This is a genomic window from Aquisphaera insulae (assembly GCF_011064615.1).
GTDB classification, from domain to species: Bacteria; Planctomycetota; Planctomycetia; order Isosphaerales; family Isosphaeraceae; genus Aquisphaera; species Aquisphaera insulae.
The window spans coordinates 57,672-109,115 of the sequence record NZ_JAALJH010000022.1 but is presented as its reverse complement, the minus strand read 5'-3'; the positions used below and the strand labels follow the sequence as shown (position 1 = coordinate 109,115).

General features: G+C 68.5%; 46 protein-coding genes (1 of these 46 cut by a window edge). 28 read left to right on the top strand and 18 right to left on the bottom strand.

What is annotated here, in order from left to right:
- Positions 1-203 precede the first annotated feature (203 nt).
- Complete coding sequence (locus tag G6O54_RS14515; RefSeq protein ID WP_165226355.1) at positions 204-1,601, bottom strand: hypothetical protein; 1,398 nt, start codon at positions 1,599-1,601, stop codon at positions 204-206.
- Between the two features lie 449 nt (positions 1,602-2,050).
- Here G6O54_RS14515 and G6O54_RS14510 point away from each other — a divergent pair, with 449 nt between their 5' ends.
- The 7 genes from G6O54_RS14510 (at position 2,051) to G6O54_RS14480 (ending at position 9,930) form a co-directional block, all read left to right on the top strand.
- Positions 2,051-2,296, top strand: a complete 246-nt coding sequence (locus G6O54_RS14510; RefSeq protein WP_165226354.1) for a ribbon-helix-helix domain-containing protein — start codon at positions 2,051-2,053, stop codon at positions 2,294-2,296.
- Positions 2,289-2,711, top strand: a complete 423-nt coding sequence (locus G6O54_RS14505; RefSeq protein WP_256368984.1) for a type II toxin-antitoxin system VapC family toxin — start codon at positions 2,289-2,291, stop codon at positions 2,709-2,711. The genes G6O54_RS14510 and G6O54_RS14505 overlap by 8 nt, the downstream gene beginning before the upstream one ends.
- 1,326 nt (positions 2,712-4,037) lie before the next feature.
- Positions 4,038-4,442, top strand: coding sequence for a hypothetical protein (locus G6O54_RS37345; RefSeq protein ID WP_205678791.1), 405 nt, complete (start codon positions 4,038-4,040; stop codon positions 4,440-4,442).
- Between the two features lie 160 nt (positions 4,443-4,602).
- On the top strand, positions 4,603-6,300 hold the full coding sequence (locus G6O54_RS14495; RefSeq protein WP_250846895.1) for a M28 family metallopeptidase: 1,698 nt from the start codon (positions 4,603-4,605) through the stop codon (positions 6,298-6,300).
- Complete coding sequence (locus G6O54_RS14490) at positions 6,297-7,292, top strand: glycosyltransferase (protein WP_165226352.1); 996 nt, start codon at positions 6,297-6,299, stop codon at positions 7,290-7,292. Before G6O54_RS14495 ends, G6O54_RS14490 begins: the two co-directional genes overlap by 4 nt.
- Entirely contained in the window at positions 7,285-7,995 is a 711-nt protein-coding gene (locus G6O54_RS14485) for a class I SAM-dependent methyltransferase (protein WP_165226351.1), read from the top strand. Before G6O54_RS14490 ends, G6O54_RS14485 begins: the two co-directional genes overlap by 8 nt.
- A gap of 54 nt (positions 7,996-8,049) precedes the next feature.
- Positions 8,050-9,930: a pyrroloquinoline quinone-dependent dehydrogenase gene (locus tag G6O54_RS14480; RefSeq protein WP_250846894.1), complete on the top strand. Its 1,881-nt coding sequence runs from the start codon at positions 8,050-8,052 to the stop codon at positions 9,928-9,930.
- Positions 9,931-9,941: 11 nt separating this feature from the next.
- On the opposite strand, the gene G6O54_RS14475 is transcribed toward G6O54_RS14480, so the two are convergent.
- Positions 9,942-11,267 carry a hypothetical protein gene (locus G6O54_RS14475; RefSeq protein WP_165226350.1) on the bottom strand — a complete coding sequence of 442 codons (1,326 nt, stop codon included), beginning with the start codon at positions 11,265-11,267 and terminating at the stop codon, positions 9,942-9,944.
- 77 nt (positions 11,268-11,344) lie between these two features.
- Here G6O54_RS14475 and G6O54_RS14470 point away from each other — a divergent pair, with 77 nt between their 5' ends.
- Complete coding sequence (locus tag G6O54_RS14470; protein WP_165226349.1) at positions 11,345-13,096, top strand: ArnT family glycosyltransferase; 1,752 nt, start codon at positions 11,345-11,347, stop codon at positions 13,094-13,096.
- Between the two features lie 66 nt (positions 13,097-13,162).
- On the opposite strand, the gene G6O54_RS14465 is transcribed toward G6O54_RS14470, so the two are convergent.
- Complete coding sequence (locus G6O54_RS14465) at positions 13,163-14,350, bottom strand: glycosyltransferase family 4 protein (protein ID WP_165226348.1); 1,188 nt, start codon at positions 14,348-14,350, stop codon at positions 13,163-13,165.
- A 301-nt stretch (positions 14,351-14,651) separates the two neighbouring features.
- On the opposite strand from G6O54_RS14465, the gene G6O54_RS14460 reads away from it, so the two are divergent.
- Together G6O54_RS14460 and G6O54_RS14455 are read left to right on the top strand one after the other, a co-directional pair.
- Entirely contained in the window at positions 14,652-16,022 is a 1,371-nt protein-coding gene (locus G6O54_RS14460) for a Gfo/Idh/MocA family protein (protein ID WP_165226347.1), read from the top strand.
- A gap of 31 nt (positions 16,023-16,053) precedes the next feature.
- Positions 16,054-16,851: an HpcH/HpaI aldolase family protein gene (locus G6O54_RS14455; protein WP_165226346.1), complete on the top strand. Its 798-nt coding sequence runs from the start codon at positions 16,054-16,056 to the stop codon at positions 16,849-16,851.
- A 16-nt stretch (positions 16,852-16,867) separates the two neighbouring features.
- Here G6O54_RS14455 and G6O54_RS14450 read toward each other — a convergent pair whose 3' ends face one another.
- Entirely contained in the window at positions 16,868-17,680 is an 813-nt protein-coding gene (locus G6O54_RS14450; RefSeq protein ID WP_250846893.1) for an SDR family NAD(P)-dependent oxidoreductase, read from the bottom strand.
- Positions 17,681-17,879: 199 nt separating this feature from the next.
- Between G6O54_RS14450 and G6O54_RS14445 the strand changes: the two genes are divergently transcribed.
- The 6 genes from G6O54_RS14445 to mgtE all read left to right on the top strand — a co-directional run bounded on the left by G6O54_RS14445 (position 17,880) and on the right by mgtE (position 25,608).
- Complete coding sequence (locus G6O54_RS14445; RefSeq protein ID WP_165226344.1) at positions 17,880-18,923, top strand: ThuA domain-containing protein; 1,044 nt, start codon at positions 17,880-17,882, stop codon at positions 18,921-18,923.
- Positions 18,924-19,019: 96 nt separating this feature from the next.
- Entirely contained in the window at positions 19,020-20,393 is a 1,374-nt protein-coding gene (locus tag G6O54_RS14440; RefSeq protein ID WP_165226343.1) for a cytochrome P450, read from the top strand.
- Between the two features lie 66 nt (positions 20,394-20,459).
- Positions 20,460-21,041 (top strand): GNAT family N-acetyltransferase, encoded by a 582-nt coding sequence (locus tag G6O54_RS14435; RefSeq protein ID WP_165226342.1) that lies wholly within the window; start codon positions 20,460-20,462, stop codon positions 21,039-21,041.
- A 135-nt stretch (positions 21,042-21,176) separates the two neighbouring features.
- The gene (locus G6O54_RS14430; RefSeq protein WP_165226341.1) at positions 21,177-22,556 is read left to right on the top strand and encodes a dipeptidase; all 1,380 of its coding nucleotides are present in this window, start codon (positions 21,177-21,179) and stop codon (positions 22,554-22,556) included.
- Positions 22,557-22,775: 219 nt separating this feature from the next.
- Positions 22,776-24,062, top strand: coding sequence for a serine--tRNA ligase (gene serS, locus G6O54_RS14425; protein WP_165226340.1), 1,287 nt, complete (start codon positions 22,776-22,778; stop codon positions 24,060-24,062).
- A 157-nt stretch (positions 24,063-24,219) separates the two neighbouring features.
- The gene (gene mgtE, locus G6O54_RS14420; RefSeq protein WP_165226339.1) at positions 24,220-25,608 is read left to right on the top strand and encodes a magnesium transporter; all 1,389 of its coding nucleotides are present in this window, start codon (positions 24,220-24,222) and stop codon (positions 25,606-25,608) included.
- Positions 25,609-25,635: 27 nt separating this feature from the next.
- Here the strand turns inward: mgtE and G6O54_RS14415 are convergent, their stop codons facing one another.
- Positions 25,636-26,565, bottom strand: coding sequence for a hypothetical protein (locus tag G6O54_RS14415; protein ID WP_165226338.1), 930 nt, complete (start codon positions 26,563-26,565; stop codon positions 25,636-25,638).
- 309 nt (positions 26,566-26,874) lie between these two features.
- On the opposite strand from G6O54_RS14415, the gene G6O54_RS14410 reads away from it, so the two are divergent.
- The gene (locus tag G6O54_RS14410) at positions 26,875-28,533 is read left to right on the top strand and encodes a carbohydrate binding domain-containing protein (RefSeq protein WP_165226337.1); all 1,659 of its coding nucleotides are present in this window, start codon (positions 26,875-26,877) and stop codon (positions 28,531-28,533) included.
- A 411-nt stretch (positions 28,534-28,944) separates the two neighbouring features.
- Here G6O54_RS14410 and G6O54_RS14405 read toward each other — a convergent pair whose 3' ends face one another.
- The 4 genes from G6O54_RS14405 to G6O54_RS14390 all read right to left on the bottom strand — a co-directional run bounded on the left by G6O54_RS14405 (position 28,945) and on the right by G6O54_RS14390 (position 33,750).
- Entirely contained in the window at positions 28,945-31,287 is a 2,343-nt protein-coding gene (locus G6O54_RS14405; protein ID WP_165226336.1) for a M56 family metallopeptidase, read from the bottom strand.
- Complete coding sequence (locus tag G6O54_RS14400) at positions 31,284-31,673, bottom strand: BlaI/MecI/CopY family transcriptional regulator (protein WP_165226335.1); 390 nt, start codon at positions 31,671-31,673, stop codon at positions 31,284-31,286. Before G6O54_RS14400 ends, G6O54_RS14405 begins: the two co-directional genes overlap by 4 nt.
- Positions 31,674-31,769: 96 nt before the next feature.
- Entirely contained in the window at positions 31,770-32,252 is a 483-nt protein-coding gene (locus G6O54_RS14395) for a hypothetical protein (RefSeq protein WP_205678788.1), read from the bottom strand.
- A gap of 82 nt (positions 32,253-32,334) precedes the next feature.
- Positions 32,335-33,750, bottom strand: a complete 1,416-nt coding sequence (locus tag G6O54_RS14390) for a cytochrome B6 (RefSeq protein WP_165226363.1) — start codon at positions 33,748-33,750, stop codon at positions 32,335-32,337.
- A gap of 154 nt (positions 33,751-33,904) precedes the next feature.
- Here G6O54_RS14390 and G6O54_RS14385 point away from each other — a divergent pair, with 154 nt between their 5' ends.
- Positions 33,905-34,753 (top strand): aldo/keto reductase family protein, encoded by an 849-nt coding sequence (locus G6O54_RS14385; protein ID WP_165226334.1) that lies wholly within the window; start codon positions 33,905-33,907, stop codon positions 34,751-34,753.
- A gap of 33 nt (positions 34,754-34,786) precedes the next feature.
- Here the strand turns inward: G6O54_RS14385 and G6O54_RS14380 are convergent, their stop codons facing one another.
- The 5 genes from G6O54_RS14380 to G6O54_RS14360 form a co-directional block, all read right to left on the bottom strand.
- Entirely contained in the window at positions 34,787-35,368 is a 582-nt protein-coding gene (locus G6O54_RS14380; protein ID WP_165226333.1) for a hypothetical protein, read from the bottom strand.
- Positions 35,369-35,392: 24 nt separating this feature from the next.
- On the bottom strand, positions 35,393-35,857 hold the full coding sequence (locus tag G6O54_RS14375; RefSeq protein ID WP_165226332.1) for a YciI family protein: 465 nt from the start codon (positions 35,855-35,857) through the stop codon (positions 35,393-35,395).
- Positions 35,858-35,915: 58 nt separating this feature from the next.
- On the bottom strand, positions 35,916-36,581 hold the full coding sequence (locus tag G6O54_RS14370; RefSeq protein WP_165226331.1) for an SdpI family protein: 666 nt from the start codon (positions 36,579-36,581) through the stop codon (positions 35,916-35,918).
- Positions 36,578-36,877 (bottom strand): autorepressor SdpR family transcription factor, encoded by a 300-nt coding sequence (locus tag G6O54_RS14365; protein WP_250846891.1) that lies wholly within the window; start codon positions 36,875-36,877, stop codon positions 36,578-36,580. The genes G6O54_RS14370 and G6O54_RS14365 overlap by 4 nt, the downstream gene beginning before the upstream one ends.
- A gap of 88 nt (positions 36,878-36,965) precedes the next feature.
- Positions 36,966-37,559, bottom strand: coding sequence for an LOG family protein (locus tag G6O54_RS14360; protein WP_165226330.1), 594 nt, complete (start codon positions 37,557-37,559; stop codon positions 36,966-36,968).
- Positions 37,560-37,684: 125 nt separating this feature from the next.
- Here G6O54_RS14360 and G6O54_RS14355 point away from each other — a divergent pair, with 125 nt between their 5' ends.
- On the top strand, positions 37,685-38,680 hold the full coding sequence (locus G6O54_RS14355) for an NADPH:quinone reductase (protein WP_165226329.1): 996 nt from the start codon (positions 37,685-37,687) through the stop codon (positions 38,678-38,680).
- A 33-nt stretch (positions 38,681-38,713) separates the two neighbouring features.
- A complete protein-coding gene (locus G6O54_RS14350) occupies positions 38,714-39,664 on the top strand; it encodes a 6-phosphogluconolactonase (RefSeq protein WP_165226328.1) in 951 nt (316 codons plus the stop codon).
- A 35-nt stretch (positions 39,665-39,699) separates the two neighbouring features.
- Here the strand turns inward: G6O54_RS14350 and arfB are convergent, their stop codons facing one another.
- On the bottom strand, positions 39,700-40,125 hold the full coding sequence (arfB, locus tag G6O54_RS14345; RefSeq protein ID WP_165226327.1) for an alternative ribosome rescue aminoacyl-tRNA hydrolase ArfB: 426 nt from the start codon (positions 40,123-40,125) through the stop codon (positions 39,700-39,702).
- A 306-nt stretch (positions 40,126-40,431) separates the two neighbouring features.
- Here arfB and G6O54_RS14340 point away from each other — a divergent pair, with 306 nt between their 5' ends.
- From G6O54_RS14340 to pstB, 4 genes are all read left to right on the top strand, one after another.
- Positions 40,432-41,472 (top strand): PstS family phosphate ABC transporter substrate-binding protein, encoded by a 1,041-nt coding sequence (locus tag G6O54_RS14340; protein WP_250846890.1) that lies wholly within the window; start codon positions 40,432-40,434, stop codon positions 41,470-41,472.
- Between the two features lie 96 nt (positions 41,473-41,568).
- On the top strand, positions 41,569-42,543 hold the full coding sequence (gene pstC / locus G6O54_RS14335) for a phosphate ABC transporter permease subunit PstC (protein WP_165226326.1): 975 nt from the start codon (positions 41,569-41,571) through the stop codon (positions 42,541-42,543).
- Entirely contained in the window at positions 42,540-43,487 is a 948-nt protein-coding gene (gene pstA / locus G6O54_RS14330; protein ID WP_165226325.1) for a phosphate ABC transporter permease PstA, read from the top strand. Before pstC ends, pstA begins: the two co-directional genes overlap by 4 nt.
- Positions 43,488-43,523: 36 nt before the next feature.
- Positions 43,524-44,396, top strand: a complete 873-nt coding sequence (gene pstB / locus G6O54_RS14325; RefSeq protein ID WP_165226324.1) for a phosphate ABC transporter ATP-binding protein PstB — start codon at positions 43,524-43,526, stop codon at positions 44,394-44,396.
- On the opposite strand, the gene G6O54_RS14320 is transcribed toward pstB, so the two are convergent.
- Positions 44,377-47,202: a tetratricopeptide repeat protein gene (locus tag G6O54_RS14320; RefSeq protein WP_250846889.1), complete on the bottom strand. Its 2,826-nt coding sequence runs from the start codon at positions 47,200-47,202 to the stop codon at positions 44,377-44,379. The genes pstB and G6O54_RS14320 overlap by 20 nt on opposite strands.
- 203 nt (positions 47,203-47,405) lie before the next feature.
- Here G6O54_RS14320 and G6O54_RS14315 point away from each other — a divergent pair, with 203 nt between their 5' ends.
- Complete coding sequence (locus G6O54_RS14315) at positions 47,406-47,951, top strand: peroxiredoxin family protein (protein WP_165226323.1); 546 nt, start codon at positions 47,406-47,408, stop codon at positions 47,949-47,951.
- A gap of 29 nt (positions 47,952-47,980) precedes the next feature.
- Here G6O54_RS14315 and G6O54_RS14310 read toward each other — a convergent pair whose 3' ends face one another.
- A complete protein-coding gene (locus G6O54_RS14310) occupies positions 47,981-48,508 on the bottom strand; it encodes a hypothetical protein (RefSeq protein ID WP_250846888.1) in 528 nt (175 codons plus the stop codon).
- A 187-nt stretch (positions 48,509-48,695) separates the two neighbouring features.
- On the opposite strand from G6O54_RS14310, the gene surE reads away from it, so the two are divergent.
- The 3 genes from surE (at position 48,696) to G6O54_RS14295 (ending at position 51,153) form a co-directional block, all read left to right on the top strand.
- Positions 48,696-49,391, top strand: coding sequence for a 5'/3'-nucleotidase SurE (gene surE, locus G6O54_RS14305; protein WP_250846887.1), 696 nt, complete (start codon positions 48,696-48,698; stop codon positions 49,389-49,391).
- A gap of 228 nt (positions 49,392-49,619) precedes the next feature.
- Positions 49,620-50,222, top strand: a complete 603-nt coding sequence (locus G6O54_RS14300; protein WP_165226321.1) for an FKBP-type peptidyl-prolyl cis-trans isomerase — start codon at positions 49,620-49,622, stop codon at positions 50,220-50,222.
- Positions 50,223-50,295: 73 nt separating this feature from the next.
- A complete protein-coding gene (locus tag G6O54_RS14295; protein ID WP_165226320.1) occupies positions 50,296-51,153 on the top strand; it encodes a serine/threonine protein kinase in 858 nt (285 codons plus the stop codon).
- Positions 51,154-51,253: 100 nt separating this feature from the next.
- Here the strand turns inward: G6O54_RS14295 and G6O54_RS14290 are convergent, their stop codons facing one another.
- Positions 51,254-51,444: the 3' portion of a beta strand repeat-containing protein gene (locus G6O54_RS14290; RefSeq protein ID WP_165226319.1), read on the bottom strand. It continues 4,072 nt past the right edge of the window; only the last 191 of its 4,263 coding nucleotides appear in the window; its start codon lies off the right edge, out of view — the gene reads right to left on this strand; its stop codon occupies positions 51,254-51,256.

Sequence of the window (51,444 nt, the reverse complement as noted above, 5' to 3'; positions counted from 1 at the left end):
ACCGCAAAGTTTATCCAATCGTCATAAAAGTGCGCGCTGGCCCTGGGGGTTTGTCTATCCTCGTCCACCCCGGAGGATGCAGAGAATTCCCGTGCCATTCGTTCCTGATACTTTCCGCTGGTTGACACCCTCCCGCTGGTCACCTTTTCGCGGGCTCCCTCATCGCCGAAGGGGCGGATTCATGGCTAGCGACCAGGCGTCGGTCAGCGCCTCACTGAAATCCGATACTCGCGCTCGGAGCCCTTGAAACCGGGGCGGGGCGAAACGGCCTTCAGGATCACGATCCCGCCCTCGAGGCGGTATTCGAACGGCTTCCCCAGCACCGGGTCGGGCGGCGCGGGCGTGTCGGGGGCGAGCTCTTCCAGCGAAGCCGGGAACCTGCCTTCATGGGCTGCCGCATGGGCCCGCAGCGCCTCGACGCACTGCAGAAGGGCCGACTCGCGCTCGCGAATGGCGAACATCAGGAGTTGCGAGGTGACGCGCGGGACGAGCGTGAGCAGGGGGTTGTCGGTCTTGGTGTCGTGGAATCGTGCGACGCTCTTGCCCAGCCCCTCGGATGCCTGCCAGTACGGCATCCCGGCCCACTTGTACATCTCGTCCACTTCGCGGCGGTACTCGGCGACCATGTGGCAGAGCACCGCCGCGGCCTCGGGCATCGCCCCCGCCCGGCTCGCATCGCCGGTGCTTTGCGCCAGCCATTCCCTCGCCCGCGGGAGCATCCGCTGCACGTAGTCGGCCGCGGCCTTCCGGGCGGCGGGGGCATCGGATTGGCCGCCGATCAGACGCCACATGTCCTCCATCAACTGCTCCGCCCGTTGCGCCGTCAACTGCTCCGGGCGGCGGAGGTCCGGGAAGGTGAAGTAGACCGAGGCCTCTTCGATCTCCAACGCCTGGCGTGGGTCATGGAACGGGCGCGGCAAATTGGCCAGGGCCCAGTACAGGTTGGGCGAGCCGGGGGCCTCGGCCCACTCCCGCAGGACGTCGAAGAGCACCTTCTCAATGCCGTCGCTGTCCGACGATGCCATCGCGTACAGGAACGGTGTCCCCGTGTTGTAGGCCCTGGCCAGCGCGAATCCCGCCTGGAGGGACCGCAACGCGTCGTCATGGCGTCCGTCGCGGATCTCCAGGCGGATCCGCAGTGCCAGCAGGCGGCCCAGCAACCGTCCGTTCCGTACGTGGCGCAGGCTCAGCCGCAGCCCCTCCTCGCGGATCGCGTCGTCCCATTGGCAGAACGATCGGTGGCCCGCGACGTCGAGCAGACGCAGGGCGTCGGCGAACCGCGCCACGTACGACGCCGCACCGGTCTTCGGCAGATCGTCGAGCGGCGTCGCCAGGAATCCCTCGACGGTGTCGAAATCGACCTCGGCCCCGGCGGGGAATGCCGCGAGGTAGACCGTGGCGGCGTTCCCCGGGCCCTGCTCCGCCACCGGCGGCAGCAGGCGATGCTTGAGCGCCGGCACCGGCAGCCGCGCCGGAGCGATACTCAATCGTGCCTCGCGCGGCGTCTCGAGCGGCCTCTTCTGGGCATCGGCGTTGTCTGCAGGGCCCGCGAGACTGACGAGCAGTGCCGCGGTGCACGCGAGGATATGACGCGCCATCATGCGACTCTCCCGGTCTTGTCTGTCGCCGCCCAGGGCGAATCGCCCCCGAGACTGGCGGTGCGACGAAGCCGCGCGATTCTACGACAACTGTCATAGAATTCAAGAGGGTGGCAGCTTGGGTCGTTGGGCCGTGCCGAATCGGGCAGGGAAGCCCGGCGGGTCCAGGCCGATTGATTTCGGATGGCCAACCCATCGTCGGATGGCCTCCGCTCCTGAGACTTGCGGTGATGAGGTCCACTGCAACCCTGAAGCGTCGTGCCAAATAGATCGCAATTGACCGCGCCATTTACCGGCGAGCGAAACAATCGGCACTTGACCTCTATTCAGCTACGTCATCCGATAATGTGCGATATCGGATACGCAACCATCACGCACACTATCAAGTGCGTTGCGTTCGTCGGACATTGGAGCTATATTGTCTGACAGTAAGCTGGCAAGGAGCCCTTCTCATGGACCGCATCACCTTTCGGGTCGACCCTGCCCTCAAGGAACAGCTCGAAGCGCAGGCCAGAGCCGAAGGCATTCGCCCCTCCGACCTCGTCCGGGACGCCCTGCGCGAGCACTTGAAGCGGCGCAAGCCACCCGAATCCGCCTACGACCTGGCCGAGCGCCTCGGCGTCATCGGATCGGCCAAGGGGCTGCCTCCCGACCTCAGCACCAATCCCGCCCATATGGAAGGCTTCGGGCGTGACTGATTGCGTTCTGCTCGATACCGGCCCCATGGTCGCCATCTTCTCAAAAGACGATGCCTACCACGAACGGTGCGTCTCCGCCCTGGCTTCCCTACCCGCGCCGCTGCCGACATGCTGGCCGGTCGTCGTCGAAGCCGCATGGCTGCTGCGCACGCGGCCTGCAAGCTTGCACCAGATGATCGACGGCTTCAAGAAGGGATTGTTTGCCCTGCTGTCACTCGACGCCGACGATCTGGTCGCCGTCGCCGAAATCATGCGCCGCTACCAAGATGCAGGCTTGCAGCTAGCCGATGCCGCCCTGGTCCACCTCGCCGAGCGAGAGGGCGTCCGCACCGTCTTCACCACCGACCGCCGCGATTTCTCGATCGTCCGCCTCAAACATAAGCGAAGGCTGACGCTTATCCCGGACAACCAATGACCGAATCAGCACGCGAAGCGGTTACACGCCTTTCGCGTCCCGCGGCGTTACCTTTCACGTTCTGGCCCGATCGGGTGGCCAGGATCGTGCACCTGACGCGCCCCGCCTCCACGTCCATACCATCCGTCGCGTGACTCTCGCTCAGATCCGCCGCGAACCGAGGCGCCGGCAGTCCCTGCGTGCCGAGGGCCTGGTCCAGGGACGTCCCCTCCTCGTCATCGAGCACCCCGGCCATGAACACCCGGCGTTCGGACCCGCGGCTGGAGGGCAACTCCAGCAGCTCCCGCGTGGCGATCGCCGCGCCGCTAGACGGGTCGAGGTGGCCATGCATCGAGGAGAAGAGAGGTCGCATGGGGGAGGAGCCCGTCCGGGTGTACCGACTACCACCGCGCGATTGTAGGGGCACGGCCGCCGATTTTCTCCATTTTGGTGAAACTCGGGTCGGGTTCGCCGGGACTGTATTGAGTAGGGAGGGATTCCTGCGCGCAGGGCGAGAGGGAACCCTTCGGATGATCTTTGCCAATTCGGTGGCAGTCGAAGAAGGACCGGTGCCGGCCCGCGCGGAGGACGCGGGCCGGCGAGAAGGGAGCCAAAATCGGATGGCAAAGCCAAAACAGGATCACCACAAGGAACCTTCCGCCAACTTGTTACGAACACATCGGCGATCACTAACGCGACAAACGAACCCATTTTGCCGGGGGTAAGGTCGCCGCGATTCCGAAGCCGGAAACTCGTGGACTCCTGAAATCCGTCACGGGAAGTCGTGTCGCAGACTGTCCCGAAAGCGTCGGCTGATGGTGTTCCATCGCCCGGGAATGGGCGACAGGCACCTCGAAGAATCGGAGCCAGTGCCCATGCCCTTTGGTCCCGCGGCTTTGTGCGATCATCTCCTGGATGATCGCACGCGGGCAGATCCGACGGGAACTCCGGCTGGCCCTCTGGTCCGATCCAGGGCCGTTGGAGCGACCTTGCCTGGCCATGGATCTCGGCGCAAGTCCGAGAGCTATCCACCCCGCGGATTCGACGTAATCGACCATAAGCAAAAGACTAACGACTCGCATCAAGAATCGACCGAGTGACGATCGAACCCAAAGTCCGGGGCATTCTTTCCAGGGCCGAACGGAGGGGGGCGTGGGTCGAGAGATCAGGCAACTGGAGTGGCTCGCTTGCTAGGTCTTGGGGGCTTCGAGTAGACTCTTCAGATCGTCTCGGGCCTCCCTTCCGCTGCATACATGCAGTTTGACGGGATTGGCCCGTGCTTTGCGCGCCTCTTCCCGCAGCAACGCGGCCCCATTTTACGCACCGCCAAGGTCAGGATTCGTTTCGATGTCCAGCAAAGACGCCGACAAGGGCAAAGACAAGCCGAAGGATAAGGACAAGGCCAAGGCCGGCGGCGGCGCGCCCAAGGGCGACGCCAAGAAGGCCGACGCCAAGCCCAAGGAGAAGGACAAGGAGAAGAAGGCCAAGGACGGGGCCGAGGCCGCCGAGGCCAAGGTCGAGAAGGCCCCGGAGGCTCCGCGGCCCCCGGCCGATCCCCGCATGAAGTACATCAAGAAGTTCCACGGCAAGTTCCTCCCCCGCGGCCCGCTCCGGGATCGCCACAAGGACCTGATGACGAAGTGGAACTCCGGCGAGGACCATGGCGGCGTCACGGTCGACGAGCTGAAGTCGCTCTACACCGACTGGCGCGCCTCCCGCGAGAAGCCCTCCAAGAAGAAGGCCGCCGTCTGATCGACGACCTCGATTCGGTCACGGTCGACCCGGCCCCGAACGCGCGGGCCGGGTCGGGCGATCGTGACCACCGCTCGCCCGCCATCCCCTCGCGGACCGGTCCGGCCCGATTTATCATGGTTCGCCGTTCCGAGGTGAGATCGTTCCCCGGAGGAAGACCATGCCCGATCGTCGCCGCTCGTTCGCCCCGCTGATCGCCGTGCCCATGCTCTTCCTGGGGGGGGCGGTTCGCGAGGACACGCCGATCCACACCGCGGCCGATTCGATCCGGCCGGAGCGGATCCTGGAGCACATCAAGGTCCTCAGCGACGACGCGTTCGAGGGCCGCGGGCCGGGCACTCCGGGCGAAGAGAAGACGGTCGAGTATCTCACCGGCCAGCTTCGGGCGATGGGGCTGAAACCCGGGAACCCGGACGGCAGCTTCCTCCAGAACGTGCCGCTGATCGGCTTCCAGGCGACCAGGGTCTCCGGGTCGTTCCGGATCGGCGACACGTCGATCGCGCTCGAGTTCCCGAGGAACCTGGTGGCCGTCCCCGGCAAGCCGGGCGAGCAGCCGAGGCTCGACGGCTCGGACGTGGTCTTCGTCGGCTACGGCGTCGAGGCGCCCGAGTACGGCTGGGACGACTTCAAGGGCCTGGACGCGAAGGGCAAGACGCTGATCATGCTGGTCGGCGACCCGCCGATCCCGGACCCGAAGGACCCGGCCCAGCTCGACCCGGCGATGTTCAAGGGCCGGGCGATGACATACTACGGGCGCTGGACCTACAAGTATGAGATCGCCGCCGCCAAGGGTGCCGCCGCCGTCCTGCTGGTGCACGAGACGGGGCCGGCCGGATATCCCTTCTCGGTCGTCCAGGGGAGCTGGAGTCGCGAGAATTTCGACATCGTCGACCCGAAGGCCGGCCAGACGCCAAAGGTCGACGTGAAGGGGTGGATCGACCTCGCGACGGCCCAGGCCCTCTGCAAGGCGACCGGCAAGGACTACGCGGACCTGAAGGCGAAGGCCCTCTCCCGCGACTTTCGTCCGGTCGAGCTCGGCGCCAAGGCGAACATTGCCATCGAGGCCCGTTCCCGACTCGTCCAGTCGCACAACGTCATCGCCCGCCTGGAGGGGTCCGACCCGGCGCTCAAGGATGAGTACGTCATCTTCACGGCCCACTGGGACCACCTGGGCCGCGACCCCGAGCTGAAGGGGGACCAGATCTACAACGGTGCGGCCGATAACGCGTCGGGCTCGGCCGCCGTCCTCGAGCTCGCCCGGGCGGCGACGAAGCTGACCCCGGCACCGAAGCGGTCGCTCCTCTTCCTCTTCGTGACCGCGGAGGAGAAGGGCCTGCTCGGCTCCAAGTACTACGCGACGAATCCGCTCTACCCGCTCACGAAGACCCTCGCCGACATCAACCTCGACGTGATCAATCTCTGGGGCAAGACGAGCGACCTGATCAGCATCGGCATGGGCCAGTCCACGCTCGACGACCTCCTGGTCGACGTCGCCAGGGAGCACGGCCGGACCGTTGGACCCGACGCGGAGCCGGAGAAGGGCTACTACTACCGCTCCGACCACTTCGAGTTCGCCAAGCAAGGGGTCCCGGCGCTCGATCCCAAGGCCGGCAAGACGTTCCCCGGCAAGCCGGACGACTACGGCAAGAAGAAGGCGGACGAGTACACCGAGAAGGACTATCACAAGGTCAGCGACGAAATCAAACCCGACTGGAACCTCGCCGGCGCGGCCGAGGACCTGGGGGTCGTCCTCGAGATCGGCTACCGGGTGGCCCAGGGGGACGTCTTCCCCGAATGGAAGCCGGGCAGCGAGTTCCGCGCCCGCCGCGAGGCGATGCTCCGGCCGGCCCCGAAATGAGCGCGGCGTCCGGGGGGGGCGACGTCGTCGTGCTGATCCCGATCTACAACGACTGGGCCTCGTTCCGCATCCTCATCGAGCGTCTGGACTCCGCCCTGAGAGCCCGCCCGGCGGGCGGCGATTCCTGCCGCGTGGTCGCCGTCGACGACGGCTCGACCGAGCCCCCGCCGATGACGCTCGACGTCCCGCGGCTGGAACGGATCGCCCGGGTGGACGTCCTCCGACTCCGGCTCAACCTCGGGCATCAACGTGCGATCGCGGTCGGGCTCTGCCACGTCCAGGCGTGCTGTCCGTGCCGGACGGTCGTCCTCATGGACGGCGACGGCGAGGACTCGCCGGACGACGTCTCCCGGCTCCTGGATCGCTGCGAGGGCGGCGGCGGCCGGAAGATCGTCTTCGCCGAGCGGGTGAAGCGATCGGAGAGCGCGACGTTTCGGGTCGGTTACTTCGCCTATCGGCTCCTCCACCGGGTGCTGACGGGGATCCCCGTCCGGGTCGGGAATTTCAGCGTGATCCCGGCGACGGTCCTGGACCGGCTGGTCGTCTCATCGGACCTCTGGAATCACTACGCGGCCTCGGTCGTGAAGGCCCGGCTCCCGCATGACATGCTGCCGACGCCGAGGGCCCGCCGGCTGGCCGGCCAGTCGCGGATGGACGTGGTCGCACTGGTGACCCACGGGCTGAGCGCTATGTCGGTCTTCGGAGATCGGATCGGGGTCAGGCTGCTGATCGCCGTCAGCGTGCTGACCGGGCTTGCGCTCGCCGCGCTCGGGGCCACGGTGGCGATCCGGCTGACGACCTCGCTGGCGATCCCCGGCTGGGCGACCACGGCCGCGGGCCTGCTGGTCGTCCTGCTCGCCCAGCTCTTCCTGCTGATGATGGTCTTCGTCTTCGTCGCCCTCGGGGGCCGCGAGGGGTCGAGCGTCATCCCGGCGCGTGACCACGTCCATTACGTCGCGGGGATCGATCGGATCGATCCGCATCATGAGTGATCAGGTCTATCCGGGCAAGGAGCTCGAGCTGTTCGCGGCGGCGGTCCGCTGGAAGGACTACTGCCGGGAGCGCCTGGGCCGATACATCAAGGGCGATGTCCTCGAGGTCGGCGCGGGGATCGGCGGCACGACGGCCGTCTATTGCGACGGGTCGCAGGCGAGCTGGACGTGCCTGGAGCCCGACCCGAAGCTGGCCCTGGAGCTCGCCACCAGGGCCGCCGCCGGGGGCTTCGCCATCCGCCCCGAGGTGATCGCGGGGACCCTCGAGGACCTGCCCGCCGGGCGAGCTTTCGACGCGATCCTCTACATCGACGTCCTGGAGCACATCGAGGACGACCGCGACGAGCTGGTCCGGGCCGCGGGCCATCTCCGCGCGGGAGGGCACCTGATCGTCCTCTGCCCCGCGCATAACTTCCTCTATTCTCCGTTCGATCGCGCGATCGGCCATCACCGCCGGTACAATCGGCGGATGTTCCGCGCGATCGCGCCGACCGGCCTGGACTCGGACTCGATGACGTACATGGACTCGGCCGGCATGCTCCTGTCCCTCGGCAATCGAATCCTGCTGAGGAGCGGCATGCCGACCGCGTCGCAGATCCGGCTCTGGGACCGCGCGTTCGTTCCCGTTTCCAGGTGGCTCGATCCGTTGCTGGGACGAAGGCTGGGGAAGTCGGTCGTGGCCGTCTGGACCCGCCGGTCGTGAGGCGTTCGATTCCGTTCCGTTCCCGCGATGTCGCAGGTCCAGGGGGCTCACTCGATGCGTGCCGCTCGGTTCCTCTCGCTGTGTCTCCTCGTAATGGCCGGCCGCGCGGCGGCCCAGACCGCCCGGAACGTGGACTGGCCCCGGGTCGGCAATGATCCGGGTAGCATGCGGTACTCGACGCTCGACGGGATCAACCGCGAGAACGTCGCTCGACTGAAGCCCGCCTGGACGTATCACACCGGAGAGCTCCAGGGACGCACGGGCAAGACGATCGAATGCACCCCGATCGTCGTCGACGGGGTGATGTACCTGACCACGGGCTATCTCCGGGTCGTGGCGCTCGACGCCGCGACCGGCAAGGAGCTCTGGCAGTTCGACCCGCTCAAGGATCATCCGAGCGGCCGCACCCCGGCGTCCGGGGGCGTGAATCGCGGCTGTGCGTACTGGTCCGACGGCAAGCCGGACGGCGAGCGGCGGATCATCCACGGCGCCGGGGACGGCCGGATTTACTCCCTCAATGCAAGGGACGGCAAACTCGATCCCAGGTTCGGCGATGGGGGCATCCGCGACCTTCACAAGGAGCTCGATCCGAAGTATGCCGCGATGAACTACGGGCCGACCTCCGCCCCGGCCCTGTGGAAGGACACGATCATCGTCGGCGTGTCCAACGACGAGGGCCCGGGCCTGGCGGCCCCGGGGGACATCCGCGCCTTCGACGTCCGGACCGGCGCCCAGCTCTGGGCCTTCCGCACGGTGCCGCGTCCGGGCGAGTTCGGCGCCGAGACCTGGGCGGCGGACTCCTGGAAGGACCGCGGCGGGGCGAATGCCTGGGGCGGCCTGAGCGTGGACGTCGATCGCGGAATGGTCTTCGCCGGGACCGGCTCCGCGGCGTTCGACTTCTACGGCGGCGACCGCCACGGCGACAACCTCTTCGCCAACTGCACGCTGGCCATCGATGCCCGCACAGGCCGGCGACTCTGGCACTTCCAGACCCTCCGGCATGACCTCTGGGACCACGACCTGCCGACCTATCCCAACCTGGTCACGGTCAGGCACGGTGGCAAGGCGCTTGATGCCGTCGCCCAGGTGACGAAGACGGGCTTCGTCTTCCTCTTCGACCGGGACACCGGCAAGCCCCTGTTCGAGGTGAAGGACGTGCCGGTGCCCGCCTCCGACGTCCCCGGCGAGAAGGCCGCGGCGACGCAGCCGATCCCGGTGAAGCCGCCGCCGTTCTCGGTCCAGTCGTTCGATGAATCGAACGTCACCGACATCGGCCCGGCGAACCGCTCGTTCGTGCTCGAGCGACTGAAGACCTACCGCCACGGCACCGCGTTCGAGCCGCCGAGCGCGCGGGGCAGCGTGGTGATTCCCGGCTTCCACGGCGGCGCCAACTGGTCCGGGGCCTCGTTCGATCCGACGACCGGCCGGCTCTACGTCAACTCGAACAACGTCCCGAACGTCCTCACCCTGAGCGATTCGAAGCCGGACGAGCGGGCGAAGATCGGCCCGTACCGGCACAAGGGCTACCTTCAGTTCCTCGACCAGGAAGGCTATCCCGCGATCAAGCCCCCCTGGGGCGTCCTCTCGGCGATCGACCTCAATGCGGGCGAGATCGCCTGGCAGGTCCCTCTCGGCGAGTACGCCGAGCTCAAGGCCCGGGGCATCGCGCAGACCGGGACGGAGACCTTCGGCGGGACGATCGTCACCGCGGGGGGCCTGGTGTTCATCGCCGGGACCAAGGACGAGAAGATCCACGCCTTCGACAAGGCGAGCGGGAAACTCCTCTGGGAGCACCCGCTCCCCGCCGGAGGCTACGCCACGCCGTGCACGTATCAGGTCGACGGCCGCCAGTACCTCGTCATCGCCGCCGGCGGCGCCGGCAAGCTCCGCACCCGCGCGGGCGATGCGTTCGTGGCGTTCCGCCTGCCGGATTGAGGGATCGGAAGTTACCTCGCGTAGCTGCTCCAGGGATAGGCCGTCAGCTTCTTGACGAACCGCAGGCCGGAGTCGTCCCGCCGCTCGATCCGCGACCACGGGTCCTTCATGCCCGCGATCGCGTAGACCGCCCCCACGGCGATCAGCCCGGCCATGACGGAACAGGCCACCTTCCGTTTCCATCGTCCGATCAGGATGACGGCGAACGCGAAGGTGGCCGGGGAGATCGCCAGCAGGTGTCGGGTCCCGTACGAGAGGCCGGCGAAGTCCGTCCGGCGGACGCCCCAGGTGTAGTAGCCGACGAGGACCAGGATCGAGGTCAGGACGATGATCGCCAGCGGGCGGAGCGCATCGCCCCGACGGGCGGCGATCCAGGCGGCCCCCATCGCTCCCAGGATCAGGGCGGGCGTCACGGTCAGCCAGCCCTGGGGGCCGAAGAGGAACTCGAGGCCGAACCGCCAACGCGGGCCGCGTTCCACCCAACGGCCCGGCCCCGTGGTCCAGTAAGAGCCCTCGTAGTCGAAAAGCCGGGGGTTCATCTCCACCGGGAGCGGCGAGCCCGCGATCCGATACTGGAGCCATGCCGCGGCGAGCAGCGGCCCCACGCAACCGGCAAGATAGGCGACCGGAATCCCGCGGCGACGGACCGCCAGCCAGACCGTCAGCGCCGCCGTGAAGAACCCGCCGGCCGGAAGGTCGATGGTCGCCGCCAGGCCGGTCAGGAGGCCGGTCGCGAAGTGCCCCCACCCGGAACGGCCCACTCCGTTCCCGGTCGCCACGATCGCCAGGGCGAGCGTCAGCAACCCCGCGGCGACGCTGTGGTTGTTGAACGTCACCCCGTAGACGAGGAGGAGCGAGCTGTATCCGAAGCCCAGCGTGAGGAGATCCGCAACGATGGGGTTGATCGGCGCGAGGGCGATCAGTCGCCGCAGCCCGACGAGCGCGAGCCCGGAGCAGAGGCCGACGATTCCCCACACCAACGCGGCGTTCACGGCCTGGAAGTCCCCGGGCCGGCTCATCTTCCAGCCCATGCCCCAGTGGAGCGGAGCGTACAGGCCCGCCGCGATCGCCGAGAGCATGGGCGGCTTGTCCGAATAGATGTGGGGGCCGATGCGGACCTGATCGGGCGAACCGCTGATCGCCAGGAGCGGAGACCGCTCGATGGCGAGCGTCCCGCGCTCCACCAGGGACTCGATCGTCATGTACCGCGACCAGACGTTCCCGCTGTGCCTCGGCGGGGACGTCAACGGCAGGAGCGTGATCCAGTAGAGCAGCCCGATCAGCCAGGAGCGCCTCGCGAGGCCCCTGGTCGCATTCGTCGCGATCGATTCGTCCACGGACTCGGCCCTCAACCCTCCAGCGTGTCGCGTATCGTGGCCACCATGATAAGCTATCAGCCGGGAAGAAGTCCGGGATGCGAGTCGAGTTCGAGGGCCGATCCTTGAAGCGCTGGCCGATCGTGGTGCTGCTGGCGATCCTCGCCCTCGATGTCTGGTATCGGGCACACACCTTCGCCCCGCTCTTGCCGTCGGCACGGATGCTCTGGCCGACGGCGACGGGGCCCTCCGAGCCGCTCGATTGCGACGAGACGGCCTATGCCTACATGGGGCATCGAATGGCCCTGGGCGACGTCCTCTATCGCGACCTCGCCGAGCACAAGCCCCCGCTCGGCTACTGGATCTACGAGCTGGCCGTCGTCCTGGGCGGATACCACGAGCTGTCCATCCGGCTCATGGCCATCCCGTTCGTGCTGGGCACGATCGCAGTCCTGTGGTGGCTGGGCCTGCGCCTGTCCGGCCCGGCCTGCGGCTGCCTCGCCGCCGCGATCTTCGCGATCGTCGGCACCGATCCGTACCTCTACGGCAACGGATCGAACATGGAACATTTCATGAACTTCTTCTCGGTCGCGGCGCTCGCCCTGTTCCTGCTGGGCTGGTCGAGCGGTCGGCGCGGGCCGATCCTGGCGGCCGGGGCCTGCGTGGGGGCCTCGGCGCTGGTGAAGCAGGTGGCGATCGTCCCGGCCGTTGTCTTCGGCGGGTTCTGCCTCCTGAAGCCGAGCGGAGAGTCCGCGCCGGGGCGATCGTATGCGTCGCGGCTCCTCGACGGACTGGCCTTCGCCGCGGGCGTCGCCGCGCCGATCCTCCTCTCGGCCGGTGTGCTCTGGGCCCAGGGCGCCGGCTCGTCGGCGATCGACGAGATCTTCCGCTATGGCCCGGCGCTCGCGACCGACACCCTCCCGGAGCCGAATGCCCCGCCGGCCCTGGTCCGCTGGCTGACGGGGAACGCCGCGCCGGACGGCAAGCTCCCCTGGCCGTTCGGCAGTACGAACTACCTGGTCTGGTGGGGGACCGGCTCGTGGCCGATCTGGCTCGCGACCGCCTGCCTCATCGCCTATCTGCTCCCGGGCCGCCGCGTGGCGCCTCCCCTGCGGCTCGTCGCCGCCTGGACGGTCGCCTCGGCCTTGCAGGTGATCCTGCCGGGACTCTACTGGCAGCACTATTACCTGCTGGTCACCCCGGGAATCGCCCTGACAACGGCCATCGGGATCACGGGCGCGGCCCGTCCGCTCGCGCGAAGATGGAGTCACGAGCCCGGCACGCCGCGACCGGGGGGCGGCCTGGTCGCCGCCTCGCTGATCGCGTCGATCTGCCTCGCCGCGGCGGTCCTCGCCGTCGCCTGGATGCAGGTCCGATGCTACTTGCTGGTTCCGCCCCAGGAGCTGACCGTCCGCTACAAAGGGGGCGGCCAGTGGGTGACGCTCCGGCACTGGGGGAAGGAGCTGGATCGGCGCCGAACGGTCTGGCCCGATCCGAGGCTATACGTCTGGGGGTATCAGGCGCCACTCCATTTCTACGGCAAGCTCGACGGCGTGACCCGGTACTTCTTCGTCGACAACCTCCTCCGCGACCAGGCGGAGCGGGACCATCCCCTGATCCGACCCCGGATCGAGGAAATCATGACCAGCCTCCGCGCCCACCAGCCGGGCCTGATCTTCGTCGGCTATCCCCCCTTCCCCGCACTCCGAGCGTTCCTCCGCGAGTACTATCGCCCCTCGTCGCTGGTCCCGGGGATGAACGGGATGGGCCTGTGGGTCGACCGCGAGCATCGAGACGCGTTCGAGTCCGCGGGCTCCCTGTCCGCCCGGAAGGGTGCCGCTCCGGAATGAGACGCCGCGTCGGCTGGAACGAATTCGGCCATTCGGTCATCTTGACGAGAGATTCAGTGTGGAGGCTTACCGGGCCGCCGCCATGGCGAGCCTGCCCGCCGAGGTTCCGACGAGGGCCTCGTACCGGTCCCGAAGCCCTCCCATGATCGCGCCCCAGGACTGGCTGAGGGCGAACGCCCGGGCCGCCTGTGCCATGTCGGCCCGCCGCTCGGGGTCGCGGACCAGGGACAGGACGGCGTCGGCGAATTGTGCGGGCGTCTCGGCGGGATCGACGAGGAGCCCGGTCTCGCCGTCGCGGATCGTGTCGCCCACGCCCCCGGCACGAAGGGCCACGACGGGCATGCCGCTGGCCATGGCTTCGAGGACGACGTTGCCGAACGTCTCGGTGAGGCTGGTGAACGCGAAGAGGTCCCCCGCCGCGTAATGGTCCGCCAGGTCCTCGCCGGTCCGATAGCCGGCGAACCGCGCGATCGAGCCCAGTCGCCGCTCGAGCTCGACCCGTGCCGGTCCGTCGCCGACGAGCAGGATCTTTAAGCTGGGGACGCGGCTGGCGATCAGCTCCAGGGCATCGGCCAGGTAATCGACGTTCTTCTCGGCCGCAATTCGGCTCACGTAGCTGAGGACGAGATCATCGGGCGCGAAGCCGAGTGCGGAGCGGACGGCATCTCGGCCCGGCCGGTCGGGACGGAAGAGCGTGCCGTCAACGCCTCGGGGCCAGAGGACCAGCCGCTCGAAGCCACGCGATTCCAGCTCGGATATCGTCGTCCGAGACGGCACGTAGGTCTCGCTCGTGGCGTTGTGGAACCAGCGAAGGTATCGCCAGACGATGCCCTTCGACCATCCGACTCGATAGTGACGGCTGTACTGATCGAAGTTGGTGTGGAAGCTCGAGACGACCGGCAAGCCCCGGCGCCGGGCGTGCCGAAGGGCCGTGAGTCCCAGCGTCGCCTCGGTGGCGACGTGGAGGAGATCCGGGCGAAATCCATCGATCGCCCGGCAGAGCCCGCCGAACGGGGGCAGGGGCAGATACAGCTCGCGGTAGAACGGCAGGCGAATCGATCGGACGCGATGGACCTCCAGAGAACCGGGGTCGCCTCCAATCTCCGCCGCGGATATCTCCTCACGGCCGTAGTCCGGGCGCACGAGCTGGACCTGGTCACCGCATTCCACCAGATAACGCACCAGCTCGCCGAGCGTCCGGGAGACGCCGTTGACCTGGGGGAAGTAGGTCTCGGTGACCAGGGTGACACGCATGGACGAGGCTCGATGCTCGCGGGAATCTCTCCGCCCGGTCGGGTCCGCGAGCCGACCGGCCGTTCTCGTCCATCGATTCTGCGATCCGGGCCCGGCGGACGCCAGCCGAGTGCCGATCGAGCGGGGAGCGAGCATGTCGATTCCACCCTCATCCTGTTGCGATCGGATGAAGCCGCCGTGAATGTCGGGGAAGACTTCGTGAGGGGACACCTCCGTTGGGAAGCGTCCGCCGGTGTGATAGGATCGCCCGGCAGCCATCGAACTTCCGCCGGTCGGATATTATCGAGGGGAAAGGGCTCCGATGAGAGCGATCAGTGCGAACGCCCAGAGGGGCAGCCGCCGCGACTTCCTCCGACTCGCCGCGGTCGCCGGCTTCCCCGCGATCGTGCCCGCCTCCGCCCTGGGTCGAGGCGGCCGCGTCGCGCCGAGCAACCGGGTCACGGTGGGCGTGATCGGGACCGGCAACCAAGGGATGAACGACATCCAGTCGTTCCTCAAGGACGATCGCGTCCAGATCGTCGCCGTCTGCGACGTGAACCGAGAGAGCCCGGGCTACTGGGACGGCAAGGTCGGCGGGCGGGAGCCGGCGAAGCGGCTCGTCGAGAAGCACTATGCCGCGAACAGGCCCTCCGGTGACTATCGCGGCTGCGACGCGTACGTGGACTTCCGCGAGGTGCTGGGCCGGAAGGACATCGACGCGGTCGAGATCGCCACGCCCGACCACTGGCACGCCATCCCCGTCCTGGAGGCGTGCCTGGCCCGCAAGGACATCTACTGCCAGAAGCCCCTCGCGCTCACGATCGCCGAGGGACGGGCCATGAGCTACGCCGTCAACAAGCATCGCGTCGTCTTCCAGACCGGCAGCCAGCAGCGCTCGGACCCGCATTTCCGCCAGGCCTGCGAGCTCGTCCGGAACGGCCGGATCGGCGACCTCAAGGTCGTTCGCGTGGGGCTGCCGGGCGGACGGCCGGATTTCGGCAAGACCGGCGATCGCAAGCAGGTCGAGCCGGTCCCGGCCGGCTTCGAGTACGATCGCTGGCTCGGCCCCGCGCCACAGGCCCCCTACGCCCCGGCACGCTGCCACGTCAATTTCCGGTGGATCTACGACTATTCCGGCGGCCAGGTCACGGACTGGGGCGGCCATCACCCCGACTGCGCCCAGTGGGGCATGGGGACCGAGCTGACCGGCCCGATCGAGATCCGCAACGCCCACGCCGAGTTCGCCGCCGACCCCCTCTGGAACACCGCGACCGAGTTCTCGTTCGAGGCCGTCTACGAGAACGGCGTCCGGATGATCGTCTCCAATCGCAACACCATGGGCGTGACCTTCGAGGGGACGAAGGGGAAGGTCTACGCGAATCGCGGCAAGCACACGGCGGAGCCGGAGTCGATCCTCGCCTCGAAGATCGGCCCGGACGAGATCCACCTCTACCGGAGCGACGACCACTTCCGCAATTTCATCGACTGCGTGATCTCGCGCGGGCCGACCGCCGCGCCCGTCGAGGTGGCGCATCGGTCGATCACGATCTGCCACCTCGGCAACATCGCGATGCGGCTGGGTCGCAAGAGCCTGAAGTGGGACCCGCGGACCGAGCAGATCATCGGCGATGACGAGGCCTCGCGGATGCTCAGCCGGCCCTATCGCGAGGGCTGGACGCTGCCCACCGTTTGATCCCCAACGGGATCCCCCCCATGGAGCCATCATGAAGACCAACCCCGTCATTCGGGCGCTCAAGGCCGGCAAGCCGCAGATCGGCACCTGGCTCTCCCTCGGAAACGTCGGCGCGGCGCGGTTCATGGCAAGGACCGGATTCCCGTGGCTCACGGTGGACCTCGAGCACTCGCCGACCGACATCCAGACCGCGGCCACGATGTTCGGCGCGATCGCCGACGCCGGCTGCGTCCCGCTGGCGAGGATCCCGGCCGGTAAGCACGAATGGATCAAGATGGTCCTCGACAGCGGAGCCATGGGCATCGTCGCCCCCATGGTCATGGACGCCGACGAGGCCCGCGCGATCGTCGCCGCCACCAAGTACGCCCCGCGCGGGAATCGCTCGGTCGGCGGCGGCTTCCACGCGATCAACTACGGCGCGACCGCGGACGAGTATTATCGCCACGCCGACGACGAGATCCTGGTGGTGATCCAGACCGAGCACATCCGGGCGGTCGAGATCGCCGACGAGATCTACTCGGTCCCCGGCATCGACGCCATATTCGTCGGCCCCAACGATCTCACCTGGTCGATGCGCGCCCCCGACGGCACCTTCCCGACCAAGGAGGAATTCGAGGCGACGCTCGACCGGATCCTCGCGGCCGCCAACCGCCAGAAGGTCCCCTGCGGCCTGCACACCTTCTCCCCCGAGGACGCCCTCCGGCGGGCGGAGCAGGGCTTCCGGTTCATCGCCCTGGGCAGCGAGCTGATGTTCATGCTGGGCGGGGCCGCGGACGCCGTCAAGAAGACCAACCCCTCGGCCGCGGGGGAAGGTCTCGCCAAGTACTGAGGCCCCCGAGGGACGTTCACGACTCGTCGATCCGCTGCTCGAACGGCGGCTTCACCCGGTCGGGGAGATGGACCATGCCGGCGTCGTCGGCCACGTGCAGGCCTGAGTCGACGTAGAGGATGTCGCCGTGGACCTTGCGGCCGTGCTTCGAGGCCAGGAAGACCACCGCCGCGCCGACGTCCTCCGGAGTGGTCAGGTTGCGGATCCCCGCGGGGAAATCGGGCCGGCCGTGGCGGGCCTGGATCTTCCGCTCGTTGGGGGTGTCCACCCAGCCCGGGGCGACCATGTTGCAGGTGATCCCTTCGGGCAGGCACTCGTTGGCGACCTGCCGGGTCAGGCCATACAGGCCGGCCTTGCTGATGACGTACGGGAAGAGCCCCGGCATCGGGCGGGTCGACCGCGTGGATCCGATGTTGATGATCGTCCCCTTCCGCTTGCGGAGCAGCGGCAGCGCGGCCTTGATGCCCAGCCACGGCCCTTTGAGGTTGATCGCCAGGGTCTGGTCCCAGAGCGCCTCGTCGGTGCTCTCGATGGTGCCCCGCGGGCTGATGCCGGCGTTGTTCACCAGGACGTCGAGCCCGCCCCAGCGAGCCTCGACCTCCGCAATGACGCGCGACCACTCCTCCGCCGAGGTGACGTCGAGCCGCACGCCGGCCGCCTCGACGCCCTGCCCGGCGAGCCTGCAGGCCGTCTCGCCGGCCTCCTCCTGGAGGATGTCCGCGACGACCACCGCGTATCCCGCCGCCCCGAGTGCCCCCGCGATCCCCGCGCCGATCCCCTGCGCCCCGCCCGTCACCAGGGCGACCGGCTTGCCGTTCGTCTCTGCCATGATCGGCCCTCGATTCGCCTCGACCTCGACCCTGGATCGCCGCCGCGATATCGGAACGGACTTCATGATGCACCCCGGCCGGGGCGTCGTCAACGAACCGGCCGGACTCCTTTCGCCGCCCGATCGGGGCCGCTAAGATCGTGATCGAACGTCCCTCCCACGCGAACCCGCCCTGCCCTGATCGACGGAGTCGAGGCCGATGTCGACGCGATCGCCCAACCCACGACCCTTCCCGAGACGACTCGTCCGAGCCCTTGCCCTGGCCGCCCCGCTCCTGTTCGCCTGCCCGGCGCAGGCCTCCGATCCCTGGCTGACGCTCAAGGGGGGAGATGGACCCGGGCATGGCAAGCGGATCGTGCTCGTCAGCGGCGACGAGGAATACCGTTCCGAGGAAGGCTTGCCGCAGCTCGCGAAGATCCTCGCCAGGCGGCACGGATTCGACTGCACCGTCCTGTTCGCAATCGGAGAGGACGGGACGATCACGCCCACGCGGACGGACAACATCCCAGGGCTCGATGCGCTCCGATCTGCCGACCTGATGGTGATCCTCGCGCGATTCCGCGACCTGCCGGACGACCAGATGAAGGCCATCGCCGATTACGTCGCGGCGGGGAAGCCGATCGTCGGGCTGCGGACGGCGACGCACGCGTTCAATTCGAAGGAAGGCCGAACCTATGGGCGGTTCTCCTGGCAGAGCAAGGCGTGGGACGGGGGCTTCGGCCGCCAGATCCTGGGGGAGACCTGGATCGCCCACCACGGCGACCACGGCCACGAGAGCACCCGCGGCGTGATCGCGCCCGGGGCGGAGAACCACCCGATCCTCCGCGGCATCAAGAGCGGCGACGTCTGGGGGCCGACCGACGTCTACCGCGTCCGGCTCCCGCTCCCGGGCGACAGCACGCCACTCGTCCTGGGCCAGGTGCTGACGGGCATGAAGCCCGAGGATCCCCCCGTTGCCGGTCCGAAGAACGACCCGATGATGCCCGTCGCCTGGGTGAAGTTCTACGCCGGAGAATCCGGCAAGTCCGGCCGCGTCTTCACGACGACGATGGGGGCCTCGCAGGACCTTGCCACCGAGGGGACCCGTCGGCTGGTCGTCAACGCCTGCTTCTGGGCCGTCGGACTGGAGGAGGCCATCCCGGCGCGGACCGACGTCACGATCGTGGGCGAGTACCATCCGACGCCCTTCGGATTCGATAAACACACGCGGGGTGTGAAGCCGGAGGATCTGGCCAGGGATTGAACGCGTGGTTGAGAAGGGATTCGTCGGCCCCCGGGGGAACCGCCGGTAGGCGTCGCAACTCGGGGCCGGACCGCGACGTGACCAGGAGTCCCGAGGATGTCGAGCGAGCGCGGTCCCCAGGAGTCGACGAGTGCCGGGTTGCCGCCCAGTCCGCGCCGGCCCGCCTGGTGGCAGCTCGTCCGGTTTGCGGGAGACCCGCTCGGGCTCCTTGACGACGGCCATCGCGAGTTCGGCGACGCGTTCACGCTGGACATCGCCGGGAATGGAAAGTTCGTGATGCTCTCCGACCCGGAGGTCGTCCGGGAGGTCTTCCGCGGCGACCCGGAGGTGCTCCATTCCGGGGAGGCCAATGCCCTCTTCCGGGCCACCGTGGGGCAGAGTTCGGTGCTGGTCCTGGACGAGGCGCCGCATGCCCGCCAGCGGCGGGTACTCGTCCCCCCCTTGAAGGGGGATCGCATGCGCGCCTTCTTTGAGGCCATGCGGCTGGAGACACTCAACGCCCTGCGCCAATGGCCAAGGGGCGTGCCGGTCCCCTCGCTGCCGGTCATGAGGAGCATCACAGCCCGCGTGATCCTTCGGACGGGGCTCGGTCTCGAGGCCGGGCCAGAGCTCGACGGCTTCCAACGGAAGATCGAACGCATGCTCTCGCAAGGGCGTCAGAAATATGCCCTGGTGATGATGACCGTCATCCCGATCGATCGCCTTACGGGCTCCCGCTGGGCTCCTCTCTTTCGCCAGCTCCGCGACCTGGATGAGGACCTGTTCGCCTTCATCGCGGCGAGGCGCCGCGGGGAGAAGCCCGCGGCCGGCGAGAATGTGCTCGACGACCTCCTCGCGGCTCGCTACGAGGATGGCTCGGCCCTGGAAGACCGCGAGGTCCGCGACGCCCTGTTCACCATCCTGATCGCCGGCCACGACACGACGGCGCTGGGGCTCTCGTGGGCGCTCGTCGACATCTCGTCCCATCCGGAGATCCAGGATCGCGTCACCGCCGAGGTCAGGGGGGCGACGTCCGACGGCCTCCCGCAGGCCGAACGGCTGCCCGACTTCGATGTCCTCGACGCGACGATCCGGGAGAGTCTCAGGCGATGGCCCGTCGTGCCGTTCGTCGTCCGGAAGACGGTCAGGCCGTTTGCGGCGGGCGGGAGGGAGTACCCCCCGGGCGTGGTCCTTTGTCCCTGTTCTTACCTCGTCCATCACCGCGAAGACCTCTATCCCGAGCCGGCTCGGTTCCTGCCGGACCGTTTCCTGACGCGCAAGTTTGGACCCCACGAATGGTTCCCCTTCGGAGGCGGCAACCGAGTCTGCCTCGGGATGCCGTTCGCCCTCTACGAGATGAAGGTCGTGCTCGCGACGATGCTGGCGCAGGTCCGCATCGAGCGTCCCCCGGGAGCACGGTCCACGCCCCGGCGGTACGGCCTGGTCATGGGTCCGGACGACGGCGGCCGGATCATCATCCGGCCCGGATGAGGGACGAGCGCGGCTGACTCGGTCACGCTTCCATCCGAACCCCAACGAATCACCGGGGCTGCCATCGTGTCCGACCCGATCCTCCACACCGACCGCCTGATCCTCCGGCCCTGGCGTGACGAGGACCTCGAGCCGTTCGCGGCGATCAACGCCGATCCGGCGGTGATGGAGTACTTCGCCGGCCCCCTGAGCGTCGAGGAGACCGTCCAGTTCGTCAATCGGATCCGCCTCCACTTCGCGACCGAGGGCTTCGGGTTCTGGGCCGTCGAGGCCCCCGGCGTTGCGCCTCTGGTGGGGATGGTGGGGCTGGCCCGCCCCAGGTTCCAGGCCCACTTCACGCCGTGCGTGGAGATCGGCTGGCGGCTGGCGCGCGACTACTGGGGCCGCGGCTACGCCACGGAGGCCGCGGCGGAATCGCTCCGTTTCGGCTTCGAGTCGCTCCGGCTCGACGAGATCGTCGCCTTCACGACCCTCCGAAACGCACGGTCGCGTGCCGTGATGGAGCGGCTCGGGATGGGCCGCTCCGCGGAGGATGATTTCGACCATCCGAACCTGCCGGAGGGCCACCCGCTCCGACGTCATGTCCTCCATCGGATTCGTCGGGACGGGTGGCGAGAGCCCCGGCGGCCGGCTGAATTCCCGGGGTAGACCGGTTCGGCCCGGGGATCGGTGGGGGTGGTCGATCGGACGGCCGGGTCGTGCTATACTGGCCCCATCGATCGGGAGGCATGGAATCGGAATTCCTCCCGTTTTCGAGCTTTGCGCCCGGAAAGGTGGTGTCGGATGTCGCTGGCGAAGGTCGACGCGTATCTCGAGTCCCATGGGGCTCGGTTCGAGAACCAGCTCAAGGACCTGATCCGCATCCCGAGCGTCAGCGCGCAGCCGGACCACGACCCCGACACGCGGATGGCCGCGGAATTCGTCCGCGACGACCTCGCGGCGATGGGGCTGAAGGCCGAGATCATCCCGACCAAACGGCATCCGATCGTCTACGCCGAATGGCTGGGCGCGAAGGGGAAGCCGACCGTCCTGGTCTACGGGCACTACGACGTCCAGCCCGCCGAGCCGCTGGAGCCGTGGCTCTCGCCGCCGTTCGAGCCCACCGTGCGGAACGGCAACCTGTACGCCCGCGGCGCCACCGACGACAAGGGGCAGATGTTCACGCATCTGAAGGCGGCCGAAGCCTGGCTTCAGGCCACCGGGGGCCTGCCCGTGAACGTCAAGTTCCTGATCGAGGGCGAGGAGGAGATCGGCGGGGCCAACCTCGAGACGTTCGTCGCCGAGAACCGCGAGCGGCTCCGTTGCGACTACGCGGTGATCTCCGACACGAGCCAGTTCGCCCCCGGCCAGCCGGCGATCACCTACGGGCTCAAGGGACTGGCCTACTTCGAGCTGGGCGTCCAGGGGGCCAATCGGGACCTCCACTCGGGGACCTTCGGCGGGGCGGTGCAGAACCCCCTCAACGCCCTCGCGACGATACTGGCGAGCCTGAAAGGGCCCGACGGCAAGATCCAGGTCGCGGGGTTCTACGATTCGGTCAAGCCCCTGGAAGACTGGGAGCGGGCTGAGTTCGCCAGGCTGCCGTTCTCCGAGGAAGACTTCCAGTCCGACCTGGCGGCCCCCGCCCTGTTCGGCGAGGAGGGATACACCACGCTCGAGCGGAAGTGGGCACGCCCGACCTGCGACGTCCACGGCTTCTGGGGCGGCTACGCCGGCCCCGGGCCCAAGACCGTCCTCCCCTGCAAGGCGGGGGCGAAGCTGAGCTTCCGGCTGGTCCCCGGCCAGGACCCCGGGACGGTCGATGAGCTGCTGCGGGCCCATATCGCCAAGGTCACGCCGCCGGGCGTCACGGTCGAGGTGACCTCGCTCCAGGGCGCCCCGGCCGTGCTCGTCAACGTGGACACGCCGGGATTCCGCGCGGCGGTCCGGGCGGTCGAATCCGGATTCGGCAAGAAGCCGGTGTTCATCCGCGAGGGGGGCTCCATCCCGGTCGTCGGGCTCCTCAAGAATGAGCTGGGAGTCGACACCCTCCTCCTGGGCTGGGGGCAGAACGACGACAACCTCCACGGGCCCAATGAGAAGTTCTCCCTCGCCGATTTCCACCGTGGCATCAAGGCGGGCGCGCACCTGCTGCACGAGCTGTCGGTCGAAAAGACGGACTAACCACAGAGACGCCGAGACACCGAGAAGAGAAGACGAAGAAGACCGGACTTGATACGAGCAAACGGAGAGAACTAGCAAAGGGAAAAGGTGTCCCCTTTTCCCAGCCCCGTCCGCGGCCAGGGGCACGGGCACAGAGCGGGATAAGACGGGACGAGACGAGAACAGGATCGGCCCCGCCGCGGAATCGCGGGGGGCTCGCCGACGAAGGTAGAACGACCCATGCTGGACCTGAAATACGTCGTCGCTCACGCCGACGAGGTGCGGACGAACTCGCGGAACCGGAACGTGCCGGAGGACGTCCTCGACGATATCGACCGGATCGTGGCCCTCGAGGGCGAGAGGCGGTCCTTGCAGTCGGCCGTCGAGGAGATCCGCCGCCGCCAGAACGAGGTGGCCCAGGCGACCGGCAAGGAGAAGGATCGCGAGCGCCGGGGGGAGCTGATCGAGGAGGGCAAGCGGCTCAAGGGCGAGGCAGGCGACCGCGAGGAACAACTCCGGGTCCTGGACGACGAGATCCGCCAGCGGCTCCGCCGGGTGCCGAACCTGACCCACCCGGACGCGCCCGTCGGCCGAACCGAGGATGACAGCGCGGAGATCCGCAAGGTCGGCACGCCGCGGACCTTCGACTTCCCGGTCAAGGACCACGTCGAGCTCGGCAAGGCGCTCGACCTGATCGATTTCGAGACCGGCGGCAAGGTCAGCGGCACGGGCTTCTACTTCCTCAAGAACGACGCCGTGCTCCTGGACCTGGCCCTCCAGCAGTTCGCCATCCGCACCCTGGTCGGCAAGGGCTTCGTCCCGATCATCACCCCCGACCTGGCGCGGAACAGCATCCTGGAAGGCATCGGCTTCACGCCCCGAGGGGTCGAGACCCAGGTCTACTCGGTCGAGGACACGGACCTCAGCCTGGTCGGCACCGCCGAGATCACCCTGGGGGGGATGCTCGCCGACGAGCTGCTGGACGAGGCCGCGCTGCCGATCAAGCTGGTCGGCCTCTCGCACTGCTTCCGGACCGAGGCCGGCGCGGCGGGCCGGGCCAGCCGAGGATTGTATCGAGTCCATCAGTTCACCAAGGTGGAGATGTTCGGCTTCACCACGCCCGAGGGCTCGGGCGCGATCCACGACGAGATGCTCGCGATCGAGGAGGAGCTCTTCACGGCCCTCGGAATCCCCTACCGGGTCCTCGACATATGCACCGGCGACCTGGGCGGGCCCGCCTACCGCAAGTTCGACGTCGAGGCCTGGATGCCCGGCCGCGGCGAGCACGGGGAATACGGCGAGGTCACCAGCACCTCGGATTGCACCGATTACCAGTCCCGGCGGCTGAATATCCGCTACCGGCCGGCCGGACAGAAGGGGACGCGTTTCGTCCACACCCTGAACGGGACCGCCCTGGCCCTCTCGCGGGCCCTGATCGTCGTCCTCGAGAACTACCAGCGTGCCGACGGCCGGATCGACGTCCCCGAGGTCCTCAGGCCCTACATCGGCAAGGACATTCTCGGCTGATCTCGGTTCAACATCTTGCGCCCGAGACGCGTATCATAGGACGAGGGCCGGACGGTCGTGCCGGCCCGTTCGCTCGCACTCGCCCGCGGTCGTCGTCCTCCTACTTCCAGGAATACCACCGGGATCCCTCCTCACACCTCGACATCAGGGGCGGTGAATGGCTGGAAATCCGCCGCAGCGAAACGCCCTCCTGCTCCCGGACCTCCGCCTGCTGATCCGGGGCGGCGAGGTCGAGGCGTTGCGCGAGTTCATCGAGGACCAGCACCCGGGCCGCACCGCCGAGCTGATCGAGGATCTCCAGTCGGTGGACGGCGACGCCCTCTTCCACATCCTCCCGACCCGCGATCAGGCCGAAGTCCTCAGCTACCTGGACACCGAAAGCCAGCACCGGATCGTCGAGTCCATGCCCCTGCGGGATGCGGCCGACCTGCTCCACATCATGTCCCACGACGAGCGGGCGGACCTGGTCAAGCGGCTCGACGAGGACTTCGTGGACGGCGTCCTCCCCCACCTGGCCCAGGCGGAGCGCGAGGACATTCGCCGCCTGAACAGCTACGAGCCCGGGACAGCCGGCGCCGTGATGACCACGGACTACGTCACCCTGCCCGCCCACATCACGGTCCGCGACGCCCTCGAACGGCTCCGGCAGGAGGCGCCGGACAAGGAAACGATCTACTACTCGTACGTCGTCGATCACAATCGTCGCCTCATCGGATTCGTCTCCCTGCGGACGCTGATCCTCTCCCGCCGCCCGGCGATGATCGAGGACATCATGCAGCGGGACATCATCTACGGCCGGGTGGACGAGGACCAGGAATCGGTCGCCCGCCAGATCGACAAGTATGACCTGATCGCGCTCCCGGTCGTGGACGCGAGCCATCGGCTGGTGGGCATCGTCACCCACGACGACGCGATGGACATCCTCCGCCAGGAGCAGACCGAGGACATCCTCAAATTCGGCGGCGTCTCCCCGGACCCGGAGGCCGACACCGCCCCCTACTGGTCGAGCACCGTCCCGGACGTCGTCCGCCGCCGGATCAAGTGGCTGCTGATGCTCTTCCTGGCCGCGGAGCTCACCATCCCCCTGGTCAGGCACTTCGAGTGGGTCAAGATCCGATTCACCGCGCTGGATTTCTTCCTGCCGTTGATGCTCGGGACCGGCGGCAACGCCGGAAGCCAGACCGTCGGGACGGTGATCCGCGGCATGGCCCTGGGCGAAATCAAGGGTCACGGGGCCTGGCGGGTGATCGCCCGCGAGTGGCTCACGGGTGTCTTCCTGGGATTCATGCTGGGGACGGTCGGCGTGGGCTATGCCCGATATCGATGGGGCCAGCCGTGGGGGATCTCCCTCGTCGTCGGCCTCACGCTCCTGGGCATCTGCACCTGGTCCAACACGATCGGGGCCATCGTCCCCTTGCTGGCCCGTCGCCTCGGCATCGACCCCGCGGTGATCTCCGCGCCGTTCATCAGCACCCTGGTCGACGCGACCGGCCTGGTCATCTACTTCACGACCGCCATCCTCCTGCTGATCAAGCTGGGCGCCTGACCCCAGATCCCCGCCCTCGCCACTGACTCACGAATTGGCGTAGATCCGCCCCATGCGATGGCTCGCCCACCGGGGACGGCGGCGGAACCAGACCAGCTCCATGGCGTAGGCATGATAGGTCAGCCCGAGCATCCGCATCACCACCATGGCCTCGTAGAGGACGAAGACCCAGAAGGCCCAGAGGGCGACGGCCTCCATCCACATCCTCGGCATCCGGTAGAGCTGGCCGTAGACGCCCAGGCCCGCAAGCGCCATGGCCGAGGCGGCCACCAGGCAGGGCACCAGGTAACCCCAGCCGATCCGGACGATCGCCGCCAGGACCGTGACCGGGTTGGCGGCGAGGATCGTGTCGTGCGTGAGCGCGGCGGCGAGCCCCATCTGGCCGAAGGCGGCCCCGAGGATCAGGATGTCCGCGATCACGAAGCCGTTCCACCAGTCGATCTTCCCGACCACGATCCAGGCGACGAGGAGCGGCAGGCCCGCGACGGCGGCGCCGAAGAGCACGGCCCAGATCCAGCGGCCGATCCCCTCGGCGACGTCGGCCGGATGCCACTCCGGCCATCGCGGCTGGTCGTTCTCGCCCATCGCGCTGGCCACCAGGACGTGGCCCAGGAACAGCAGGACGTAGCCGAAGATCATCGAGAAGCTGAACAGCATGGGCAGGAAGATCGGCACCACCACGAGGCCGAGCGCCCAGTCGCTCTTGGAGAGCGGCTCCAGCATCGCGATGAAATCGAAGACCGGCAGCGAGAGCAACCAGAGCACCGGCGGGAAGAGGACCAGCAGCCCGAGCCCCGGCCCGTCCGAGAGCGGATAGGCGAGGCATTCCCCCAGCGTGGGAGGGATCCTCGGATGCTTCCACCGCAGGGCCACGTACGATTCCTCGCGGTCCTCGCGCGGGATCACCCGGAACCCCTGCGACGCCTCGGGATCATACCAGCGCTTGAGCTTCGCCATGGTCGCCTCGGCCAGCGGCTCGCACGATCGAGCGATCCGTCCCTCGAAGCCGAACCCCCGCAAACGGGGGACCGATGCTCCACATTCCGACCGACATGGGCCGGGCCGTTCCGCCGCGAGAGGATACCGGCTTCGAGATGACCATGCAAACCCGCGGCGGACGGAGGTCCTCTCCGAATACCTTAGCAGAGACAAACCCCCGATTGCGAGGGCGAACCGGCCCCGACTTGGGTCCGGCCCCGGCGCCTGGCACAATGGCGGGAGTTCGGGCACGACCATCCGACACCACGACGTCGTGAGGACCCTCCCATGCAACGCCTCATCCCGCTCCTCGCCCTGTCCTTCTTCGCTCCCACGGCCACCGCCGCCGAGCCGATCCCCGATCGCCTGGTCTGGGTCTTCGGCTGGGACCTCGAGAAGTCGCGGGACGTCCCGGAGATCATCCGCGTCCTCGACACGGCCGGGGCACACGGGATGACCGGCGCGGTCCTCCCGCTGGGGATGGACACGCTCTGCAAGAAGCCGCCCGAGTACTTCGATCGGCTCGAGCAGGTGAAGGCCGCCTGCGAGCGGAACCGGCTGGAGTTCATCCCGTCGATCTTCGCGGTCGGTTACGCCGGGGGGATCTACGCCCACGACCGGAACCTGATGGAGGGACTGCCCGTCGAGGACGCCCCCTTCGTCGTCCAGCGAGGGGTGGCGACGCTCGCGAGCGACGCCCCCGCGGGGATCGCCAACGGGGGTTTCGAGGACCACCGTAAGGACCAGTTCGCCCGGTTCGGATTCCACGACCAGCCGGGCGAGATCAGCTTCGCGGACGGCCGCGTCCACCACGGCGGGAAGACCTCGATCCGGTTCGAGAACTTCGCGGCCAACCCGCACGGCCACGGCCGGATCTACCAGGAAGTGTCCCTCCGCCCCCGGCGCTGTTATCGGGTCGGCCTCTGGGTCAAGACCGAGGGGCTGGAGCCCGCCAATGCCTTCCGCATCACCATCCTCGCCAAGGACGGCGACCGCGAGCTCGCCCCCAAGTCGTTCGAGATCCCGGCCACGTCCGACTGGCAGAAAGTCACCTACCTCTTCAACAGCCAGGCCGAGACCTCCGCGCGGTTCTACGCGGGTGTCTGGGGCGGCAAGAAGGGGACGTTCTGGCTCGACGACTGGACGCTCGAGGAGGTCGGCCCGATCAACGTCCTCCACCGACCGGGCACGCCGGTGACCGTCCGCGGGGCCGGCGGCACGACCTACGAGGAGGGCCGCGATTACGCCCGGCTCAACGACCCGGACGCCCACCCGGCCCGCGTCGATCGCCCCGCGCCCGCGCTCAAGATCCCGGCCGGCAGCCGCATCAGGGAGGGCGAGAAGCTCCGGGTGAGCTGGTATCACAGCGTCCTGATCAACGACTGGCAGCAGACCGCATGCATGGCCGAGCCGGCCGTCTACGAGATCTACGATCACGAGGCGACGCTCCTGGCGCAGCACCTGAAGCCGAAGCGGATCCTCCTGAGCATGGACGAGATCCGGATGGGGGGCACCTGCGCGGCCTGCCGCGGCAAGGACATGGGCAAGCTCCTGGGCGAGTGCATCACCCATCAACAACAGATCCTCCGCAAGCATTTCCCGGGTGTCGAGGTCATGGCCTGGTCGGACATGCTCGATCCCGATCACAATGCCCATGGCAACTACTACCTGGTCTCCGGCAGCTTCGCCGGTTCGTGGAAACACGTCCCCAGGGACCTGGTCATGGTCCCCTGGGGCTCCGAGCCCCGCGAGAAATCGGTCCGGTTCTTCGCCGGCCTTGGATTCCGCTCGCTGGGCGCCTGCTACTACGACGCCGACGACCTGAACGAGGTCAAGGGCTGGGTCGCCATCGCCCGCAAGGAGCCGAAGCTCACGGGCCTGATGTACACGCCGTGGACCCGCAAGTACGACCTGCTGGGGGCGTTCGGAGATCTCCTGGCGCAATGAACGGTTGGTATTGATTGCCCCACAGCCAGGATCTGGACGTGACGGTTGTCGTTGCCGCTGACTCGGCCCGCGATGCGGTTGGGAACGAGCCCCCGGCGCGATCGCCTGTCAGCGCCTGGCTCGGCAGGAGCCTCGCCCTCCCATCCGGAAAAGAGCCGCTCCCAGCCCGGGAGGGCGAGGCTCCTGCCGAGCCAGGCGCTGGCCAAGGCTTGCCTACAAGCCTCGTTCCCGCGCAACAAATCCTGGACAAGACCCCAGGCTCGTCCAGGCCAACTTTCTATCGCGCCAGAGACCTCCTGCGGACACCCTAAGACCTCGTCATGCAAGTTTGTGTGGGGTGCGTCGGGCGGAGCCCGGACGCACCCGATCGGCCGGTCGTGACGCGATGGCCGGCGAGCTTGCGCGTCGCGGCTATTCCCCCCCGTCGGGCGGGCTATCCGTGAAGAATCGCATACGGAACTGCACGCCTCGATAGAAGCCGCGTTTCCGAGTCTCGCTGACCGGCTGCCCGATGTCTTCCGGACGGAGCAGATCCCGGATCTGGCCCGTCACCTGAAGGATACCCGTCCCCCCCTCGCGGGTCGCGAACAGGAACGTCGCGGTCGCGTCGGGATCGTAGGTCTTCGTCGCCTCGTCGTAGTGCATCAGCCAGTCCGTGACCGGCCGGCCGAGCTTCGGAGGTCCCGCCTTCAACTCCTGCTCCATCCTGTCGAACCGGTCGTTGTCGATCTCCCAGGCCCGAAGCCCCAGCGGCTTGAGGCCGAAGTGGACCCGGTCATCGCCGGGGATTCGGTAGTGCGTCCCCTGCAGGTCGATCCCCTGGTCGGCCGCCCACGCCTCGATCGCGCCCGGCTTCGGCGCGACGGGGTCGCCGAGTTCGCCGGGCCACGTCGTCATCCGGCCGGAATCCAGGTCCTCGAAGGTCCTGTAGTATTCCAGCGGCTGGGGCGGCCCCAGGATGATGTTCGCCCGGGTCGTATCCCCGTGGACCGCCGGGCCGGTCGGGAACGGCTGGTCGGCCGGCCTGACCTCGGCGTGCTCGTCCGGGAGCGACGGGAGGCGGACCGAGGCATAGCGGCGATCGTCGGTGAACTTGAGCCAGTTGACCTCCCACCAGTCCGCCCATCGCCGGGCCAGCCGATGATACTGCCGCTCCTTGATCGCCCGCTGGAGGTCGTTGCCCCCCGGCGTGACGAAGTTCAGCTCGTCCTCGTGGAATCGCTGGCCGGTCAGGGAACGGAGCGCGCCGGTGATCTCCCGGAATGGCGTATTGAGCGTGAAGTTGTTCTTATCGACATCCTTCGTGTCGTTGTCATGCTTCCTCATGAATGCAAACAGCTCGGGGTCCTTGAGCGCGATGCCATAGTCGCTGCCGGCATTCACCAGCGTGCGGGGGATCGCCCGGATGAGCGCGGGGATCGCCCGCGGATCCCCGATCGCCCGGAGCGTGAAGCCCAGGGACCGGAGCATGCGTTCGTCGGTCGTGCGGTCGAGCTCGTCGATCAGCAGCGGGACCGCTGGCCGGCCGATCCGAGTCAGCTCGCGGATGGCGGGAGCCCACTTCTCGGGCTCGGAGGCATTCGTCGGGCGAGACTGGGCGACGAGCTCGGCGACCCGCTTCGCCAGAGCCTCGGGCACGGGCTCAGCCTTCGCCGGCTCCTGGGCCTCTGCCGGCTCCGGGGTCGACCCCGCCGGAGCGGCATCGGTCAGCCCCACCGCGGCGAGTCCCAGCAGGACGGCCAGGGAGGCGAATCGCCGCCCTCGCCGGGGCGGGACATGCTCGGCAATCATGTCGATCCGCTCGGAGAGATGGCGTTGGCTGCCGAAAGCGCCGACCGTCCCGATAATCAGCGGATGGGCATCCCGACGGACGGTCAGGTCGAGTACGGTCATGCCGTAGGCCCCGCGTCGGCCCGGTCCGAGTCGATCGAGCACGCTCGCGTCGCACGCGAGTTCCCGATCGGTCCGAGCCCTCGCCGCCGCCCACCACGCCACCGGGTTGAACCAGTGGACGGCGCAGGCGATCGTCCAGAGCCAGTCGACGGCCGCGTCGCGACGGCGGAGGTGGGAGAGCTCGTGGAGCAGGATATGCTCGAGATTTCCCCGGCTCGTGGATTCCAGGATCGATCGCGGGATGAGGATGGCAGGGCGGATCACGCCCATGGCCGCCGGCCCGAATCCGTCCTCGGAGACCTTCAGCACGGGCCGCCATCCCAGGCCGATCCGGACCCGGCACGACTCGAATAGGGCCGCGAGCTGGGGATCATCCGCCGCGACCCAGTGGCGGCTGCGTCGCGCCAGGAGGACGAGCGAGCGGAGGGCGCGAAACGCCACGAGCGACACGCCCAAGACCCAGGCGACCGCCGCGGCCTGCCACCACGTCCATGATCGCGCTGGCTGAACGGCGGCCGGCTTCGCGGGGGCGTCCTGTTCGACGGGAACCTCGGCTCGTCGCGAGACCGGCGAGGGTTCGGGGATCGCCACCGGCTCAGCCTGAGCGGGGGGTTCGATCCTCGGGGATTCCAGGACGTCCATCGGTGGCGACTCCCGGGGCTTCACGTCGAACAGCCCATAGGCGCTCGCCGGGCTCTGCGGCAGGACCGGGAGCAGCAGCCTCGCCAGCACCACGCCCCAGAGGGCGTACCGCATCGCGGCCGTCAGCCTCTTCCCCAGCAGGGCCCGGATCAGGACAACGGCCAGGACGAGGATTCCCGCCTGCCAGCTCGCCCGCCAGAGCAAGTCGAATCCGGTCATGACTCATCCCCCTTCCGCTCCTGCGCGAGCCGCTTCTTGAGCCGGTCGAGCTCCTCGGGGCCGAGCTTGGCCTCGCGGGCGAAATGGAGCAGCAGCGAGGCCGCATCGCCGTCGAACACCTTCTTGAGGAACGAGCTCCCGAGCTCCCGGACGCTCCGGCGCCGGCTCACCGCCGCCCGGTAGACCGACCGCGTGCCGTCCCCCTCGCGACGCAGGACCCCCTTCTCGACCAGCCGCGAGAGGAGCGTCCGCACCGTCCGATGATTCCACCCCTGGGCCTCGGCCACCCGATCGATGACCTCCGCCGGGGTCGCCGAGCCGATCGCCCAGACGACCTCCATCACGTGCCACTCGGCGTCCGTGATACGCGACTCCGCCTCGCCCATGATTTGTCCCCCGGAATGACTACAGATGTGGTCAACAGCGGGATTTGACCACAACCGTAGTCACACGTCAAGGGGCGGCTTTCGGTTCTTCCGCGCTCAGTTATCGAGATCGACGTCGAGCGTGAGCACGTCCCAGTGGGCGTCGAGGATCTCGAACCGGATTCGCTCCTCGTTCTTGAACGTCTCCTGGTCGGGGAAGAGTCGCTTCTTGATCGCCTCCTCGTGCTCGGTGTCGATCGCGGCGGCGACGCTCTTGAAGACCAGGGTGACGCGGTAATCCCAGCGGCCGTCCTCGGTGCCGTGATACCGCGGCTTGACCGCGGTGATCTTCAGCAACCGGCCTTCCTTCTCCAGGGTTTTCAGGACCGGGAGGTGGTTCTTCTTGAACAGCCGGAGGAACTCATCCGCCTTCCCCCACTTCGCCTTGTAGTAGCACTCGAGCACGTAGGGACGGTCGGCCGGGGGGTCGGGCTCGCCGGCCGCGGCTCGCGAGGACATCGAGGTCATCACCATGATGGGCACCATGAGGAGGAACAGGAACCGGGACCAGGTCAGGTCAACAGGTCTTGGAGCATACATCAATCTTTGCCTTTCCCTTCTTCGATTTCGCCCAGGCCGGGGGCGTCGGAGGCCGCCCGGCCCGGACAGGGACGAACGGCGGTCAGAGCTGCCGCATGAAGGCGACCAGGTCCGCCTTCTCCTGGGCATTCAGCTTGAGCTCGAACACCAGGTTGAAGAACTCGGCCGTATCCTCGAGGGTCAGCAATCGTCCGTCGTGGAGATACGGGGGCGACTCCTTGATGCCGCGGAGGGTGAAGGTTTTGATCGGCCCCTGGGCGGTCGCGACCAGGCCGTTCTCCTCCTGGGTCTTGTAGAACCGCTCGACCTTGAGGTCGTGCATCGAGTTGTCCGTATAATACGGCGCCGGATGACAGGCCGCACACTGGGCCTTGCCGAAGAAGAGGGCCTGGCCCCGCATCTCCGACGAATCGGCGGCGAACTTCTTCGGGTCCAGGAGGCCGAACAGGTTCAGCCCCGGCGCGGGGGGGAAGTCCAGCAGCTCCTGGACCTCGGCCATGAAGTGGACCTGGCTGCCGCGTTCGAGCGGATTGATCCCCTTGGCCGAGGCCGAGACGTGGTCGCCGTCGAAGTAGGCCGCGCGCTGCTCGAACTCGGTGAAGTCCTCGATCGACTTGAGGGCCCGTTGCGAGCCGAAGAGGCGCTGGACGTTCACGCCCCGGAGGCTCGTCGTGTCGAGCCGGCGGCGGTGCGACTGCGGCCGGATGTCGCCGACGAGGTGCGTCGCGCCCGAGGTATGGCCGTTGACGTGGCAGTCGAAGCAGGAGACGCCCAGCATCCCCACGGGGTTGTCGGTCTTGCGGTCCGCCGTGGCGTTGAATTGCTGCTGCGGGAACTGGGTGACCAGGAGCCGGAGCCCCTCCAGGTCCTTCGAATTGAGGATGCCGCCGAAGATCTCCTGGAAGTTCTCGACCGTGACGACCTTCCCCTGGGAAACATCGCCCAGGTCCTTGCGGCTGGTCAGGAAGATGGCCGGCGGGAACTCGGGGAGGAAGTGCTCCGGCAGGTCGAAGTCGAGGTCGAACCGCTCGAGCCGCGGCAGGGCCTTGATCTCCATCTGGGGGAAGACCATCCCGCCGACCGGGTGATTCGGGTGCGGCAAGGGGAGGAATCCGCGGGGGAAGAGCCCCTTCTGGAGGATCTCCTCGGGCGACGGAGCGGCCAGCGAATCCCAGGTCGCTCCGGCCGGGAGCTTCGTCGCCGGTCCCACCTGGATGGACTTCCCGCGGGTCATCTTGACCGCCGGGTCGGGCCGCGCGGCCAGGTCATAGCGCGATTCCAGGACCTTCTGATGGGCCGCCGCGATCTCGGCCTTGCCCGCCCTGTCCTTCGCCATCCGCTCCCGGAACGTCTCCTTGCCCAGGAGCGTGGGAGTGATCTGGTCGTAACTCGAGGTCGGCGGGGCTGGCGTCGGTGGCTGGGCGGACACCTCGGAGCCGATGCCGAGGCACAGGGCCGCCAGGGCGAGGCGGCCGGACGCGTGATGGACGGCGTGCATCGTCGAATCCTCGGGGAGGTCATGGTCGTGGATGGACGGGGAGACCGGCTCCGGCATCGTCGCAAATGAGGTGCCTTTCATGAACTCCCTCCCGTCCCATCCTTCGCGGACTCGGTAGAATGCGTCAGGTTCCCGTCGGCCTCAGGAGGCATCGATGAAGCTTCAAGACCTTTCGATCGACGGCGTGCGCGTCCCGCGATTCCTCTACGGCACCGCGTGGAAGGAGCAGGAGACTTCTCGCCTGGCGGGGCTCGCCATCCGGCAAGGCTTCCGGGGCATCGACACCGCAAACCAGCGCCGGCACTATCACGAGGCCGGCGTCGGCGAGGCGGTCCAGGCGTCGATCCGGAGCGGGCTGATCCGTCGCGAGGATCTCTTCCTCCAGACCAAGTTCACGTTCCAGGGCGGCCAGGACCATCGGCTCCCCTACGACCCGAAAGCTCCGATCCGGACTCAGGTTGAGCAGTCCGTCGCCAGCTCGCTCGAGCACCTGGGAATCGATACCATCGACGCCTACCTGCTGCACGGGCCGACGAGCCGAATCGGCCTCGGCGCCGAGGATTGGGAGGCATGGCGGGCCATGGAGTCGATACACGCCGACGGTCGACTCCGGCTCCTGGGAATCAGCAACGTGAACCTTGGCCAGCTTCGCGAGCTCTGCCATCGGGCGAGCGTGCCTCCTCGACTCGTCCAGAATCGCTGCTTCGCCGCGGACGGCTGGGATCGAGAAGTCCGGGCCTTCTGCTCCTCGAACGGGATCGTCTATCAGGGTTTCTCCCTCCTCACGGCCAATCGAGCCGCGCTCGCCCGCCCCGAGGTCGCCCGCATCGCGGATCGTCACGCCCGGACGGTCCCGCAGGTCGTCTTCCGGTTCGCGATCGATGTTGGAATCCTCCCCTTGACGGGGACGACGGACCCGGTCCACATGCGGGAGGATCTCGAGGCCCTCGCCTTCCAGCTCGACCCGACCGAGGTGGATCGCCTCGAGGGCCTGATCGGCTGAAGAAAAGGGCCGCGCAGGACGGCGACGTCGCATTCAAACGTGATACCTAAGATCCTTCGAGACGACGACCCACTTGCCGTCTCGGAGCTCGAGGATGTACGTACCTGTCCCGCTATGCATGCTCCAGGTGAAACCGATCCGTACGACCGCCGTCTGATGGTCGCGAGCAAATCCCGGGGGATAGGCCGAGAACAACTGGATCAGGTCGGACACCGGATCACCTCCGCCGTCTCGCTTTGAGATCCGCGAATCCTCGGTCGTGAACTCCGCGATCAGTCCCGGGACCGGCTCCCGTGCGTGAAAATCCTGAATCGCCTCCTTCGCACGGGCGACCTGGTCCGTAGTCAGTTTGCCTGTGTGTCCGGAGATCTCGTCATCGCAACGGCCCTCGGGCGGACGCCGCTTCACCTTGGCGGTGAGGAGCCAGAGGTGTCTCTGCGATGGTTCCGGAGGTCCGAGCGGCGATTCCTTCGCGCCCAGGACATCCTCGAAGACGGCCCGCAGGACGGCATCATCCCGGTCCTTGACCGATGCCGGTCGGGGGGAGATCCGCCCGGCGCAGGAAGCGATGCCGAACAGGGCGACGACGACCAGGATCCGTCGTGATCGGGCCATGGGATTCTCCGATCCTGCCGTTGGTCACTTCGGCGCGATCTTCTCGTGGACCTCCATCACCCCCATGAGGGCGGCGGAGCAATAGAGCCGGTGGTATTCCGCGACCATCTCGCCCGACTTGATGACCGGGTCGGTCGCCACCAGCTTCTCCGCCTCCTCCGGCGTCTCGACGGCGAAGACGAACATCCCGCGCCAGTCGCCCTTGTCCCCGAAGGGTCCGGCCACCACGAGCTTGCCCGACTCGGCGAGCCGCTTGATGTTGGCGAAGTGCCCCCTGAACATCTCGTCCCGGGCGGGGCCGGCCGGCACGCGTTTCGGGCCGGTCTTGAGGATCACCATGACGTAGTTCCGCATCCCTCGCTCGTCGGCGCCCAGCTTCTTCGCGAGCGCGGGATCGGCGACCGGCGCGGGCCTGGCTCCCTGCGCGAGGGCCCGCGCGCCCGGTGTCGGCAAACAGAGGAGGCCCGCCAGCAGCAAGGTGCGTCGCATCCGCTTTCCCTCCGCATGAAACCCAGGACGTAACAACCGAGATCCGCCCGATACCGCCTCAGATGAGCCCCTGGCGCTCCAGGCTCTTGTAGTGCACGAACGAGTAGAGGGCCGGGACCAGCGCGGTCACCATCAGCACGCCGAAGGGGACGTAGAGCGGGGCGCCCAGCACGACGGCGAGGAAGCCGACGATCCCGCCGCCGGTCATCAGCCAGGCGGCCAGGCGATGGGTGTCGTTCCAGACCCGGTCGCTGGCCAGCGTCCAGGGGACGCGATAGCCGATGTAGAAGTTCTTGCGCACCTTGCCCATCACGTTCCCGAGCATCGCGAAGAAGAGGAAGATCCCGGCGAACAGGCACCGGCCGAGGTCGATCCGCCAGCCCCCGGGCGAGATCTCCTGGCGCGTGGCCAGCATGATCACCGCGTGGAGGTAGGCGAAGAGGCCGACCGTGACCGCCATGCAGTAGAGGTACGTGGGCCGGAACGAATCCACCTCGAACGCCTTCGGCGAGAGCGCGGGGAGGAAGGCGAAGAAGACGAGGAAGCCGGTCATCATGGCCGGCATCAGGAACGTGGCCCAGGTCTTGTCGCCCCAGCCGTCGACCTTCCCCTCGATGTTCCAGTGGGTCGGGATCTTCTGCGGCAGGCCCGGATAGAGTGCCGCGGAAAGTCCCCAGCACGCCACCAGGAGCGAGACGGCGATGATCCAGTAGGCGCGATTCATAGGTCGACCTCCCCTTTCGCTTTCTTCTTCCCCGGCCCGAACAGGTCCCAGAGGAGCGTCATCACGTCCTCGATGACCGTGGTGTTCAGGGCGTAGTAGATCTGCTGCCCGTCGCGGCGGGTCGAGACCAGGTCCGCATCCTTCAGGACGCCGAAGTGATGCGACATCGACGGCCGCGTCATGTCGAACGAGGACGCCACCTCTCCGGCGGTGAGCTCCCCCCCCTGGAGGAGCCGGATGATCTCCCGCCGCGTCGGATCGGAGAGCGCCTTGAGGACCTCGTTGAGTTTCATCATGCCCGTGTGTTCGCGTCGGTCGGCCGCATATTTAGAATATCGTCTAAATACACGCCGCGGGTAGCCTGGTCCGGAAGATCGGCGGGGCTCAGGCCCGGTCGAGCGTCATCCAGCGGTCGTTGGGGCCGGCGTCGGGTTCGTCGAGGAGGATGCGGACGACCTCCTCGGGCTGGTCGGAGACGACCAGCGGCCGGAGGTGGTCGACGCGGATGAACTTGCGGGTGATCCCGTGGTCCAGGAGGTCGAGCAGCGGGTCGAAGTAGCCGCCGACGTTGAGGATCCCGACCGGCTTCCGGTGGATCCCCAGGCCCTTCCAGCTCAGGATCTCGAAGAACTCCTCGTAGGTGCCGATGCCGCCGGGCAGGGTCAGGAAGGCCGTCGATCGCGACGCCATCAGGGCCTTCCGCTCGTGCATCCCGCGGACGACGTGGAGCTCGGTCAGGCCGTCATGGGCGATCTCCTTGGTGGACAGGGCCTCGGGGATCACGCCGACGACGCGGCCGCCGGCGGCGAGGACCGCGTCGGCGACGACCCCCATCAGTCCGACCCGCCCGCCGCCGTAGACGAGCGAGGCCCCGCGGCGGACGATCGCCTCGCCGACGAGCCGGGCGGCCTCGGCATAGGAGGGGGAGAGCCCCGCCGACGAGCCGCAGAAGACGCAGATGCTGGGGCCTTCGGACATCAGTCCTCCGGGGTTCGAGAATGCGTTCGGGGCTGGATTTCGCCCCCTATTCGAGACGGGTATCATAGCAACCGTGCCGCCCTCCGGGCGCGGCCGTTTCCGCCCGAGCTCCAGGAAGAGTCCGCATGAAAGCCGCTTACATCAAGCAGACCGGCCCGCCGGAGAACATCGTGGTCGGCGACCTGCCGAGGCCGGATCCCGGGCCGGGCGAGGTCCTCGTCCGGGTCAAGTCCGTCGCCCTCAACCCGATCGATCTCTACATCCGATCCGGCCTGGTCGCCTTCCCGCTCGCCTTCCCCTACGTCATCGGGTGCGACGTCGCCGGGACGGTCGAGGCCGTCGGCGCGGGGAGCCGCAAGTTCAAGCCCGGCGACCGGGTCTGGGGCTCGAACCAGGGGCTGCTCGGGCGGCAGGGCGTGGCGGCCGAGTACGCCGCCATCGCCGAGGGATGGCTCCATCACACGCCCACGCTCCTCCCCGACGACCAGGCCGCCGCCATGGCCATGGTCGGCCTCACGGCCCACATCGGCCTCATCGAGTGCGGCCGCTTCCGGGAAGGCGAGACCGTCTACGTCCCCGGCGGCAGCGGCGGCGTCGGCTCGATGGTCGTGCAGATGGTCAAGGCCGTGGGCGGCCGCGTCGCCACCACCGCGGGGAGCCCGGAGCACCTCGAGACCTGCACCAACCTCGGCGCCGACCTCGCGCTCAACTACAAGACCGACGACGTGTCGGCCCGCCTCCGCGAGTTCGCCCCGGAGGGCTTCGACGTCTGGTACGAGACCCAGCGCGAGCCGAACCTGGAGGTCTCGATCCCCCTCCTTCGGAAGCGCGGGCGGATGGTCCTCATGGCCGGACGGACGGCCCGGCCGACGTTGCCGCTGGGCGCCTTCTATCCCCGGAACTGCTCGATCCACGGCTTCGCGGTCTTCAACTTCACGCCCGAGGAGCAGGAGCCGGCCGCCTCGGACATCGTCCGATGGGTCGAGGAGGGGCAGCTCCGATCGCTCGTCGGCCGCTGCTTCCCGCTCGAGGCCGCGGCCGAGGCCGAGAGGTTCCTGGAGGCGAACACCCTCCACGGCGCCGGGGCCCTCTCCGGCAAGGTCGTCATCTCCGTGGACTGATCGTGGCGCCGCAGGACTGGAGTCGAGAATACGATGAATCTGCTCACGACGTTCGCCGGCTCGATGATGGAAGGGTTCCTCCCCGCCGGCTGGGACCTCGCGAAAATTGACGCCTGCTGCTCGCACCCGCCCGCGGCGATCTCGGAGCGACAGCCCTGGTGGAACCCCAGGTTCGAGCTGGTCCCCACGGCCACCGTCCCCGACTTCGACGTGGTCATGGGCCACGAGATCGCCACGGCGATCCGCCGGACCCGCGACGAGGGGCGGGACGCGGCCCTGATCCTCCCCGTCGGCCCGATGGGGATGTACCGCTGGGCGGTCTACTTCCTCAAGGAGTGGGACGTCTCCTGCTCCCACGTCCACGGGTTCAACATGGACGAATGGAGCGACCGCTCCGGCGCGACGCTCCCCCCGGACAACCCGGGCGCCTTCCAGTACGCGATGCAGAAGGCCTTCTACGGCCCGCTCGGATCTCTGACCGTGCCCGAGGGCCGCCGCTGGTTCGCCACCGCCGACCGCCTGCCCAACTACGCGGACCGGATCGGCGAGCTGAAGAGCAAGGGGGCGGAGCTGATCGTCATCTTCGGGATCGGCCGGGTCTGCCATATCGCCTTCTGGGAGCCGCATTTCGCGGCCGAGTATGAGACCGTGGACCGGTGGCGGGCGGCGACGCACCGGATCGGGGCGCGGCTCCATCCCCTGACCATCGAGCAGAACGCCCTGACGAGCTTCCGGAGCCGGACCACGCTCGTGCCGGCGTTCGCCAACACGATCGGCCCCGGCCTGTTCCTGCAGGCCGACCGGATCATCGGCGGCGCCGACGGCGTCTTCGATCGGGGGATGCAGTGGCAAGGGACCAGCCTCTGGATGACCCTGCGATACGGCCCGGACCCGTGGGTGCCGAGCTCGTTCATGCCGACCCTCACCGGCCGGCTCTTCTACCACGAGGGGCTCGCCGGCCCGCTCGAGCCGGACCTGAACTGAACGGACGATGACCCGACCCGGCCCGGCCCGGCCCGTCAATCGTCGGACGAGCCGGGCGATTTCCTCCGCGCCTTCGTCTCGCTCTGCTTCCGCTTCGATTCCAGCCGGCGGACCTTCGAGCCGAGCGTCGGCCTCGTCGGCCGCCGGGGCCTCGGCCGCTCGCAGGCCCTCGCGATCATCTCGACGAGCCTCTCGACGGCGGCCCTCCGGTTCGCCTCCTGGGATCGCGCCTCCTGGGCCAGGATCATGAGCACGCCGTCCGCCCCGACCTTCCTCCCGGCCAGCCGGATCAGCCGCTGCCGGACGTCTTCCGGCAGGGACGGAGAGGTCGCCGCGGCGAACCGCAGCCGGACCGCCGTCGAGACCTTGTTCACGTTCTGCCCCCCCGGGCCGGAGGAGCGGATGAACTCGAATTCGAGCTCGTCGTCGTTGAGGCTGATTCGGTCGTTCACGGGAATCATGGGGGAGAATCGGGCCTTCCGCCCGCCGCCGTGGATCGGGGTGTCGGTGCTGGTCACTTGAATAGAAGAGTATCGCGGGTATCCTGAGAGGGCCATGCTCCGTGGGCGGGTCGTGCTCGTGCACCAGGAACTCTCGCCGGGCCTTCACACAATCTTCACGGTTCCCGGTTATCATGCGGAAGGTCAATGACCGTCGGCCGGGGAACGTGCGCGAGGCGATTGGGCCTCGGATCTCCGCCTTGCATTCGGCGCCGCCGCTCCCCCTCCCGACGTCGGCACCGAGCTGAATACCAGGACACGAAGCTGATGCGATTCACGTACGCGATGGCAGCAGGGCTCTTCACGTTCGTCCTGCTGCTTGCCGGCTGCGGCGGGGGTGGTGACGGCGAAGGGGGCGGCCCGGGCGGGTCGAAGAGCGGGACGGTCGTGGTCGACGGCTCGAGCACCGTCTTCCGGATCAGTCGCGCCGCCCAGGAGGCGTTCGAGTCCGTGAACCCGAACACGACCGTGGTCGTGGACAACCACGGCACCGGCGGCGGCTTCAGCCGCTACCTCCAGGGAGAGGTCGACGTCGTCGACGCCTCGCGGGACGCGAAGCCCGACGAGGAGGCCAAGGCGAAGGCCCAGGGGATCGAGTGGACCCGGTTCACCGTCGGCAACGACGGCATCACCGTCGTGGTGAATGCCAGGAACACGGTGGTCCAGTCCCTCACCGTCGAGCAGCTCAAGAAGCTCTGGGAGCCGGGCTCGACCGTCAAGACGTGGAAGGACCTGAACCCGGCCTGGCCCGACCGCCAGATCCGCCTCTATTCCCCGGACAACGACTCCGGCACCTACGAGTTCTTCGTGGAGGCGATCGTCGGCAAGCCGAAGCCCGTTAACGCGGATCCCGCCGCCAAGGACCAGCCGAAGCCCGCCGCCAAGGGGGGCCAGCGCGACGGGGTCCAGCAGAGCTCCGACGACAACACGCTGGTCAACGGCGTGGCCAACGACGAGGACGCCATCGGCTACTTCGGCTATGCGTACTACGCCGCCAACAAGGAACGGGTGAAGCCCGTGGCGGTCCAGAACGGGGCCGACGCCAAGCCGGTCCTCCCGAGCGCGGAGACGATCGCCGACAAGAGCTACAGGCCCCTCTCGCGACCGCTCTACATCTTCGTGAAGAACTCGGCGGCCAGGCGGCCCGAGGTCAAGCAGTTCCTGGGCTACTACCTCGACAACGTCAAGAAGCTCGCCGTGGACGGCGGCTACGACCCGCCGACCGAGGACGACCTGAAGGCCAACCAGGAGGCCCGGACCAAGCTCTACGGCGCGGCCGCTCCCGAGACCGCCGCGGCCAAACCCTGAGATTCCCCGACCCTTCCCTACCTCACGGCCGGCCCGGCCTGGGCGATCCCAGGCCGGCCGGCCCGCGGCTCCCCGCCGAGCCGGAGCAAGTCGACCGTGACCATTCCGCAACCCGCACCGCCCCCGCGACCGGCCGCGACCCTCGAGGACGACCAGTGGGCCGGGCATTCGCCGCGCCAGGCGATCGTCGAGGCCGTCGTCTCGTCGCTGCTCGCGGCCGCGGCGATCCTGACCGTGATGACGACCGTCGGCATCGTCCTGGTCCTGACCGTGCAGTCGGTCGAGTTCTTCGTCCATTCGCATACGGGGATCCTCGAATTCCTGCTCGGGACCGAGCTCAAGCCGGAGGCGGACCCGCCGAGGTTCGGCATCCTGCCGCTGGTCTGGGGGACCTTCGCCATCGCGCTGGGCTCCTCGTGCATCGCGCTGCCGGTCGGCCTCCTGAGCGCCATCTACCTGAGCGAGTATGCCCCCAGGAAGCTCCGCAAGGTGCTCAAGCCGGCCCTCGAGCTGCTGGCGGGGATTCCGACCATCGTCTACGGCTATCTCGCGCTGCTGCTGGTCACCCCGGTGCTCAAGGCCGTGATGGAGCCGCTGGGGGTCCGGGTGCCGCAGTTCAACGCCCTCTCCGCCTGCATCGTCGTCGGCGTGATGATCATCCCGCTGGTCTCGTCGCTCAGCGAGGACGTGCTGTCCGCCGTGCCCCGGGGGCTCCGCGAGGCGGCGTACGGGCTGGGCGCGACCAAGTTCGAGGTCTCGACGCGGGTGGTGCTGCCGGCGGCGCTCTCCGGCGTGGTGGCCTCGTTCATCCTGGCCATCAGCCGGGCCGTGGGGGAGACGATGGCCGTCGTCCTGGCCGCGGGCATGCTGCCGCAGATCCGTTTCAGCCCGTTCGAGTCGCTCGAGACGATGACGACCTACATCGTCCAGGTCATCAGCGGCGAGGCCTCGTACGGCTCGTCGAAGTACCTGTCGCTGTTCGCGGTCGGCCTGTCCCTCTTCCTGATCACGCTGACGCTCAACATCATCTCCGGCCTGGTCCTCCGGCGCTATCGCGAGGTCTATCAATGAGCACCTCCGGTGCCGATCGCTTCCGGCCGCACCGCACGCTGCGGTCCGTCGCGGGGCCGCTCTTCGGGGCGGCCTGCCTGCTGGCCACGCTGTCCGGCGTGGTGGTCCTGGTGATCCTGCTGGCATCCATCCTGATGGCGTCGCTCCAGGGGAAGCCGGACAACCCGTGGTACGCCGTCGGGCCGAACCTGAAGGAGCTCTGGGGCCTGCTCTCGAAGCTGATCGTCAACCGGCAGTCGAGCAACCCGGCGCTGGCCGGGTTCCGGATCGGCCTGGTCGGCAGCCTCTGGCTGCTCGGCCTGGTGGCGACGATCGGGATCCCGGTGGGGATCGCCGCGGGGGTCTACCTCGAGGAGTACGCCCCCCCCGGCCGGCTCCGGCGGATCATCCAGACCAACATCGCCAACCTCGCGGGGGTGCCGTCGATCGTCTACGGGATCCTCGGGCTGGCGCTCTTCGTCCGCGGCTTCGGCTTCTCCCGGCTGGCGGTGGGCCCGTGCCTCCTGTCCGGAGCCCTGACGCTGGGCCTGCTGATCCTGCCGATCATCGTGATCACGACCCAGGAGGCGATCCGGACGGTGCCGTCGTCGCTCCGCCAGGCGGCGCTGGCGCTGGGGGCGACCCGGTGGCAGATGGTCATGGGCCACGTCCTGCCCGCGGCCATGCCGGGGATCCTCACCGGGACCATCCTCGGCCTCTCGCGGGCGATCGGCGAGACCGCACCGCTGCTGATGGTGGGCGCGGCCGGGGCGCTCCGGAAGTTGCCCACCGGGCCACTCGACCGCTATTCGGCGCTCCCCGTCGAGATTTACAATTACGCCAAGGAGCCCGACCGCGCCTTCCAGACCGTGGCCGCGGGGGGCATCGTCATCCTCCTGGTCCTGCTGCTGACGATGAACGGGATCGCCATCCTGATCCGCGACAGGTTCCGGCGTTACCAGTGACATCCGCGGTCCCCCGGACAACCACAAAGTGGACACATGAGCGTGACAGAATCCCGCGCCGAGCCCGTGCCCCCGCCCCTCAAGATCCCGGTCCCCGCCGGCCCGCCCGCGGGCGCTCCGCCTGACGCGTCGGCCGCCCTGTCCACCCGGCACCTCTCGGTCTGGTACGGCAGCTCGCTGGCGCTCAAGGACATCTCGATCGACTTCCCCCGGAACAAGATCACGGCCCTGATCGGGCCCTCGGGCTGCGGCAAGAGCACCCTCCTCCGCTGCTACAACCGGATGAACGACCTGATCCTGGGCGCCCGGATGGAGGGGGAGATCTGGTTCGACGGCGAGCTGATCTCGGCGCCGGGCACCGACGCCGTGTCGCTCCGCCGCCGGATCGGCATGGTCTTCCAGAAGCCCAACCCGTTCCCGAAGACCATCTACAACAACATCGCCTGGGGTGCTCGCATCAACGGATTCCGCGGCGACATGGACGAGCTGGTGGAGAAGTCGCTCCGCCGCGCGGCGCTCTGGGACGAGGTCAAGAACAAGCTCCATCGCAGCGGCCTGGACCTCTCCGGCGGCCAGCAGCAGCGGCTCTGCATCGCCCGGACGCTCGCCGTCGAGCCCGAGATCATCCTGATGGACGAGCCCTGCTCCGCGCTCGACCCGATCAGCACCGCCCGCGTCGAGGACCTGATGGACGACCTCAAGGACGACTACACCATCGTCATCGTCACCCACAACATGCAGCAGGCCCGCCGCGTCAGCGACATGACCGCCTGCCTGATGCTCGACGAGGCCGCCTCCGCGGACGGCCACCGCACGGGCATCCTCGCCGAATTCAGCCCGACCGACCTCCTCTTCACCAACCCCAAGGACAAGCGGACCGAGGACTACATCACGGGCCGGATCGGCTGACGGCCGCCCCGGCATAGGGCCGGACCAGGTCGGCCACGCCCCGGGCCGCCGCCCGCGACACGTCGTTCGCCGCGGAGCCGACGGCCGCCTCGGCCTGGATGAGCGCCTCCGGGGCCCGGCCGACCTCCTGCTCGAGGACCGCCAGGCCGTACCTCGCCTCGAAGAGGGCCGGATCCGCGGCGATCGCTCGCTCGTATCCCGCGCGGGCCGCCTCGATCCGCTCCTCCGCGAAGTCGGCCGCGGCGATCCGGGCGTCCCGGACCGCCGGCTGGGCCGTGGCGCCCGCCCGTTGCCAGAGCCCGCGGGCCGCGGCCGGATCCCCCAGATGGAGCCGGAGCGTGGCCATCCGGTCGACCATCTCCCAGGGGGCCTTCTCGGCGGGATAAGCCTGCTCGAGGACCTCGCAGGCGGATCCCGCCCTCCCCTCCGCCAGCAGCCGGTTGACGATCCGATCCAGCTCGCCGGCGTTCTTCCACCGCGTCTCCACGGGCCTCGAGAGGATCTCCCGGATCTCGGAGCGACCGGCCAGGACCTGGCCCAGCATGGTCCGCTGCGTCGGGTTGATCGGGGGCAGCTCCGCCAGGCGGTCCAGGATCGGCAGCACGGCCTCGTTCATCTGGCGATTCTGGTAGACCAGCATCAGGCTGAACAGGCTCGAGAAATCCGTCGGGACCGCGGCGACCGCGCGGCGGAGGGCGTACGTGGCGCGGACCATCGCCAGGTCGAAGACCGGGTCGAAGGGCTGCCGGAACCTCGGGCTGGGCGGGTCCAGGGGTTCCCGGATCTCGAGCTGCCCGATCGTCTTCCAGCCGTCGAACGAGTCCGGATCCGACTTCAGGAGCCGCCGGGCCGCATCCGAGGCGACCCAGCCCAGGGCCCTCGAGGCGCGGCTCCTCCCCGCGAGCGCCACCTGGTAGTAGCGTCCCGCGCGGGCCAGGGCCCGCAGCTCGTCGGTCCCGTGCGGCTCGGTGGCGGCCTCGGGGCGGAAATGCCGGGCCCCGAAATCGACCTCGCGCCCCCGGACCGCATCGGCATACGACTCGTGAACATAGAGCGCGGCGATGGGGTCGAACCAGATGCACTTCCAGCGCCGACTCGCCAGCAGGGTCGCCCCCTGGCCGGAGCTGTATTCGTGATCGACCAGGATGCTCGGCAGCCCGAGCCGCTGGAGCTCCGCCTCCCAGCCGGGGCTGTCCGCGGCGATCCGCCGCGAGAGCTGGTTGTACTCGTCGAAGAGCTCCGGGCCGGCGACCTCGAGCCGGGGGTCGGTGTAGACGCGTCGGCCCGGCCCCCCCTCTCGTTTCGGGCTGTTGTGATACTCGAAGACCGAGGCGTGGGCGTTGTGGAACCCGATGAACCGCTCGGGCATCCCCTCCTGCCCCGCGAGCCGCGCCGCGTCGTGCGGATACCAGAGCGGCGCCTCGCCCCAGCCGATGGTCCGGCCCTCGCCGAGGAATTCGTAGAACTTGCCGCTGGCGACGGCCACGAGCATCGAGACGACCACGGCCATCGTGGCCAGCGTGGGGGTCAGTCCCGCCGGCCGGGCGGGGCCCGAGGTCGGGGCGGCGGCACGCGTCCGCCGGATCGCGGCCACCCACTCCGCGAAGTTCCAGGCCGTCACCGCCCCGGCGACCGCGGCGAACTGGTGGCTGTTGCGGGTGGCCTGGAAGCTGAGGGCGGTGAACGCCCCGAACAGGAGGAGGCGGAAGACGCTCGGCCGCCAGCCCGTCGGCTCTTCCGCGACCACCGCCGCGGCTGCCTTGTTCTTCGAGGCCTTCCGCTTCCGCTTCCCGGCCGGCTCCGCCGGGGCGGCCGGTTGCGTCTTCTCCCTGCCGAGGAGCCACCGGCCCAGGCTCCACGCCAGCGGCACCAGGAAGCTGAGCGCGCCCAGGACCATGGTCCCCAACTGGATCAGCAGGGGGACGCTGGTCCAGCCGTGGTTCCGGATGAACAGGGGGATCGGCGTCAGCTCGGCGATGCTCTGGGAGAAGATCGGGTTGGACATCGTGCGGGCCAGCTCGAGCGGATAGGTCGCGCCCCTCAGCCCATAGGGATTGAGGAGGCAGGCCACCAGGACCGCGACCGCCGCCGGGGCGACGGTCTTCCACCATCGGGCCGGATCCGGACCCATGGCGCGGAGCCGCAGCAGGGCGTCGATCAGTCCGAAGCCCAGGACGATCGGCCCGAGGACGAACAGGCCGTGCGAGTTCACCCAGGCCACCTGCACGAACGGCAGGATCCAGGCCAGCCGGGGGTGCCGCTCCCATCGCGAGAGGACCGCGAGGTAGGCGGAGAGGTAGAGCAGGCTCAGGGTCTCGGGCCGGACGTACATCCGCCCCGAGAGGACCACCAGCGCGGGGAGCCACGCCAGGACCATGGCCCAGGCCGGCCAGGTCCGGCGGCGGGCCGTGATCAGCAGGCCGACGGCGAGCGTCGTGATCAGGACCTTCGCCAGGATCAGCCCGGGGACGCCCGCCCGCTCGTTGATCCAGCTCATCCCCACCTGGAAGAGCCAGTGGAGGTCGATCCAGGTCGCCCCCTCGCGGGTGAAGGTATAGAAGTCGACGCGGGGGATCGAGCCGGTCTCCCGGATCAGGTCGCCGGTCCGCAGGTGCCAGTAGTTGTCCGCGTCCTTGAGCGGGAAGACGCCGAGGAGCGCCGTCAACGCCAGGAAGAGGACGACGAGGCTGACATCCAGGGCCCGGAGCCCGCGCGCGGGATCTCCCCCGGCGGGCTGCTCCGCATCCGCGCGCCCCTTCCGCCTGGAAGGGCCGGGCCTCGGCTCGGGGACGGTCACGGAGGTCATCGCGGCTTGCTCCCTGGGGCTCGGCCGGGCCGCGGCGGGCCCGGGCCAGGTCCAGCCCCCGAGTCTACCGGCGCGGCTCTCCCCGGGTCGAGTCGACTCGGCGGCGGTTGCAAGCGGGCCGGCCGGCTGCTACCGTTCATCGTTCGTCCGGCGCCTCGATCGAGGCTCTCTCTCCCCGGCAAACCATCCACCAGGAGGAACAAATGCGCCGCACTTCTCCGACGCTCGCCGCCTGCCTGACCCTCGGCCTGGCCGCGGCCTTCACGCCGGCCCGCGGCCTCGCGGACGACCTCAAGGTCGGCGACAAGGCCCCCAACTTCGCGCTCAAGGGATCGGACGGCAAGACCTACGACCTCGCCGATTTCCGGGGCAAGTCCGCCGTGGTCCTGGCCTGGTTCCCCAAGGCGTTCACCGGCGGCTGCACGGCCGAGTGCAAGTCGCTCCGCGAGAACGGCGAGGCGATCCGCAAGTTCGACGTGGCCTACTTCACGGCCAGCACCGACGACGCCGAGACGAACAAGAAGTTCAGCGAGTCGCTGGGCCTGGATTATCCGATCCTGAGCGATCCCACCCAGGAGACGGCGCGGGTCTACGGCGTCGTCCACGAGGGCCGCAAGGTCCCCGAGCGCTGGACCTTCTACATCGACAAGGAGGGGGTCATCCGCGCCATCGACAAGGCGGTCCAGCCGAAGAACGCCGCGGCCGACGTGGCCGCCAAGCTGAAGGAGCTGGGCGTCGCCGCGAGGTGACCTCGACCACATCGAGCTTCGATCCCCCTTCAGCGGGCCCGGCGCGAGTCGTCGCGCCGAGGCCCCTGGAGCCGGGCCCAGCGGTGCTTGAGCTCGCCCAGGATCCGCCAGAAGAGCCGGCTGTGCATCCGGCCCGGCACCCTCCCGCAGGCCCGCGCGGCGAACGAGGTCGGCTCGGTGTACTCGAGGTGATGCGCCATCTCGTGGAGGAACGTGTCGAAGAGCTCCTCCAGGGGCCTGAGCCCGAGGTCGCGGTCGCGGACGTAGACCCGCACCAGGGCCCTCGACCGGTAGTATCCCCCCAGGACCCGGGTCGTCGCCCTCGGGTTGATGTCGAGGTCGTAATCGGCCCGGCAGCGGTGGATCTTCTCGAACCGGTAGCGGAAGAGCGGCCCGAGTGCCGAGATCGGCGGGACGAACTGCCCCGTGTACCGGCCGGTGATCGGCCCGGGACGCGTGGCCGGCCCGGCCGGGGTCGCGAAGACGCGAGGGTCCAGGATGTCGTGGTCGCGGTCCTCGACGCGTCGGACCGGACGGGGCTCGGGAAGGTCGTCCATCGATCGTCGCGGGCTCGAGGAGGGAAGGAGTCTTTGGGACAGGAAGAAGTCGCCCGCGGTCGCGGCCGGCCGCGGCGGACGGCCGCCCTGGAATGCCGCGCCTGAGCTGCCAGACCGGCTGAAATCTACCATCTCGAACGCCCGATCGCCACGGGGCGTTCCCCGGTTCTTCGAAGCGGAGCCGAACTTGCTCGTCCTGACCAACGATGACGGACTCGACGCCCCGGGGATGCGGGCGCTCCGCCGGGCGGTCGAGGGCCTGGGGCCGCACGCGGTGATCGCCCCCAACGGGCCGATCTCCGGCTGCGGACACCAGGTGACGACCCATCGGCCGATCGCCTTCCTCCGCCGCGACGACGGCGCGATCGCCGTCGCGGGCACGCCGGCGGACTGCGTGAGGCTGGCCGTCTGGGGCCTCGTCCCGGGCATCCGCGGCGTGATTTCGGGGATCAACGCGGGGGGGAACCTCGGCGCCGATGTCCCCATCAGCGGGACCGTCGCCGCCGCCCGCGAGGCCGCCGGGCGGGGCCTGCCGGCGATCGCCGTCTCCCACTACATCGCGCGGGGCCGGAGCATCGACTGGGATCGCGCCGCGGCCTGGGCCGCGCCCGTCATCCGGGAGCTCCTCGCGCGACCGAACGCGCCGGGGACCTTCTGGAACGTCAATCTCCCCCATCCGGAGCCGGGTGCCCCGATGCCCGAGGTCTGCCATTGCCCGCTCGACCCCTCCCCCCTGCCCCTGGCCTACCGGCTCGAGGGCCATGAGGCGGTCTACGCGGGCGACTACCAGTCGCGCGATCGGATCGCCGGCCGGGACGTCGACGTCTGCTTCGGCGGTCGGATCGCGGTGAGCCTGCTCACCATCGGGGAGCGCCAGCCGTAGCACCGGCGGCAGCTCGCCCCGCGGCCGGAAGGCGCCGGCCCCCGCGGATAATGTGAGGGCCGGGTGCCGGCTGTGATCTGGCTTATCCCGCATCGAACATGACATAATGAGGCATCCAGGGGCGACCGGGCGGATCGGGGCCATCGCGGCAAGAGGCCGTGGCCGCTCCGCGTGTTGCCCGTCATTCATCTTTCAAGCGTGGATTCGTGTTTCGCGGGGGTTCCGGCCATGTGGCGAAGGTACGCGGTGCTCGTGGGAAGCCTGGTTCTGACGGCATGCTGGTCAGGCTGCGACGCCCCCGACAGTTTCCAGCACACGGCGCCTCCCGGTGCGGTCATCACCAGGGGATTGCCCGAGGGGGACAAGGGCTCCGAGGCCAACGGCGAGAATCCGACCATCACGGACAAGTCCGCGGCCGACGCCCGCGAGAAGGCCAAGCTCTCGACGACCACCCCGGCGCCGCCGACGGCCAAGGGAGAGAAGAAGAAGACCGCCGGCGGCGTGACCTACGAGACGCTCCGCGAGGGGACCGGCGACGAGCTGAAGTCGGGCCACGTGGTCCAGGTCCATTATGTCGGCCACCTCGCCGACGGCGACAAGGAGGGGAAGGAATTCGAGAGCTCGCGGCGGAGCGGCAGGCCGCTCGAGGCCACCGTGGGCGCCGGCGGCCTGATCAAGGGCTGGGAGGAGGGCCTCCCGGGCATGAAGGTCGGCGAGATCCGCAAGCTCTGGATCCCCGCCCCGCTGGCCTACGGCACCGCCGGCAAGGGCGATATCCCCGCCAACGCCGACCTCATCTTCGAGGTCGAGCTGCTGAAGATCCTCTACTAGGCGTCCCATAAGACCCTCGACCCAAGGCCCACAACCGCATCGACTCCGTCGGATTGAACGAACGAGGCCCCGCATGGCGAACGTGTCTTCCACCCCCAAGTTCTCCGGGATCAAGTACCGGGTCGTCAACGAGCTCGGCGAGGGTGCCGGCAGCAAGATCTTCCTCATCAGCGACAAGTCCGCGGGGGGGAAGCGCTACGCGCTGAAGATCATCCGCAAGCAGGAGCCCGAGGACGACATCTACATCCAGCAGGCCCGCAACGAGTTCGAGGCCTCCCAGAAGCTCAACCACCCGGTCATCGCCAAGATCTACGACTTCCGCCAGAAGAAGTCCTGGTTCAAGGTCACCGGCGCCGAGCTGCTGATGGAATACGTCGACGGCAAGAGCCTGGACGAGGTGGAGGCCCCGGAGCTCGACCAGCTCATCCTGATCTTCGCCAAGGTGGCCGCCGCGCTCGCCCACATGCACCGCCGCGGCGTCTTCCACGGCGACCTGAAGCCCCACAACATCATGCTCTCCAAGAACGGGCAGGTGAAGCTGATCGACTTCGGCACCGCCTGGATCCGCGGCCAGGGCGACACCAATCGTGCCGCCGGCACCCCCCAGTACATGGCCCCGGAGACGGCCATCGAGAAGACCGTCAACGCCCGGACCGACATCTACAACCTGGGCGCCACGATGTACCGCCTGTTCACGGGCCGGTTCGTCCAGCAGGGCATCCCCAGGCCGGGCGACGACCGCAAGGTGACCCTCCCCAGCAAGCTCAATCCCCGGCTCCCGGCGGACCTGAACCTGCTCATCGTCGCCTGCCTCCAGTCCGACCCCACCAAGCGGCCCGCCGACATGGTGGAGGTCCGCGATCAGCTCGCCAAGATCGCCAAGGCCAAGGGCCTCGACGACGTCGACCTCAAGGGCGCCGAGGACGAGTGACGCCCCGCCGAGGCGTCGTCCCAAGACAGGGACCGGGAGGACAGGCATTCCTGCCTGTCCTTCTCCGATTCCGATTCCCTGCCGATCTCCTGCCCTGGCATCATGACCCCGTCCCGGCCTTCCGCTGCGCCAGCAGCGCCAGGTCGAGCGCCAGCTCGGCCAACGCCGATTCGTCGAGGCTCGCCCCGGTCACGCCCGGATCGGCGAACGCGTCGGCGACCGCCACATCCTCGCCGAATTCGGACGTGTTCCCGTTTGCATCAGTCGCCGTGGCGGAGACGAAGGCCCCCG

Coding starts and splice junctions, on each gene's coding strand:
- G6O54_RS14510 (WP_165226354.1), top strand. CDS start 2,051: ATGGACCGCATCACCTTTCGGGTCGACCCTGCCCTCAAGGAACAGCTC.
- G6O54_RS14320 (WP_250846889.1), bottom strand. CDS start 47,202: ATGACCTCCGTGACCGTCCCCGAGCCGAGGCCCGGCCCTTCCAGGCGG.
- pstA (WP_165226325.1), top strand. CDS start 42,540: ATGAGCACCTCCGGTGCCGATCGCTTCCGGCCGCACCGCACGCTGCGG.
- G6O54_RS14460 (WP_165226347.1), top strand. CDS start 14,652: ATGAGAGCGATCAGTGCGAACGCCCAGAGGGGCAGCCGCCGCGACTTC.
- G6O54_RS14400 (WP_165226335.1), bottom strand. CDS start 31,673: ATGGGCGAGGCGGAGTCGCGTATCACGGACGCCGAGTGGCACGTGATG.
- G6O54_RS14310 (WP_250846888.1), bottom strand. CDS start 48,508: ATGGACGACCTTCCCGAGCCCCGTCCGGTCCGACGCGTCGAGGACCGC.
- G6O54_RS14415 (WP_165226338.1), bottom strand. CDS start 26,565: ATGGCGAAGCTCAAGCGCTGGTATGATCCCGAGGCGTCGCAGGGGTTC.
- mgtE (WP_165226339.1), top strand. CDS start 24,220: ATGGCTGGAAATCCGCCGCAGCGAAACGCCCTCCTGCTCCCGGACCTC.
- G6O54_RS14445 (WP_165226344.1), top strand. CDS start 17,880: ATGTCGACGCGATCGCCCAACCCACGACCCTTCCCGAGACGACTCGTC.
- G6O54_RS14455 (WP_165226346.1), top strand. CDS start 16,054: ATGAAGACCAACCCCGTCATTCGGGCGCTCAAGGCCGGCAAGCCGCAG.
- G6O54_RS14440 (WP_165226343.1), top strand. CDS start 19,020: ATGTCGAGCGAGCGCGGTCCCCAGGAGTCGACGAGTGCCGGGTTGCCG.
- G6O54_RS14470 (WP_165226349.1), top strand. CDS start 11,345: ATGCGAGTCGAGTTCGAGGGCCGATCCTTGAAGCGCTGGCCGATCGTG.
- G6O54_RS14450 (WP_250846893.1), bottom strand. CDS start 17,680: ATGGCAGAGACGAACGGCAAGCCGGTCGCCCTGGTGACGGGCGGGGCG.
- G6O54_RS14430 (WP_165226341.1), top strand. CDS start 21,177: ATGTCGCTGGCGAAGGTCGACGCGTATCTCGAGTCCCATGGGGCTCGG.
- G6O54_RS14390 (WP_165226363.1), bottom strand. CDS start 33,750: ATGCACGCCGTCCATCACGCGTCCGGCCGCCTCGCCCTGGCGGCCCTG.
- pstB (WP_165226324.1), top strand. CDS start 43,524: ATGAGCGTGACAGAATCCCGCGCCGAGCCCGTGCCCCCGCCCCTCAAG.
- G6O54_RS14380 (WP_165226333.1), bottom strand. CDS start 35,368: ATGGCCCGATCACGACGGATCCTGGTCGTCGTCGCCCTGTTCGGCATC.
- G6O54_RS14375 (WP_165226332.1), bottom strand. CDS start 35,857: ATGCGACGCACCTTGCTGCTGGCGGGCCTCCTCTGTTTGCCGACACCG.
- G6O54_RS14515 (WP_165226355.1), bottom strand. CDS start 1,601: ATGATGGCGCGTCATATCCTCGCGTGCACCGCGGCACTGCTCGTCAGT.
- serS (WP_165226340.1), top strand. CDS start 22,776: ATGCTGGACCTGAAATACGTCGTCGCTCACGCCGACGAGGTGCGGACG.
- G6O54_RS14405 (WP_165226336.1), bottom strand. CDS start 31,287: ATGACCGGATTCGACTTGCTCTGGCGGGCGAGCTGGCAGGCGGGAATC.
- G6O54_RS14395 (WP_205678788.1), bottom strand. CDS start 32,252: ATGTATGCTCCAAGACCTGTTGACCTGACCTGGTCCCGGTTCCTGTTC.
- G6O54_RS14295 (WP_165226320.1), top strand. CDS start 50,296: ATGGCGAACGTGTCTTCCACCCCCAAGTTCTCCGGGATCAAGTACCGG.
- G6O54_RS14315 (WP_165226323.1), top strand. CDS start 47,406: ATGCGCCGCACTTCTCCGACGCTCGCCGCCTGCCTGACCCTCGGCCTG.
- G6O54_RS14495 (WP_250846895.1), top strand. CDS start 4,603: ATGCCCGATCGTCGCCGCTCGTTCGCCCCGCTGATCGCCGTGCCCATG.
- G6O54_RS14385 (WP_165226334.1), top strand. CDS start 33,905: ATGAAGCTTCAAGACCTTTCGATCGACGGCGTGCGCGTCCCGCGATTC.
- G6O54_RS14410 (WP_165226337.1), top strand. CDS start 26,875: ATGCAACGCCTCATCCCGCTCCTCGCCCTGTCCTTCTTCGCTCCCACG.
- G6O54_RS14480 (WP_250846894.1), top strand. CDS start 8,050: ATGCGTGCCGCTCGGTTCCTCTCGCTGTGTCTCCTCGTAATGGCCGGC.
- arfB (WP_165226327.1), bottom strand. CDS start 40,125: ATGATTCCCGTGAACGACCGAATCAGCCTCAACGACGACGAGCTCGAA.
- G6O54_RS14490 (WP_165226352.1), top strand. CDS start 6,297: ATGAGCGCGGCGTCCGGGGGGGGCGACGTCGTCGTGCTGATCCCGATC.
- G6O54_RS14340 (WP_250846890.1), top strand. CDS start 40,432: ATGCGATTCACGTACGCGATGGCAGCAGGGCTCTTCACGTTCGTCCTG.
- G6O54_RS14360 (WP_165226330.1), bottom strand. CDS start 37,559: ATGTCCGAAGGCCCCAGCATCTGCGTCTTCTGCGGCTCGTCGGCGGGG.
- G6O54_RS14355 (WP_165226329.1), top strand. CDS start 37,685: ATGAAAGCCGCTTACATCAAGCAGACCGGCCCGCCGGAGAACATCGTG.
- G6O54_RS14365 (WP_250846891.1), bottom strand. CDS start 36,877: ATGATGAAACTCAACGAGGTCCTCAAGGCGCTCTCCGATCCGACGCGG.
- G6O54_RS14465 (WP_165226348.1), bottom strand. CDS start 14,350: ATGCGTGTCACCCTGGTCACCGAGACCTACTTCCCCCAGGTCAACGGC.
- G6O54_RS14485 (WP_165226351.1), top strand. CDS start 7,285: ATGAGTGATCAGGTCTATCCGGGCAAGGAGCTCGAGCTGTTCGCGGCG.
- G6O54_RS14300 (WP_165226321.1), top strand. CDS start 49,620: ATGTGGCGAAGGTACGCGGTGCTCGTGGGAAGCCTGGTTCTGACGGCA.
- G6O54_RS14350 (WP_165226328.1), top strand. CDS start 38,714: ATGAATCTGCTCACGACGTTCGCCGGCTCGATGATGGAAGGGTTCCTC.
- G6O54_RS14370 (WP_165226331.1), bottom strand. CDS start 36,581: ATGAATCGCGCCTACTGGATCATCGCCGTCTCGCTCCTGGTGGCGTGC.
- G6O54_RS37345 (WP_205678791.1), top strand. CDS start 4,038: ATGTCCAGCAAAGACGCCGACAAGGGCAAAGACAAGCCGAAGGATAAG.